Source organism: Paenibacillus sp. FSL R10-2771, from assembly GCF_038000205.1.
GTDB lineage: Bacteria > Bacillota > Bacilli > Paenibacillales > Paenibacillaceae > Paenibacillus_AQ > Paenibacillus_AQ phytohabitans.
Genome location: NZ_JBBOBM010000001.1, coordinates 3,056,590 through 3,114,260 on the forward strand (window position 1 = coordinate 3,056,590; position 57,671 = coordinate 3,114,260).

Here is a 57,671-nt window from a genome sequence, read left to right on the forward strand (position 1 = left end):
GCACTTCAAGCGCAGCTTCGCAGCGGGCGCAAGGCTGATCTTCGTCACCACCGGGGAGCAATATGCCCAGCTTGGTGACAATCTCTACAGCTTGCGCTTTGACGACAAGCAGCATATTCATACGCTGCTGGAATCACTGCAGGCACGGCGTGTAAGCCTGACGCAGATTATATATTTGGCAGCTTCGGCTGCAATGAAGCCACGGGACAAGCTGAATCACAGCGTATACCCGCTGCTGTTCCTGACCCAGGCGCTGATGGAGAGTAAGGCTGCAGCCGGCATCCGGCTGCTGTATGCCTTCAGGGAGACAGGGGATGCTGGCAGTCTGCTAGATGCCTCAATGGGCGGATTCATCAAGACGCTGCATCTGGAGAGCCCGAATTACAACTTCAAGACCGTCTCCCTGGCAGCTTCGCTGCCGCAGGAGGAGCTTCATTCCATTCTGGAACAAGAGCTGCTGCTGGACCCTGGGGAGCAAGAGGTTCAATACAGCAGCGCGGGCCGGTTCGTCAAGCGGCTCGTTCAAGCCGGAAGTGAAGCAAAGCCCGGCACTCCGGTAACCGTCAGAGCAAACGGTGTGTACATCATTACAGGAGGGCTTGGCGGGCTGGGGCGCGTGTTCGCCGCTTATTTGGCCGAAACGGCGCAGGCGCAGCTTGTCCTGACCGGCCGTTCGCCGCTGGACCGGGAGAAGGAGGCGAAGCTCGCGGCGCTCCGGGCGCACGGGGGTTCTGCCGAATACCTCGTATCGGACGCCGCAGACGGGCAGGAAGCACGGGAGCTTGTCGGCTATGCGAAGCAGAAATACGGCCGGATTGACGGCATTCTGCACTGTGCAGGGATTCACCGGGATGCTTTTATTCTGAACAAAGAACAGGCAGACTTTGACCAGGTCATCTCCTCCAAGATCCTCAGCACACTGAATCTGGATCAGGCTGCACAGGAGGAGAAGCTGGATTTCATCCTGCTATTCTCTTCCATTACCGGAGAGACAGGCAATCCCGGGCAGGCGGATTACGCCTATGCGAACAGCTTCATGAATGAATTCGCGGTCTACCGCGAACGGCTGGCTGAAGCAGGCGCCCGGTCCGGGCGCACCTTCTCCGTGGCCTGGCCGCTGTGGGAAGCGGACGGCATGCAGCTGACCACGGAACAGCGGAGGATGCTGGAGCTGCAGACCGGCCTGACGCCGCTCCCTGTGCAGCAGGGCATCGCAGCTTTTGAATACTTGCTCCAGCAGGGCAATATCAATCCGCTGATTGTCGGATACGGTCAGCCGGAGCGCGTAAGCAGGCTGCTGGAGCGGATTAACCGCGTTGATCCGGCGGAAGCGGAGATTCACCCGGAGGAGCTCGAAGACGACAGCCTCTCTGGCACTGAATTGCTGGACCGGACGATGCACTACCTGACGGAGCTGTTCAGCGGACTGCTTAAGCTTCAGCCGGAAGAGATTGATATTACCGCCGAATTTGAGGAATACGGCATTGAATCGGTGATGGTCGGCTATTTCAACGGCAAGCTGGAAGAGGATCTCGGCGAGATTTCCAAGACCCTGCTGTTTGAATACCAGACCCTTAAGAGCCTCGCTGCACATATGGTCAGCCGCTACACCGGTGCTTTGAATAAGCTGTTCCGCGCTCACGGGACAGGCCGGGAGCTCACGGAGCAGGCTGTTTCTTCTTCAACCGCTGATTTGGCAGGCCAGCCGGTAATCTCTGCTGCCCAGCCGCCGGTATGGAAAGAACTGACCTCCTTCGCGGGACAAGGCGGGCAAAGGGGGACGGCCCATGCGGCGGCCGGGAAGGGCGAGGAGATCGCAATTATCGGTCTAAGCGGGAAATATCCGCTGGCCGGAGATATTTACGAATTCTGGGACAATATCGCTGGCGGAAGAGACTGTATCCGCGAGATTCCCGCAGACCGCTGGGATTATAAGAAATATCTGGGCGGAAGCTTCGAGAAGGTGCAGGAAGGCAAGATGTACAGCAAGTGGGGCGGGTTCCTCGATGATGTGGACAAGTTCGATCCGGCATTCTTTAATATTGCGCCGCGGGAAGCAGTGATCATGGACCCGCAGGAACGGATATTTGCCGAGACGGTCTGGTCGGCTCTGGAGGATGCGGGCTACACCAAGAAGAAGCTGCAGCGTGACGGGGAGGAGCACGGCGCGAATATCGGCGTTTTTGCCGGAGCGACCACCTATTCGTACCAGCTGTGGGGACCGGAGGAATGGGAAAGGGGCAATCTTTCGGCCATGCCGAACGTGTCGCCATGGTCCATCGCCAACCGGATTTCCTATATGTTCAACTTCAGCGGTCCCAGTCTGGCGATAGACACCGCCTGCTCGTCGTCACTTGCGGCCATTCATGCGGCGTGCGAGAGCCTGAAGAACAAAGAATGCCGCCTCGCGGTGGCGGGCGGAGTGAACTTATATCTGCATCCTTATAAATATGTGCTGATGTGCCAGACCAAAATGCTGTCTCCGACGGGGAAATGCCACAGCTTCGGCGATGCCGCTGACGGCTTTGTCCCCGGCGAAGGGGTGGGGGCCGTTCTCTTAAAGCCTCTGAGCGAAGCCATTAAGGATAAAGACCATATCTATGGCGTAATTAAGGCGACCGGAATCAATCATGGCGGCAAAGTCAGCGGTTATACCGTTCCGAATCCGAATGCACAGGTCAGCCTGATCTCCAAGGCGCTGAAGCAGGCGGGAGTGGATGCAAGCAGCCTCTCTTATGTCGAGGCGCACGGTACAGGGACCAAGCTGGGAGATCCCATCGAGATTAATGCGCTCAATCAGGTATTTGCTGAAGCGAATCCGCCCAAGCAGTCCTGTGCCATCGGTTCGGTCAAATCCAATATCGGCCACCTGGAAGCGGCAGCAGGCATTGCCTCCATTACGAAGGTGCTTCTGCAGATGAAACACCGGCAGCTTGCCCCTTCCATCCATGCGGAGCAGACCAATGCCAATATTGATTTTGCCAATTCCTATTTCCGTGTACAGCATGAGCAGGCACCTTGGACGGTGACCGGACCGGACGGATCAGCCGTAAGGCGGGCCGGTGTCAGTTCCTTCGGGGCCGGCGGAACCAATGCCTATGTGCTTATTGAGGAATACAGCGCTGAAGTCCAGGCGGGTGTGCCTTCGGCACAGCCTGGTTCCGGCAACGGACACAGCAGCGATGCTCAGGTCATCGTGCTGTCAGCCAAGACACCGTATTCCCTGAAGCAAATGGCCGTGAAGCTGCGCTCATTCCTGGAAGGCAATCCGGATACCGCGCTTGCGGATGCCGCATACACCTTACAGACCGGACGGGAAGAAATGACCTGCCGCCTGGCCTTTGCCTGTACCAGCATCACGGAATTACAGGCGAAGCTGGACAGCTATCTGGCCGGTGAGAACCTGGAAGATATCTATTCCGGCAAGGTATCCAAGCGGACGAAAGGGACAGTGCTCACGGCCGGAGATGCTGCAGAATTGGCAGCTGAATGGGTGCAGGGGGCCGAGGTTGAGTGGCCGAAGCTGCATTCCGGCGAGGAAGTGCGGATTATACCGCTTCCGACCTATGCTTTTGAAAAAGAGCGTTACTGGATCACCCGGACCGAATCGCTGGCTTCCGCAAAGGGCGGGGAAGAACGGAAGCTGCATCCGCTGGTGGACCGCAACCTGTCCAGCTTTAGCAAGCAGCGGTACGAGACGATCCTTCAGGCGTCTGATAGGAACAGCGGACTGGCGAATACAGCGTTTATCGAGCTGTTCCGCATCACAGCAGAGCTGTCACTGGAGTCGCCCTGCCATGTGATTGAGGATGTGATATGGGGAGTGCAGCCGCAGCCTGGGGCAGCGGACAGCCTAGTGACTTCGCTGTATGAAGCTGGAGCGCACATTGAATGTGAGACAGGCTATGACAACGAGCAAGGCGACTATGTTATTTGCGCCCAGGGTAAAGTCACAGCAGCTCCTTACAGGCCTGCAGCCGCAGTAATGCCATTCCGTATGGCTGAACTGGGCGCGTCCGCTGCGTGGCCTGCGCCTAATGCCACCGCCTTTCAGCATATTGAGACTATTCATGAGCTGCGGACCGGCGCACATCAGGCAGCAATCAGCGTTCGCCTTAAAGAACCTCTGGACTCGGCGCAGAACCGGGCGCTGCTTCACTATTCGGCTGTTGAAGAACTGCTGGGTTGCCTGGTGCGGCTGGCTGCACAGGCAGACCGGGTGGAATACCGCAAGCTGCTGAGATGTACAGTGCTCGGTCCGCTGACCCGGGACGTTCAGGTACTCGCCCGGTGGCGGACGATGAGTGACGGGCTGACAGCAATTGACATCTCGATCCTTGATCCGCAAGCGCGGGTTCTGATGACCATGGAAGAGCTGACCCTGAAGCTCACAGGAGCCCCAGTCTTAGACGCAGAACGGCCGGTAGTACCGGCAACCGTCTGAACAGGGCTAGCGCCAGAATATAGCATATCAAACATAGGTTGGTGGTCAGCACAATGAGCATGGACAAACCGGAAGACCGTAAGGAATTAATCTATTTCCAGGAGCTGTGGGCGGAATCCGCCCCCGTTCCGCAAGCCCCGGCGATCCCCTCTAAGGAAGAGGCTAAGGCAATGCTCCTGTTTATGGAGGCAGAGGACAGGGAAGGACAGGCGGCAGTGAGGGAACTCCGCCGGGATTTCACTGTAATTACCGTACTGGCGGCAAGCACCTTCCACAAACAGGACGGTCATACTTACACGATCAATCCTGCGGTGGAACAGGATTATACCGCTGTGCTGGCTGAAGCTGCCAGGGACAACCTGCAAATCGCCTATATGGCGATGCTCTGGAAGAATACCGCGCCGCCGGATGATTCAATGACACCGCCGGATACCGGTGCTATTTTCACTATTTTTCATTGGGTTCAGGCCTTTCATGCCCTGAAGCTGCGGCTTAATATCCGCTGGCTGTCCATCTCCCGGAGCGGCGGCGGAGAGCAGCCTGCAATCGAAGCTTTGGGAGCCTACGGCAGCTCGCTGCAGCGGGTATATCCGCGTCTTCGCTTCACTCATATCGGGCTGCAGGATGGAGAAGCGAATCTGGCGGAACTCATCCGGGAGGAAAGCCTGCTGACCCGCTTTGCTTTTGCACATGAAGTGAGATATACGGGTGGCTGCCGATTGGAGCAGCAGTTCAGCGAGCTTAACCTGGGGACAGACGGGCCTGCTCTGCTGAAGCAGGGCGGCGTGTACATGATTTCCGGCGGAGCCGGTGCGCTGGGCATGATCCTGAGTACTCATCTCGCGGAGAAATACCGGGCGAAGCTGGTTCTGTTGGGCAGAAGTCCGCTTACAGCCTTAGTGGAGGATAAACTGGCGGCCTTGCGTGCCTCCGGTGGAGAAGCGCTGTATCTGACCTGCGATATTGCGAAGACCGCTGAAGTGCATTCGGCAGTCCGGCTGGCCAAGCAGCATTACGGAGTCCTTAACGGTGTGGTACATGCGGCGGGACAAGCGAGCCATCAGCTTATTTTTCAGAAAAGCACGGCCGCCTTCACTGAGATTCTTCAGCCGAAAATCGCGGGTATTGCTGCTCTGGATGAAGCCACGCAGCAGGAGCCGCTGGATTTCTTTGCTGCCTTCTCCTCGACTTCATCCCTGCTTGGGGATTTCGGACAGTGTGATTATGCCGTGGCGAACCGGTTTTTGGACCGGTTTTGCCGCCGCAGGCAGCAAAAGGCCGAGAAGGGCGAACGGCAGGGCAGAAGCCTCTGCCTGAATTGGCCGCTATGGGAAGCGGGCGGAATGCATCTGGACAATCAGGGGGAACAGCTCTATCTGCAGACTTCCGGGATGGGGTATTTAACAGAGGCGCTGGGCATCAGCGCTTTTGAAGCCATCCTGGCGGGCCAGGAGCAGCAAGCTGCAGTAGTATACGGGGAACGAACAAGGCTGGAAACGCAGCTGAGGCTGAAGCCGAAGGAGGCCGAGCAGGCCAGAGGAGGAATAGCTAAGTTGGAGGAGCATACGGGGAATACAACCGAGTCCATGGAAGAACAGGTAATGCGCGATGTGCTGCACCTGGCGGCGCAAATTTTGCAGACACAGCCCGGCAGGCTGAACCCGGAGGAGAACATGGGCGATTTCGGCTTTGATTCGATTTCACTGAAGGAATTTGCTGACGGGTTAAGCGAGCTGTATGAAATTGAACTGTCTCCGGCTGTCTTTTTCGCCAAAACCACACTGAGCGAGCTGACCCCGTTCCTGCTGGAGGAATTCAGCCGGGAGATTCAGGCGCATTATGCTGCGGCGACTCCTGTGACTGATTCACTTGACCAGCAGATACGTATTGCACCGCTGCCGGCACAGGAGGCAATTCCTCAGAATCCACAGAATGCTCCGGCTGCGCAGACAGTTCCGCTTGAGGTTCCCGCCGGTCTGCCCCGCATGAGAGCTGGTGCAGGGGAAGAACAGCCGCCTGCGCTGCTGCCGCTGGCACAGAAATTCTCCGGCCGCAGCAAGACAAGCCGCACAAAGGCCGTGCACGAAGCTACGGCGCGGCGGGATGTGGCGGTGATTGGCGTGAGCTTCAAGCTGCCGGGTGCAGACACGGCGGAGGAGCTGTGGAATTTCCTCGAGCGCCAGGAGAATCAGATCCGGGAGATTCCTGCAGACCGCTGGGACTGGAAGGCCTATTACAGCACCGACCCGCAGGCTGAGAACCGCACCAATTCCCGCTGGGGCGGCTTTATCGGCGGCCATGATACCTTTGACGCCAAGTTCTTCCAGCTGTCGCCCCGCGAAGCGGAGCTGATGGACCCGCAGCACAGATTATATATTCAGGCGGTCTGGAAAGCGGTGGAGGACAGCGGATATAAAATGTCTACACTTGCCGGGAAGCAAGTGGGCGTATTCTCCGGCGTCCAGTTTACCGATTACCAGCAGTTATTGTCCGCGAATATGGAGAAGATTCAGGCCCAGTCCAGCATTGGCAACGCAACGGCCTTGCTCAGCAACCGCGTCTCTTACCTGTTCAATTTCAAAGGGCCCAGCGAATCAATTGATACCGCCTGCTCCAGCAGTCTCGTAGCCTTGCACCGGGCGGTGAAATCCATTCAGCACGGCGAGAGCAGACTTGCGCTGGCAGGCGGGGTGAGCCTGATGCTTGATCCCAATACCTATGTAGGTGCTGGAGTCATGGGCGTATTCTCACCGGAGGGGCAGTGCAAAACCTTTGACCGCAGTGCGAACGGCTATGTCAAAGGAGAAGGCGTCGGCGTCGTAGTGCTGAAGCCGCTGGATCAGGCTGTAGCGGATGGCGATCACATTTACGGCGTTATTAAAGGCACAGCCGAGAATCACGGCGGCCGGGGGCATTCCCTTACCGCTCCCAATCCGGATGCGCAGGCTGAGCTGGTGGTGCAGGCCTTCACCGAAGCGGGCGTAGATCCGGCTGCGGTAACGTATATCGAAACGCATGGAACGGGAACGGAGCTGGGCGACCCGGTGGAAATCAACGGGCTGAAAAAAGCCTTCTCCGAGCTGTACCAGAGCCGGGGACAGGCTCCGGCCACCGGTCCGCAGATCGGTCTCGGCGCGCTCAAGACGAACATCGGGCATCTGGAGCCGGCTTCCGGTATTGCCGGAGTGATTAAGGTTCTGCTATCCCTCTCCAGGGGCAAGCTGCCGGGTAACCTGAATTTCAAGGAGCTGAATCCTTACATTCAACTGGAAGGCTCCCCGTTCTACGTGCTGGAACGCACGAAGACCTGGGAGGCCAAGGTGAACGCGTCTGGCCAGTCCTTACCACGCTGCGCGGGTGTCAGCTCCTTCGGCTTCGGCGGCACGAACGCCCATGCCGTCATCGAGGAGTATGTACCGTCTGCGGCGCCTGCGCAACCTGCGGATGAACCTGTGGTATTCCTCCTGTCGGCCAAGAACCGTGACCGGCTGCGCGAATACGCCGCACTCTTCCGCGGTGCTCTAGCCGAGGCTGTAGATATGCGAGGGATCGCCTACACGCTCCAGGTGGGACGCGAAGAGCTGGAGGAACGGCTGGCTATCGTCGCAGCCACTGCGGAGGAGTTGCGGGACAGGCTGGCCGCTTATTGCGGCGGATACGAAGCACCCGGCCTGTACACGGGCAGCGTTAAGAAATCCCGTTCAGAGACAGGAGCTGAGGACTATTCACAAGCGGTTATTGCCCATGCCTTGGCGGCTGCGGATCACGTTACCCTCGCCAAGGCATGGACAGCCGGAGCCCGTATTTCCTGGACCGAGTTGTATGGGAATCAGCGTCCGGCGAGAGTTTCCTTACCGAGCTATCCATTTGCACAGACCCGGTATTGGATGCCGCTGAAGAAGGCAGACCCCGCTTCCGCCAAGACTGTGGTCTCGGAGCCAGCCTTGCACGCCCTGATCGACCGCAACCTGTCGACGCTGTATGAACAGGAGTTCGGGAAGACCTTTCAGGGCGACGAGTTCTATCTGGCTGATCATGGGCATGTTCTGCCAGGCGTTGTCTATCTGGAGATGGTCCGGGCAGCCGGAGCCTTGGCCGATCCTAAGCATGTTGTAACCGGAATCCGCAATGTGGTCTGGTCGAGTCCGGTGCTTGTGGACAAGGAAGCGTTACTGGTCAGAACCGCTGTGCAGCCCGGACCCCAAGGGATTGACTTCAGGATTTACTCCGAGCAAGGCGGGCAGCGGGTGGAGCATGCCCAGGGCAAGCTGGAGCTGGGTTCTTCCGGGGACTTCCGGCAGGAGAGCCTGGATATCAACGCCATAATCGGCAGAAGCAGCGGCGGGGAGCAGGAAGCGCGTGCCTATTATGAGCTGCTGGGCAGCCTGGGCGCTGAGCTGGGCAGCCGGTTCTCGGGGATTCAGGCTTTGTACTGCAATCCGTCCGAAGCCGTCTCCAGGCTGACTGTTCCGGACCGTCTTATGACCACATTGGATCATTATCAGCTGCACCCGACCCTGACCGACGGAGGCTTGCAGTCTGCGGTGGCTTTTGCCTACCGGACCGGGCTGATTGACCGGCAGGTGCTGTTTGTGCCGTTCGTGCTGGGACAGCTCGAAATTCTGGATGCTTCTGTTCAGCCCGCCTACGCCTATGTTCAGCGTTCGCCGGGTCAGGGACTGAAATTCGATATCGCTTTTGTGGCAGAAGCAGGACAAGTGGTTTCAAGAATGAAAGAGCTTGCCATCCGTCCGTTTCAGGTGAACCCGCTGGCGGGAACCTCCGCAGCAGTGCATCAGCCAAAGTCCGCCGGAAGTGAGCTGGTCTATTTGACCCCGGGCTGGGTGGAGAGTCCCATAGATCCACTTGCGCTGCCGTCTGCTCCGGGAGCCAAATTGCTGCTCATGGGCGGCGCTTCGGCGGAGAAGGAGGCGAGTCTGACAAATGCACTTGCGGACACTGCCATTCGGGTAAGCTTTGGCTCAGTGTACAAGTCACTAGCCGTTAATCAGTTTCAGATTGATCCAGCCGATCCGGAGAGTTATACGAGACTGGCCGAAGCCTGCGGCATTGCTGAGGATACGAAGCTGCAGATTGTTTATCTGCTTAGCGGCACAGGTGCCCGGACGGTCAGAGAGTGTGTGGCTCAGGACGTCTATCCCGTGTTCCATCTGTCCAAATGGCTGGCTTCCTTCGGGTTCCGAAGCCCGGTCCGCCTGTTCTGCATATACCGCGATGAGAAAACGGTGGCCGCCTATAGTGCATTGTCCGGCTTCTTCCGCTCAGCCGTGCTGGAGAGTCCCAAATTGCAGGGCAGCCTGATCCATATTAAGGATCACAGCAGGTTGAATCATGTGCTGGAACAGGAGTTTTCAGGCAGCCAGCCTGAGCATGAGGTGAAATATGAAGCGGGCTGCAGATATACCCGCCAGTTAATCCCTGCACAGCCGCCCCGGGACCGTACGCGCAGGCTGAAGGCCCGAGGTGTCTATATGATTGTCGGCGGACTCGGCGGACTGGGCTATAGGGTTGCCGAGCATCTCGCAGAGAATTACCAGGCGCGCCTGGTGCTGTGCGGCAGAAGCCCGGAAGGTGACCCGGCCAAGCTTGAGCGGCTGAAGTCGCTGGGTGCAGAGGTGGTCTATCTTTCGATGGATTTGGCCGATGCGAAAGCGGTGGAGCTTACGGTAGCGGAGATTAAGAATTTGTTTAACCAGCTGGATGGAGTTATTCATTGCGCCGGAGTAATCAAGGATTCGCTGCTGGTTAAGAAGAACATGGCGGATATTGCCGATGTGCTCAGTCCCAAGGTATACGGAACCGTATATCTGTACCGGGCGTTGTCACGGGAAAATCCGGAGCTGCTGTTCGTGCCCTTCTCCTCCTCAACCGCGTTAGTCGGAAATATCGGCCAGAGCGATTATGCCTATGCCAACAGCTTTTTGGATCATTATGTAGCGCTGATGAATGAGAAGCGGGGCAGAAGCGATACCGCAGTGAACTGGTCCCTGTGGGAGAATGGCGGCATGCAGGTGGACGGCGCTACCAGGGAATTGCTCTGGTCAAAGTTTGGGATGAACCCGCTGTCTGATGAACAGGGACTGCGGGCCCTGGAAGACAGCCTGTCCTTCCGGGAGGACCAGGTGATGGCGGTAGCGGGAGACAGGGAGAAGCTCATCCGTACCTTCACCGGCCAATTTCGCCAGGCCAGCCGGCAAAGCCGGCAGCCGGAAGGCAGTTTCGCCGCTGCGGCCGCTGCGCCTGGGGATAACGGACGAAGCCATCAGCTGGAGGAAGCGCTCATCGGCATCATGGCGGATATTCTCAAGAGCAGCCGGAGCGAGGTCAGCCGGGATACTGATCTCAGTGAGCTTGGTTTTGATTCGATCTCGTTCACTGAGCTGTCGAATGCTATCAACCGGGTCTTAGGAGTGGAGATTACACCAACGCTGTTCTTCGAGCAGTCTACTCCGGCGGCCATTGCGGAAGCGATATACGGTGAATACCGGACGGTGATTGACCTTCATTTTGCACCGCCGGAACGAGGCGGCGAACGCCTCCCGGTTCAGGCCCTGCAAGCGGAAGCACGGCAACCTTACCTTCAGCCGGAGACTGCATTCAGGCTACTGCACCGCAAACCGGATACCTCCTTGTTCCCGAACCTGGCGGATCGATCTGGGCGGAACACCGGTGCCCTGCCGGACACCAGGGAGCCTATCGCTATCGTGGGCATGAGCGGGATGATGCCCGGAGCGGACAATCTGGAGCAGTTCTGGTCCAATCTGGAAGCACAGAAGGACATGGTCACCACCATTCCTGAAGACCGCTGGAGCTGGCAGAACCGCTACGGCGACCCGCGCCGGGAGACGGGCAGAACCGATGTGAAATACGGTGCCTTCCTTAAGCGCATCGACACCTTTGATCCGCTCTTCTTCGGCATTTCGCCGGTGGAAGCGGAGAAGATGGACCCGCAGGAAAGACATATGCTCCAGACCGTATGGCATACGCTTGAGAATGCGGGCTACAAGCCGGAGGAACTGTCGGGAACCCGGACCTCGGTATTCATCGGGGTATCGAACGGGGATTATCAGGAGCTGCTGCTGAAGGATGAGATTGCCACCACGCTGACCCGCACGATGCTGACGAACCGGATTTCTTATTTCTTCAACTGGAGCGGACCGAGCGAGCCGATTGACACGGCCTGCTCCAGCTCGCTGGTAGCCATCCACCGGGCGGTGGAATCGATCTGGCATGAAGGCTGTCCATATGCAGTCGCAGGCGGAATCAATCTGATCGCCAGCCCGAACCTGTTCATCGCTGGCAGCAGCCTGGGGATGCTGAGCAAGGACGGGAAATGCAAGACCTTCGACAAGGACGCCGACGGGTATGTGAGAGGCGAAGGGGCAGGGGCGCTGCTGCTTAAGCCGCTGTCTGCCGCGCTTAGGGACAAGGATTATATTCATGGCGTGATCCGGGGAACAGCGGTCAACCACGGCGGGAAATCGAATTCGATTACTTCCCCGAATGCCAAATCCCAGGCGGAAGTCATTATCCGCGCACATGAGCGGGCAGGCATAGACCCTTCCACGGTCACTTATATTGAGACGCACGGAACAGGTACCAGCCTGGGCGATCCGATTGAAGTAGAGGGACTGAAAAAGGCATTCAAGGCTCTGTATCAAGAGTGGGGGAAGCCGGAATCAGAGCTGCCGCAATGCGTAATCGGCTCGGTCAAAACAGCAATCGGCCACCTGGAATCGGCGGCAGGCATAGCGGGTGTAAGCAAAGTGCTGCTGTCCATGAAGCACGGGAAGATTCCGGGCAATATTCACTTCAAGGAGCTGAATCCCTATATCAAGCTGGAAGGCAGCGGTCTTAGCATTGCAGGGCAAACTGTCCCATGGAAGCCGCTTGCCGGAAGCCGGGGCAGTGAGATTCCGCGCCGGGCGGGCATCAGCGCTTTCGGTGTAGGCGGAAGCAATGCGCATATCATTCTGGAAGAATACCGCAATCCGCCGGTTGAGCTGCCTGCAAACAGCCGCTCCCGGCACATCATTATCCTGTCTGCCAAAAGCCAAAGCAGTCTAAAGGAGAACAGCCGCAGACTCCAGGACTTTGTCGCCCGCAGCCTTGCGGGAGAGGCGGCCCTTCCTGCGGAGGACAACGCCCACAGTCTGGAAACAAGCCTGCGGCGCGATGTCATTGCCTTGTTCAGGCAGGTGATGGTTCTTGACGGTGAGGACATTGATCCTGCGGCGGAGCTCGAGGAATATGGACTGGACGCGGTCAAGAACGTGCAGCTGCTGGAATTGCTGAAGGACAAATTCACTCTCGAATTCAAGGACGCCGTGTACGGCTTCTCTTCGCTCAACAGTCTGGTGATGTTCCTGTTGCAGCACGATCCCGAGGGGATCAGCAGTTACTACGCGGCGGGACGCAGTAGAGTGCACCTGGAAGGAACTGCTCTGCCGGACAGCCTCACCCTGGAGCAGCTGGCTTACAGTCTGCAGACCGGACGCGCTGAAATGACGGAACGGCTGGCCATTGTGGCCGACAGCCTGAGCATGCTTCACGGGAAGCTGGGAATGTACCTGTCCGGGCAGCAGGATCAGGCGGGCATACATGAAGGACAGAGCAGCCAGCGCTCGGCGCTCAGCAAGCTGTTCGACGGCGAGGAGAGCCGCTTGTTCATGAATGAGCTGCTGCTGGGAGAGAAGCTGGACAAGATTGCCCAGCTATGGGTGCAGGGCGTTGCCATTGACTGGACGGCCTGGTACCCGCAGCCACTGCGCAAGACGCCGCTTCCCGAGTATGCCTTTGATGAGGAAAGATACTGGCTGCCCGGACCGGACCGCATAAGCGCGCCAGAATCTGCCCTAAGCCCGGTTCATACTCCGGAAGCAGAAGCACATGCGGAAGAAGAGCCGGTTGTTCTGGATGACGATCAGCTGCTGCTGTGGCTGAACAAGGTACACAAAGGGGAAATAAGCGCCGAGAACTTAAATCTGTTAGTGGGGGATCTCTTGGAATGAGCACCTATTCGAGAATGCAGTTGTTAAAGCTGGTGGAGAACCAGCAAATGTCTCCGGAGGAAGCATTGAAGATCATCAGGGAGAACAGTCAGCGTCCTGCAGGCCAGCCACAGCATCAGCCGCAGCCGCCGATCCAGGAGGAGCCGCTAATCGCGGCTCCTGCGGACCGGCAGGATTTGGGCTCGCAATTGAACAAGCTCCTGGTGGAGGGAGTAGCCACGCTGCTTAAGGTACCGGCGGGCAAAATCCACCCGGATGCCGACTGGAAAAGCTTTGGGTTTGATTCCATCAGCTTCACGGCCTTTCACAGCTATCTGACGGAGAAGCTGGGATTCAGCTTTCCCCTGGATGTCTTCTTTGAATACAGCACGATCAATACCTTAACCGGATTCCTGCTGACCCAATCCTCCGGTGCAGAGGTCAGCTTCAGCGGGGAGCCTGCTGTACAGCCTACGGGTCACCTGCTTTCTCAAGGCCCCGCTGAGACTGGGAAGTTCACCCCTGCCCGGCAGGATTCCCTATGGCTGGTCAACAGTTCGGATACCTTTTTCCTCGACTTTTGGAGCAAGCTTGCCGACTCCTCCATCAATGCTCCAAGGACGGGTTATCCTCCGCTGTCCACAGCTGAGCTGGATAGAGTCGCGCACAAATACATCCAGCTGCTGGTGAATACCTCGGCCGGTCAGAAGATGGAGGTAGTAATCTCCGGTCAGGGCAAGCCGCTGGTCATTGTCGGAGGTGTGGGTATGGCTTCGCCGATGATTCTGCATCAGCTCGATTATTTCTCAAGCCGCTACCGGGTCATCAGTATCCATAATCCGGGCTGCGGACTCAGTGAGGATATCGACAATTACTCGCTGGAGCACAGGGTCAAGGTGATTGCGGAGGTGCTGGACAATCTGGGAGTGAGCGGGCTGGTGGATTTTGTAGGCATTTCCTGGGGGGGACTCGTCGGGCAAACGTTCAGCGTGGAGTATCCGGAGCGGGTTTCCAGCCTGATCCTGGTCAGCTCCATCTATGAAATCGTCAATGAGAACCCGCAAATGAATGCCGACGCAGCGATGAAGAAGGATCTTGAAGCAGTCGAGCGGGGGCTGGATTCCCTGGAGCTAATGGAATACGGAAAGAGCATCAACAAGCAGATTTTCACGAAGTATATGGAATATTATCTGCCCGGCAATCACAAAAGCTACTCGACCATCCAGCTGATCGGCCGCATTCAGGTGCCGGTACTGATCGTATACGGCAAAAAAGACACCATCATCAATACCCGGCAATCCAGAGAAATGGCAGTTGCAATTCCGGGGGCCCGCTGCGTTGAAATGGAGGACGCCGCCCATTTCCTGTTCATGACGCATCATGAGCAGCTTCACCGGGCGGTGGAAGAGTTCATCTTCCGGCCGGAGGCTGAACCCTTCAGCCTGCGGGACAGCTACGCGCAAATTCTGGATGCTGAGCAATTGCGCAGATCAGAGCTGGACATACGGGGAATCGAAGGCTACGGGGGACTGGAAGAGCGTCTGAATGAGCTGTGCATGAGCTATGCCTACCGTTATATCAGGCAGTGCGGTCTCGACACCACTCCCGGTACGATTCATGACCGGACTGAGTGGGTGAAGAGGCTGAAGATCCTCCCCGGATATACCAAGCTGCTGGACTGCATGATCGACATGCTGGCGGAAGACGGCGTGGTGAAGCTGCTGAACAGCCGCGTCAAATTCATCAAGGCCGAAGCGGAGATTCCGCAGCCGCAGGAGCTGTATGAGGCCTGTCTGCAGGATTTCCCTGAGTTCCAGGGGATGCTCCAGTTCCTGGATTATTGCACCGGCAATTATAAGGATGCGCTCAGCGGACGGGTCCCTCCGGTCAGCGTGCTGTTCCCTAAGGGCAGCTCGGACGCCCTGGAGCGGAGCAACCGGGATACCGTGGAGCATGGCAGGGAACGGGTCTATGCCCGGGTGGTGCATGATATTCTCTCCATGCTGATCGCCAGGGACGGAGGCGGTAGACCGCTCAATATTCTTGAGGTCGGCGGCGGAACCGGACTCTTGACCCGGCAGCTGCTGGATCTGGCAGAACTCCCGAATGTGAACTACTATTTCACCGATATCGGCGAATATTTTATTAACAAGGCGAAGGATGAGCCCGAATTCACTTCCCTGCGCTTTAAGACTTTTGATATCAGCAAAAATCCGGCAGAGCAGGGCCTGGCACTGCACAGCTTTGATGTTGTGCTCGGGCTGAATGTGGTCCATGCCACTAAGGATATCGGCGGAACGCTGGCCAATTTGCGGCAGCTGCTTGTGCCGGATGGTCTGATGCTGCTGATTGAAGCCTGCAAACGCCTGCGCTGGGTGGATATGGTCTGGGGGCTGGCCGAAGGCTGGTGGATGTTCGAGGACCGGAGCCTGCGCGATAAATCTCCGATTATTGACCCGTATGCCTGGGAAAAAGTATTCGTGGACGCCGGTTATCAGGACATTCAGGTCTTCCCTGGCGACGATGAACGGCGCTTTATGGCCGACTGTGTTCTTGTTGCAGCCCACAAAAGGTAAAAATTCAAAAATATGATACTAATTTTAACATTATACAGCATAAACATTCATTGACATTGAAGGAAATCGTAGATGATAATTTAGTAGATTCATAAAGAAAATTGTGGAAATATGACAAACCAGATTTTCGAGGAGGCGGACATGGAAGCAACGTATGATCTGTTTACCATCAAAACGCAGTGTATGACTTTTTCTAACTACGCTTATCTCGGAATTGACAAGACCTCCCGTAAAGCTTTTGTTGTTGATCCATCCTGGGATGTATCGCAAATGATCCAGATTTTGGAGAAGCAGGGCGCATCCCTGGAGGCTGTACTGCTGACGCATTCTCATTTCGATCACACCAATATGGTCAAAAAACTGGAAATGCTCTATCATCCGTCGGTCTATATTTCCAGAACAGAGGCGGACTACTACAGATACCGCTGCACCCGGCTCAGAACCGTTGAAGACATGGACCGGATACGTATCGGGGACACCCAAATTACTTGTCTGGTGACTCCAGGGCATACGCAGGGAAGTGTCTGCTACTGGGGCGAAGACAACCTTTTCTCCGGGGATACGGTATTTATCGAAGGCTGCGGCTTATGCGACAGCGAGGGGGGCTCGGCAGAGGATATGTATTACAGCATCCACCGGCTGATCCGGCTGATTCCGGCACATGTGCGGGTTTTCCCGGGCCATTCCTTCGGCGATCCGCCGGGCAAAGAGATGAGCTATCTCTATAAAAGAAATCTGTATTTCCAAATCGATGACATCAATCATTTTGTGAAATACAGGAACAGAAAGAACAATGCCAGAGTTTTTGATTTCAAATAAGCTGCTCAAATTCAGGAGGTACCGTAATGCACAGCGAAATGGTGTTTATGTTCTCCGGGCAAGGCTCGCAATACAACAAAATGGGTCTTGAATTGTACGAGAATCAGCCTGTGTTTCGACAATCCATGGAACAGCTGGACCGTATTTTTCATGATCTGACCGGCAAAAGCGTAATAGAAGAGCTATATCTCAACACCAAGCGCAAGGGTTCCAGATTCGAGGATATCCTGTATACCCATCCCGCGATCTTCATGGTTCAATATGCGCTGGCGGAGACTTTGAAGGCTGAGGGAATGACTCCCCGCTATACGCTGGGGGTAAGCTTGGGGGAATATGTGGCGCTGGCGGTGGCTGGGGTGCTGACGGCTGAACAGGCGCTGGAGCTTATCGTGAAGCAAGTCGAGCTGCTCAAAAAGACCTGCAAAACCGGTGCGATGATTGCCATTCTGGACAATGAACAGCTGTATCACGGGAATGCGGAGCTGAATACCCGCTCGGAGCTGATTGCCGTGAACTTTGAGAAGCATTTTACAATCGCCTGCAAACGCGAGCATGTCAAAGAAATTCAGCAGTTTATCAAAGAACGTAACATCGCCAGTCTGAAGCTGCCTGTGAACTATGCCTTTCATTCCGCATCCATCGATGAACTGGAGGAGCCTTACCGTACATATTTGCAGAAGATTGACTACAAGACTCCAGCCCGGGGAATCAGTCTGGTATCGGCTATGGCCGGGGGAAGCGTGCAGGCTGTGGGAGAGTCCTTTTTGTGGGATGTGCTAAGGAAGCCGATGAATTTCCGCGGTGCACTGGAGAGTCTGTCCTCCGGCGGGGAGCGGCTGTTTCTCGACCTGGGTCCGTCAGGTACACTGGAGAATTTCAGCAAATACATTCTGGAGCAGCCTCAGGTCCGGCAGGTACGGTCTGTGATTACGCCAATGGGCAGCGAGCTGAAGAAGCTGAATGAGATCGTGGCCGAGTATGGGCAAATGAACCTTAAGAAGGAGGCGTGGGAGCCGAAGATGAAGATGAAGTCATATTTATTCCCGGGGCAAGGCGCGCAGTTCATGGGTATGGGAGGCACGCTGTTCAAGGAGTTCCCCGAATATACCGCGATTGCCGACCGGGTGTTGGGCTACTCCATTGAAGAGCTGTGTCTGAAGAACAGCAGCAGGCTGCTGGATACTACCGCTTATACACAGCCCGCGCTCTATGTCGTTAATGTCCTGTCCTATCTTAAGGAGCTGCGGGATTCCGGGGAGGCCCCCGATTTCGTAGCCGGACACAGCTTAGGCGAGTACAGTGCGCTGTATGCGGCAGGCGTGTTCGATTTCGAGACCGGTCTTAAGATTGTGCAAAAGAGAGGCGCGCTGATGAACACGGCGACCGGCGGCGGTATGGCCGCCGTCATCGGGCTGACCGAGGAAGCCATTCACCGGATTCTCGCCGACCACCGCCTCGATAAACTGGATGTGGCCAACCTGAATACGCCTACGCAGATTGCCCTTTCGGGGCTGATGGAGGATGTGCAGGCCGCCAAAGAGATTTTTGAACAGAATGGAGCTTCCGCTTATGTCGTGCTGAATGTCAGCGGCGCCTTCCACTCCCGGTATATGCGCAGCTCGGCGCTCCAATTTCAGGAGTTCCTCAGCCAGTTCGAGTTCGCTCCGCCCTCTATTCCGGTTATCGCCAACTTGACGGCGCGGCCTTATTCCGTAGGCGATGCCGTACATTATATGACAGAGCAGATGGTCAGCAGCGTGAAATGGTCCGAATCGGTCCGTTACCTCATGGGCAGGCATCCCGAAATGGAGCTGACCCAGATCGGCCCGGGTCACGTCATCGCAGGCTTGGTCAGCAAAATCAAACGGGAAGCGGAGCCGCTGATCGTGGATGATGCCGCCGAGGCCCGGCTGTTATTTGCCGAATCGGCATCAACTGCCGAAGCCGACACAGCACCGGAAGCGGCTGAGCCTGCTGTAGCATTTGAAGCCCCTGTCACAGCTGAAGCTGTTGCAGCAGTTGAGGTACAGAACACGGCTGAAGCCGCGGAACAGGAGGATGCTTCCGAGAATACTGTAATCGTTCACGCTGCAAATGCCACAAATGAAGTAGATGCGATAAATGCAGTAAATGCGGTTGAGGTCTCTGAGGTCTCTACAGGATTTGAACCGTTCGCAGCTGCGGAAGCTCCGGCCGCAGATTTCACAGTGGAGCCGGAGCCTGTCCAGACGCAGGAAGAGGCGCTGGTACAGACTGCCTTCACCGGAACCCGGCTCGGAAGCGCGGCATTCAAGCAGCGCTACGGACTGGATTATGCGTATTTGCTGGGAGGGATGAATGACGGAATCTCCTCCTCAGAACTGGTTGTACAGGCTGGCAAGACAGGCTGTCTCGCTTTTCTGGGCGCAGGCGGGATGAAGCCGGCAGAGCTTGCAGATGCCATCCGCCATATCCGCCGGGAGCTGGGCAACAGCAAATCTATTGGGGTTGCCGTAACCTATCATCCGATCTATCCGAACCGGGAAGAGGAGTTGATAGAGCTTCTGTTGAGAGAGAAGATTCAATTGGTTGAAGCCTCCTCGTACCTCACCCTGACGCCGGCGCTTGTAAAGTACCGTTTGCTGGGACTTACGAGAGCGGAGGATGGAACTGTGCACCGCGCCAACCGGATCATTGCCAAGGTATCCCGGCCGGATATCGCTACACTGTTCATGCTGCCGGCTCCGGCCCGTATCGTGGACAAGCTGCTGGCCGACCGTCAGATTACGGCAGAGCAGGCAGAGCTGGCCCGGCTTGTTCCGGTGGCGGATGATCTTTGCGCAGCAGGAGATTCGGCAGGTCCGACCGATCAGGCCAACCTTATCAGCCTGTTGCCGACGCTTTTGCGTCTGAAGAAGGAATTGTCCCGTACCTTCGCTCCGGTGCAGGAGATGCACATCGGTGCCGCCGGAGGGATTGGAACCCCGGAAGCTGCAGCTGGTGTATTCCTGATGGGCGCGGACTTTATTTTGACCGGATCGATTAATCAATGCACGGTGGAGAGCGGGGCAAGCCCGGAGGTGAAGGAGCTTCTGGAGCAGGTGAACGTCTACGACATGGCCTATGTTCCTTCCCTGGAGCTGTTCGAGCTGGGCGGCAAGGCCCAGGTCCTCAAGAAGGGGCTGTTCTTCTCGGCAAGAGCCAACAAATTGTATGAGCTGTACCGCAATACCGGCTCCATCGCGCAGCTGGACAGCAAGACGAAGTCTCAACTCGAAGACAAATATTTCGGCCAGCCGATGACGGAAGTTCTGGAGGCATGCAAGCGCGGAATGTCTGCGGAGGAGCGGGCTGCTGTCCAGGGAGATTCGAAGCAGCAGCTTGCGGCTGTCTTCAAATGGTATATCGCCAAAGGCAAGGCCTCCGCCATCGCCGGTGAATCCGGCAATAAGGTCAATTACAGCATTATGTGCGGTCCGGCCATGGGAGCCTTCAACCAGTGGGTGAAGGGTACACCGCTGGAAGCCTGGAGACACCGCCGGGCTGGCGAGATTGCTGTCAAGATGATGAACGGGGCTGCCCAGATCATAAAAGGAGAGGTTCTTGTATGAACAAAGACCAGGTACTGGAGATTATGAAGAGTAAAATGATCGATATCCTGCCGGATTTGACAGCAGAGCAGATTCACAGGGAAGCAAGCATGAAGGAGCTCGGCGCGAACTCCATTGACCGCTTTGATATTATTTCCGACACCATGGATGAGCTGAACATTAAAATCCCGCTGCTGCAGTTCGGGAGCCTGAAGAATATCGGGGAGGTCGTAGATTTCCTGCATGAAAATCTATAACGGTGCAACAGGCTGGCGGTTTGAGGATTTCCGCCCGGTGACCGTCACCGGGATGGGGGTCCTCAGCGCGGCGGCAAGCGGTATAGAAGCCTTCGGGCGATCCCTGAAAGAAGGCCGTAGCGGAATTGGCTATCTTCAGGGATTAACCTATCCGGACGGACAGCCGCTGATCGGCGCTGAGCTGCGCGAAGAAGGGCTGCAGGAATCCTTCCGACGCTATGAAGGGGATTTATCGCGGAATGCCGGCCGGTTGTTCAGAATCTCCGGCAAATCGGTTAAGGCCTCCGCACTGGCCGGAGCCGAGGCATGGCAGCAGGCGAAGCTGAATGTAAGCAGGCCGGAGGCAGAGCGGATCGGCCTGATCATTGCCGGAAGCAATATTTCTCCGGCGGTCAGCTATGCAGCAATGGTGGAATACGGACATCAGCTGGAGCTGCTGCATCCCAGATATGCGCTGAATTACATGGATACCCATCAGCTTGGGGTACTTAGTGAAATGTTCGGCATTCAGGGAGAGGGAGCGACGGTTGGCGGCGCCTCAGCCAGCGGAAATGCGGCGGTGCTGAGGGCAGCGCAATTAATCCAGCTCGGGATTGTCGATGTCTGTATGGTTATCGGACCTTTGGCCGATCTGTCCCCGCTGGAGCTGCAGGGCTTCCTCAATATTGGGGCGTACGGAGGCCGCAGCTTCCATGATGCACCCGCCTCAGCGTGCCGGCCGTTCGACAGCAGGCATGAAGGCTTCATCTTCGGGCAGGCTTCCGCCTGCCTGATCCTGGAGGGGGCGGACAGTGCCCAAGCCCGGCAAGTGGAGGTACTGGCGACTATAGCCGGCGGGGCGGCTGCTCTGGACGGACACAGCCTGTCTGATCCGAGCGAAGACGGACAGGTGCGGACGATGGAGCAGGCGCTCCGCACTGCCGGAATCGCCCCCTCTGTCATTGATTACATCAATGCGCATGGCACTTCTACACCGCTGGGGGATGTGACGGAGCTGAAATCAATCTCACGGGTGTTTGGCGGCCAGCTAAGTCACATCCGGTTGAATTCGACCAAAGCGCTGACCGGACATTGCCTGTATGCAGCCGGAGTGGTGGAAGCCGTGGCGACGATCCTCCAGCTGCAGGGGGATTTCCTTCACCCGCTGCCCTCTCTGGAGGACCCGATCAGCCGGGAGCACTATTTCGCTTCCAGCCTGGCGGAACCGGCGGGATTTACTTATGGGCTTAGCAATTCCTACGGCTTCGGAGGAATCAATACCAGCATTATCATCAGAAAAGGAGCAAGCTGAATGCGAGTAGGAATTGAGAGTATCAACTTTTACGGGGGACCGGCGGTGATCTCCGCCCGCAGTATCTTTGAAGGCAGAGGCCTTGACCTCAGCCGGTTCGATAATCTGATGATGGACCGGAAATCTGTGGGTATAGCCTGCGAAGATGCTGTAACAGGCGGAGTCAATGCGGCGAAGCCGATCATCGATGCCTTAAGCGAAGAGGACAAGAACCGGATCGAGCTGGTGATTACTGCCAGCGAGTCCGGTGTGGATTTCGGCAAATCGCTCAGTACCTATATCCATGACTATCTGGGGCTGAGCCGCCATTGCCGGTTGTTCGAGCTGAAGCAGGCCTGTTACGGCGGAACGGCCGGGCTGCACATGGCTGCCTGCTTCATCGCCTCGGGTGCTTCCCCCGGAGCCAAGGCGCTGGTCATCGCCACGGATGTAGCGAGAGCAGCAGCCAAGAGCACCTACGGTGAGCCGACTCAGGCTGTTGGAGCCGTAGCCATGCTTATCAGTGCCAATCCGGAGATTCTGGAGCTGGACTTCGGCGCAACCGGACATTACAGCTATGAGGTGATGGATACCTGCCGGCCGCTGCCGGAGATCGAGACCGGGAACCCGGATTTGTCACTGCTGTCTTATCTGGACTGCCTGGAGAATGCCTATAAGAATTATAAGGAGAAGGTGGACGGTGTCCATTTTCAGGAGACCTTTGATTTCCTGGCCTTCCATACACCCTTCGGCGGCATGGTCAAAGGCGCGCACCGCAAGCTGATCCATGAGGAGCTGAAACTGAGAGGCGCAGTAGTCCAGCAGGACTTTGACAAAAGAGTCGCCCCGTCCCTGACCTACGGCATGCAGGTGGGCAATGTCTATTCCGCAGCTTTATACCTCAGTCTGTGCAGTCTGATTGATCAGGCGGATATCTCGGATTACCACAGGGTCGGATTATTCTCTTACGGCTCAGGCTGCTCTTCCGAATTTTACAGCGGGGTGATTACGCCGGAATCCGTAAAGAAGCTAAGTACGATGAATATTCAGGCGGGGCTGGACAGCCGTTATGAGCTCAGCTTTGAGGAATATGACGACATCCTGGACCAGAATGTGGAGTGGCTTTTCGGAATCCGGGACAAGAAGGTGGATTTCTCCGGATTCAGCCGCGTCTATGATCACTTTTTCAAGGGCAAAGGTTATCTGGTTCTGACCGAAGTCGATGACTTTCACCGCAAATATGCGTGGAGCTGACAAGTGACTGCCATGGAGTATCATTCTATTGCCGTAAGTCACCTGGACGAAGGGCTCTACAGCATCCGGCTGAACCGTCCGGAGCACAAGAACAGTATCACTGCCACCCTGGTATCAGAGCTGCAGCATGCCTTAGTGATGCTGGAGGAGCTGGGCGCCTGCCGGGTGATTGTCCTTGAAGGTACGGGCGGGTATTTCTGTACCGGGATGAATTTTCAGGCGTTTACGGACGGCGAGGACGGCGCACCCGGTGATTCTGCCGCCCCGCCATCCGTAGACTTTTTGCAGACAATGAAAAGGATCGGCGAACTGTCCAAAATGGTGATCGCCAAGGTAGACGGGCAGGTGCTTGCCGGTGGGGTGGGGCTGATGGCTGCCTGTGATTATGTGGTCGCTTCGCCGCGTTCCACCTTTGCCCTGCCTGAAGCGATCTGGGGCCTCGTGCCCGCTCTCGTCAGTCCTTATCTAATCCGGCGGACCGGCTATTGGCAGGCATACAAGATGACCTTGACCACACTGCCCTTGTCCTCGGAAGAAGCGCTAGGGTGCAGACTCGCCGATGAAGTGAGTGCTGACCCGGATGCCAGCATTCTGCGGCTATACCGGAGAATCAGCCGGATCACGCCGCAGACAGTAAGGGAGATCAAAGGCTATTTCCGGCAAATGTGGATTATCAACGAAACGATGGAACATGCCGCCGTAGCCGAGATTGACAAGCTGACCGCTTCCGCAGAAGTCAGAGAGAACATTCAGAATTATGTGCGTTACAAAAGATTTCCCTGGGAAAAAGAATAGGGGCACAGAGATGCTATATACAACCTTCGCAAGGCAATACGAACAGTTCCTCTCCCAGACGGTAAGAAGGATCAGCTTTGAGCTGGAAGGCCCGGAGGATCGTTATGGGCTGAAGCTGAGTGTGGTCTCCCTGCCGCCGGAGGACGGGCCACTGGATTATCTGAGTGCGGCGGAGAAGGAGCAATACTCCGGGTTCAAATATCCCAGACGCCGCAACAGCTACCTGCTCGGCAAGCTGGCCGCCAAGATGGCTGTGGCCGGGGAGCAGGATGATCTGTCCGAAATTCAGGTTGATCACGGAATTCTGTGCCAGCCGCTGGTAGCCGGAAGCGACCGGAAGATTACGATTACCCATTGCGACACCCTGGGAGCGGCGGTTGATTATGACCCGCGTCTTCTGCTGGGTGTTGACATGGAGCTTGTGGATGAGAAGGCGATGGACGCGTTAAGAAGAATTACCTCCAAGGAGGAAGAGGCGCTGATGAAGGACCTTGGACCTGAGCTTGCGCCAACGCACTTCCTGACCCTGCTCTGGACGGCCAAGGAAGCGATGTCCAAAGTGCTTCAGACCGGCTTCACCGTTCCCACCGACCTGTTCGAAATCAAAGCGTGCACCCGCGGTGAGCAGGGAGTGATTAGCCAGTTCAAGAATTTCCCGCAATTCAAGGCCATATCCGTTCTGCGCCGTGAATATGTTTTTACCATTGTGCTTCCGGCCAAGGCCATGACTGACGGCTCGGAAGCCCGGTTATTGCAATGTCTGCAAGAAATGCTGCCATTATAACGTATGAGTATCAACCATTTCAGGAGGTGCTTTATGAAAAGTCTCGTCCTTTACACAAGCGTCTACGGAAGTACGAAGCAGTATGCGGAATGGATCGCGGAGGAGCTTGGAGCCGATCTCGCGGACATCGACACGTTTGACATTAAGCAGGCAGGCCAGTATGACACCGTAATTATAGGTACCTATGTGCGGGTACAGAAGCTGGTCATCGCCGATTATCTCAAGAAGGTCTGGGACCAGCTGCAGCATAAGAAGGTCATCCTCTTTTCCGTCTCCAAAACACCTGTGCAAAGCGAAGCCTCCATCAAGAACTACAACAAAAGCATTCCCGAAAAAATCCGTGCCGGGCTGAAATATTTCCCGCTGGAAGGCCGGTTTAACTTTGAACAGCTGGCCGACAAGGATAAAACCATGATGAAGGTCGGACAGAAAATGACCCGGCTGTTCATGGGCAAGGAAATGGCAGAAGAAATGGTCAGAAACTGCGACGATGTGCGCAAAGAAAACATTTCGCCGATTCTTCAGGAACTGCGCCAAACCTCATGAGCAGAACCTTGTCCAGGAAGGAGTGAGCGGATTGCAAATAGCAGTATGTGTCAAGCAGGTACCCTCCGCTCACATGGGGCCTGTTATGAACCCGGCGGATGTCTTTGCCCTGGAAGAGGCGCTGCGGATCAGGGAGCGCCAGGGCGGGAGCGTAACCGCCGTAAGTATGGGAGCAGAATCCGCAGCCCAGATCTTGCGGAGCTGCATCTCACTGGGTGCGGATGCAGGCGTGCTGCTGACCGACAGGCTGTTCGCGGGTGGGGACACACTCGCAACGGCCACTGTGCTCTCCCGTGGGCTTGAGCTAATAGGCAAGCCGGATCTGATTCTCTGCGGCACCCATTCGACAGATGGGGAGACCGCACAGGTCGGTCCGGCCCTGGCGGAGAAGCTGGGCACTGCGCACACCACGCATGTGCTGGATATCCTCGCCCTGGAAGAGCGGCACATCACCTGCAGGCGGATGACAGAGACCGGTTTTGAAATTGTGCAGCTGATGCTCCCGGCCCTGATAACGGTGCATAAAGGCATTAATCAGCCGCGGATGGCGACCATTAATGGAATTCTGAAGGCTAACCGCTGTGAAATCACCAGGCTGTCCGCCCAGGACCTGAGCCTGGACAAGCAAGCCTGCGGGCTTGCGGGATCGCCTACCCGGGTGCAGGCAACCCGGAATGCCGCAGACCGGCAAGTGCCCTTCACCGTAAGCGGCAAGAGCCTGCGGGAGCAGATTGAGGAGATCGCGCAGCTTTTGACAGATAAGAATATGTCACCAAGTATATGATGCTTTTTCTAAAATATAAGAATTTATATGTTTCACATGATAACTTATCCTTCTATTTCTCGCTGAAACAGTACCGTCCTTACAAAAGGACGGCAAAGCCGTTTCCACTTGTTATTTTCATTCAGATAAGGAGGCTTCCATGCCGGATCAGAGCCTGCGGGCCAGAGAATATGAAGGTCTCATGATTGCCGGTGAATACGCGGAAGGACAGCTTAGCCCGGCTGTATATGAGCTGCTGGGCTCAGCCCGTGAGCTGAACCGGAAACTGCAGACGGACATTGCCGTCGTGCTTATCGGAAGCGGTACTTCAGCCTATGCGCCCTCTTGCGTCAGCCATGGCGCGGACACCGTCTATGCGCTCGATCAGCCCGGCCTCAGTCCGCTTAGCGAAGAGGTTTATACGGAGCTGCTGCATCAGCTGGTATTGGAGGTTAAACCGGAAATCCTGCTGCTTCCCTCCACTATACATAGCAAATCCATCGCTGCTAGATTAGCTGCAAGGCTTAACACCGGCTTAACTGCGGATTGCACAGAGCTTGACATTGATCTGCCTAGCCGGGTGCTGCTGCAGATCCGGCCAGCACGGGAAGGGGCGTTAATGGCGACCATCTGCTGCCCGGAGGCCAGACCGCAAATGGCGACAGTCCGGCCCGGGGCCATGTCCCCTTGCGTACCCGATCCGTACCGGACCGGACGGATTATTCATCCGCAGCTCCAGCTTCCATCCGTGCTACGCACCTCTATCCTTGAGGTGATCAAGAGCAGAGAAGCGCCGGGCTCCGCCGCTTCCGGTATTATCGTCGCCGCAGGACGGGGCGTGTGCAGCAAGGAAGGAATGGAGCTGGTCCGAGAGCTTGCCGCATGCCTGGGTGCAGAGCTGGGTGCAACAAGACCGGTGATTGACCAGGGCTGGCTGGATTATTCCCGGCAGATTGGCTTAACAGGCCGGAATGTGAGCGGCAGAATCTATATCGCGGTCGGCATCTCGGGAGCGGTTCAGCATACTGTGGGCATCCGCAGAATGGACACCGTGATTGCTATCAACAGGGACAGGACAGCCCCTATTCTGGGACTGGCTGCGCACGGTATTGTTGCCGATCTGTTCGAGGCGGTGCCGCTCCTGATTGAACAGGTTAGACAAAACATAACAGTAGGCAGGTGAGCATATGGAAGAACGGATAAGCTTTGCACAGTTCCAGGGAATCTTTGCCGAATATTTGGGGATTGAGGTTTCAAGACTGACCCCGGAGGTCAATCTGCTGCTGGAGCTGGGGGTCGATTCTTTATCTTTGGTCAATGTGATGCTTAGGCTCGAAAGAGAGTACCAGGTCATGTTCAATCCCGAAGACCGGGTAATGACCCGGACACTGGGCGAAGCCTATGAGCTGTTTGACAACTATAGAAGTTTGGTCCTTGACGCGCAGACCGGCAGTTAATCATCTTGATGCAGAGGAGCATGACCATGTTGAATCTGTCTATACGTGCCCTATCCTATTACATCCCCAAGGGGCGGATGACCAACGGGGAGATTGTAGATTTGTTCGCTGAGAAGTACTTTCAGCATCTGCCGGAGGATGATCTGGAGCAGCTGGTGTACGGCAGCAAGCGCAAGCTCGATTTTCTGGAAATTACGACCCGTTCCTGCTCAGCGGACTACCGGGAGGAAAGCTCTGTGCAGATGGCCGTTAAGGTCTCGCGGGAAGCGATCAGCAAAGCGGGCATCACAGCAAGCGAAATTGATCTGCTGCTGTTCGTGGGTGTGTGCAATCCCTTCCGCGAACCGTCTTATGCGATTATCCTGGCGCATGAGCTGGGAATGACCCGGGGCAATTATTACGACATCAACGACACCTGCAACGGGTTCCTGAAAGCGATGGAGCTGTCCAGCCTCTACATTCAATCGGGCAAATACCGCAATATCCTCGTTGTAACCAGTGAGAATCCGCTGGAGCTGCTGGAGGCCTCCAATTATGCAGGCAAGGTCGGCAGTCTTGAAGAAGCGGATTACAAAATGAATCTGCTGTTCGCCGGGGCCGGAGCCGCTGCGATGCTGCTGAGTGCTGACAATGGCGAGAAGTCCATCCAGTACTACGGGGAGCAGAGAAACCATGCGGATTGGGAGCTGTCGCTCTATGTATCGCCCAAAATCCATATGCCCGCACCAAGGTTCGAGGGAATGGATTTCATGAGCTGGGCGGACGGACGCGGAATTGCCGCCAAGGTCATCCGTGACATGCCCGGCTTTGTCTATGAATTCCTGGAGGAGCATGAGCTGCGCAAAGACAACATTGATTACATCTTCTCCCATCAGCTGGGCCGCAATATCACCAACTCGCTCCTGAACAAGCTGGAGGTCAGGACGGAGAAAGTCTTCCCCGTCAATACCTTCCCCGAGAACGGCAACATGGGGAGCGCCAATATTCCCGCCGGTCTGGCGATCGCCGAGGAGCAGGGGCTGCTGCGTAAGGGAGACTCGATCCTGCTGCTGGGCAGTGCCTGCGGCTTAACCTATGCGGCGGCATATCTCATATGGTAAGGGAGGAACGCAGACTATGACGGCCACGAATTTTCCCGTTCCCAAGCTGATCGTAAGAGAACCGCTCGATAAAGCAATCATCCGCAAAAAGGTCGCCTACGGCAACTATTCCTGCACGGACAAGCTCGTGCCCATGATCAGGGCGCGGGGCACCAACCTGCAGACGGATGATGAAGGGAATCTGCATATTATCGGCTGGCAGCGGGATATCACCCGCATGCGCAAGCAGGATGTCTCCCTGTCCTTCATGGTTCATCTCACCGTCAGCCCGGACGGACTGATTCTGGAAGCGGCGGTGGATGATCTTTTTAACGGAGGCAAGGGTGTGCTCTGTTCGAGGGATTACTTGGAGCAGAAGCTGAAGGAGGAGCTGGAGGGTCAGTGGTTTGACAAAAAACTCGCTGCCCGGCTCCGCTTTGACCGGTTTAAATGTTTTCATATTTTTGAGATTATGAGCGGGATCTACAGCTCCTATTTCATGCACAAGCAGCATGGGGACACTGGACCCGGCGCTTTATTTTATGAGGAAGATATCGTAGACATTTACGCTGCTGAAGGCAATCTGTATTTGACCGGGCTCCAGGCGTTCAGCGGTAAGGAGGACATCAAGTATACGGTCGTCCTGTACGATGTGTTCAATCATATTACCTTCGACCAGGAAGGTTATATGAAGCTGAAATCTCCGATTCTGGCGGAGTTCTACCTGGACGGGGAGCTGGTCCATACAGACGAAATCTATCAGAAGGACAAGGATTATATCTTCATCCGTATGCAGAAATTTCTGTTCGTATGCGTGGAGAAGCTGAAGGCGGTACTGTTTCCGGATTTTGCGGACAAAATGATGAACACCAATCTGGCTCCCGGAGCGTTTATCGGGATCATCATGCAGGCCATCGGCATCCGTTCGTTCTCGAACAACTTCAATTATATCCAGTATATTATGACGGCCATGCAGCGCCCCCGCAGGCTGCCGGGCTGTATCGGCGCCATTCTGAATGAGGAAGAGGCAGCGCAGCATTTCGAAGGCTTTGATTTATCCTATTTGGGTTAACAAAGGAGACTAGGGCACACCGATGATCCAATATGAACGTTTGACCATTGACTGCGTGCTGGATACATTACAAAGGGATTTCCCGGACAAGCCTGCGGTGGTGTTCGAGCAGGAGACTGTCACCTTCGCGCAGCTGTATGACTATTCCCTCACCATTGCCGGCAATTTGCTGGACCTCGGGATTAAGAAGAACGACAAGGTGGCCGTGCTGCTGCCCAACAGTCTTGAATATCTGTACGTCTACTTCGCCCTGTTCAAAATCGGCGCGTGGATTGTTCCTGTCAGCACAAGGTATGAGCCGGATGAAATCCGGCGGATTCTGGATAATTCCGATGCGGAGACGATCATTTACCAGGACCGGCTGGGCATTTTTAACTATGAGGAAATTCTCTTGTCCGGGCTTCGTCCCGAACTGCCGGCGATCCGGAATTATATCGTGCTTGGCGATGAACCTGCACCGGGCAGCATGTCTTTTGCCAGGCTGCTGAAGCCGCTCACAGTCCCTTTTCAGGACAGACAGCTCGAAGCTATTGATCCTGAGGATATTGCGATTCTCGGCTATACTTCCGGAACCACCGGCCACCCCAAAGGCGTGATGATCACGCACCGCAATCTGGTGGCCACCTCATACTATGGCGGACAGCTGCTGGATATACACGATGATATCGGCTTCTCGATTGCTCCTCTCTATGCTGCGCAGGGCTTCAATGCCGTGCTCGTCTACTTTGTCTCCTGTATCACGATGAAATGGATCTCCAACTTCAATCCGAATGATATTCTGACCCATGTCGCCAAAAACGGGATCAACCTCTTTCACACCCAGCCGACGATGTGGAGCCTGATCCTGGCCATGCCTTACTGCAAGCCCGGGCTGTTCAGGGAGCTGCGCAAGGTGGTGGTCTCCGGTTCCCTCTGTACCCCATATTTAGCCCGCTCCATCGAGGAAACGACCCGCTGCACGCTAATCAATGCTTACGGCATTATTGAAGCTACGGGTCTGGTCACAATGACCCGGCTGGATGATCCGCCGGAGGTCCGGCTGAACACCGTCGGCAGGCCGATTGAAGGCTTCGAGGTCAAGATTGTAGACCGGGACCGCAAGGAGCTGCCGAGGGGCGAGATCGGGGAGCTGGCAATCAGGGGTTATCTGATGAAGGGCTACTACAACAACGAAGCCAAGACGCGTGAGGTAATTGACGAGGAAGGCTGGCTGTACACCGGCGATTTGGCCTGCTATTACAAGGACGGCGTCAATATTTGCATTGCCGGCCGCATCAAGGATATGGTCATCCGCGGCGGCTTCAATGTCTACCCGGTAGATATTGAAGAATGTGTGCTGAACATGGACAAGGTTGAGGATGTATCGGTTGTCGGGGAGCCGGACGAGATTCTGGGTGAGGCCCTGGCTGCTTTTGTGATCCCAAGGCCCGGAGTTCTGCTTACCGAAGGTGAGGTCAAAGCCTATTGCCGCGGCAAAATCGCCAACTATAAGGTTCCAGACCGGGTGCATCTCGTCTCCCAGCTGCCGGTGCTGGAATCCGGGAAGGTGCAGAAGAACATCCTCCGAAGATGGGCTGTAGAGGGGATTCCGGCGGAAAGCCAGTTTTTGCTCAATGACATGATCGTCAGAGGCATGGCCGGGGAGCTGCAAGATAACCCCGCAAAGTGAGGCTTTGGCTTCAAATTCTTATATTTCAATAAATCACAGGTCGAGGGGCGCTTATTGTGGATTTCAGCTATACCGTGGAGCAGCGGCAGATCTGCGGCTTAATGGAGGAATGTTGTGAGCGGTATTTGAATGACGGAGTGTATGCGGATGACGAGAGCGGCACCTTCCGCAGGGATAAGTGGTCCCGATTAGCCGGTACCGGCTTGCTCGGGCTTCCCTTTCCGGCAGCGTATGGAGGAGCGGAGCAGGGAATGCTGACCACGGCGCTGGCGATCCGTTCGCTGGCGCGCCGCTGCCAGGATGAAGGCCTGGTCTTCTCGGTATGCGCTCAAATGTCGGCGGCCCAAGTGCCGCTATGGGTATACGGCAGTGAGGAGCAGCAGGCCGGGTATCTGGCACCGCTCATTGATGGAAGATTCATCGGCAGCAGCGTAATTACGGAACCTGGGGCGGGCTCTGATTCTTCCGCCATGACCACCACTGTCGAGAAGGAACCGGAAGGCTATATCCTGAACGGCATCAAAACCTTTGCAACACTCGCCCCGGAGTCCGACATCCTGCTGGTGTATGGCAAGCATGCGAATGGACTGCCCATGCTGGATGTGTCGGCCTTTATTCTGGAAGCTCGGCAGCAGGAATACGAGATTGGACAGGTCTTCGGGAAGATGGGCCTGCGGACCAGCCCGATGAGTGAGGTTCTGCTGAACCACACCCGCATTCCGGCACACAGGCTGCTGGGACGGGAACGGCAAGGGATGGGTATTTTTTTCAAGGCGATGCTGTGGGAGCGGATTATAGTCAGTGCTTATCATGTCGGAGCCATGGAACAGCAGTATGAACAGACCTATCAGTATGCGGGCCAGAGGAAGCAATTCGGGCAGGCCATCCGCTCCTTCGAGGGTGTCTATGACAAGCTGGTCCAGATGAGAATCCGGATGGAAACAAGCAGGCTGATGCTGTATAAGGTGTGCGAGGACTTTGACCAGGGCCGCTGCGGAATGCACAGCGCCTCCATGCTGAAGCTGCATACCTCCGAATCCAAGGTGCAGAACAGCCTTGCGGCGGTACAAATCTGGGGAGCTTACGGCTATGTGAAGGAGAGCCCGCCGGAGAAGCAGATGCGGGATTCCCTTGCTTCCAAGCTGTACTCGGGAACGAGCGAGATGCAGAAGAAAATTATGCTGGAAGGTCTGGGGGAAGGGTATGAGTGATTTCCTGCTTCAGCATTACCTGCTCCGCAGCGCTGAGCGCTGCCCCGACCAGACTGCGCTGCGCTTTGAAGGCAGGGAGCTAAGCTATGGCGGGCTGCTTCGGCGCAGTATTCAAATCTCAGATGCACTGATCGATACCGGCATGGAGCCGGGGGAGACCGCTGCAATCTGTCTGGACAAGTCCCCGCAGGCGGTATGCGCCATGTTCGGCGTGCTGTTCACCGCAGGGACGTACATTCCGCTGGACACGAGCTACTCTCCTGTACACAGAATGTTGACCATTCTGGAGCAGAGCGGGACGCGGTTTCTGGTTACTGATGGTGCGAACCTGCTGAAGCTGCTGCAAGGTGCGAATCCAGAGCAATGGGAGCGGCTGAGGTTACTTCATATACTGCTGGTGGAGGGGGGCACCGAACTGGACGACGCAGATTTTGTCAAGATCGTACATGCTTCGCTGGAACAGCCCCTGCGCCATTTGTACAAGAGCAGAAGACAGCCGATCAGCGAGGATCTGGCTTATATTCTGTACACTTCAGGCTCCACAGGAGTACCCAAAGGCGTGATGATTACCCACCTGAATGCCAGAACCTTCATTGACTGGTGCTGCGGTTACTTCAAACCGGAAGAACATGAACGCTTCGCGGCCATCGCACCTTTTCATTTTGATCTTTCGGTGTTTGATATTTTCGTGCCGGTTGCTGTAGGGGCAACGCTCGTCCTCCTGACGGCTGAGGTCATTCAGCATCCGGCGCGTTTTACCAAGGCCATCGAACAGGGGGAAATTAGCTGGGTCTATTCCGTGCCTTCACTCTGGGCTGCCGTGGTCCAATACGGCCGGTTGCCGGCAGGCGGGCTGCCTTCGCTGCGTGGCGTGCTGTTTGCGGGCGAGGTTCTGCAGCCGAAGCTGCTGCACCAGGTGATGGAGCTGCTGCCAGAGGCGGATTTCTACAATCTGTACGGGCTGATTGAAACCAACGTCTGTACCTATTATCCGCTGAGCGAGCAAGACGGTATACACGGCACTCCCGTACCAATCGGGTATCCTTGCGGCAATACCGGAGTTGTGGTGGTAACCTCTGACGGACGTCTTGCCGGTACGGGTGAAGAGGGGGAAATCTGCGTAAGAGGCTCGATTGTCATGAAGGGCTACTACCGCAATCCCCGGCTCACGCAGGAGAGCTTCCGCAGTATACCGCCGGACTGGGGTCTTGGAGACAAGCTCTACTGTACCGGGGACATGGCTACGGTTAACGAAGACGGAGCGCTCGTCCTGATTGGCCGTAAAGACGCCTTGATTAAGCGTTCCGGCTTTCGCATTGAGCTGCCGGAGATTGAACGCGTACTGCATGACATGGAGAATATTCTGGATGCCGCTGTCGTTGATATTCAGGATGGTGAAGGCCATCCGCTGATCTGCGCTGCCGTGGTTGTGCATGAAGCTGGCAGCTTCACCGTCCTTGGGCTGAAGCAGGCTGTCGGCAAGCTGCTGCCCCGGTATATGATTCCCGATATGGTGCATGTTTTTGACAGCTTCCCTACAGGGGGGAGCGGCAAGGTTGACCGGCAGCAATTGAAGCATGAATTCCGCAAGCGGCTCTGAAGGAAGATGAGGGGAGAGAAGACTGTGCAGATGCAGGACAAGCTGTATGAGATTATAGCCAGCGTATGCTACTTCGACAAGGAGGAGCTGCATCCCGGCTTGTCGGTTGAGGGTGATCTGGCCATTACCTCGGTGATGATTGTGGAGATTATCGCGATGGTGGAGAGCAGGCTTGACGTGAACCTGGAAGAGCATGTAGATGAGCTGCTCAGCTGTGAGACGCTGGGCGAGCTGACTGCGCTGACCGCTGAGCTGAGCAGTGAACATCCGCAGGGCAGCCTGCCCGGGAGGTGAGAGCTTTGGCCGACTCCCATTCCAAGCTGTCCATATCTGCTGCTGCCACGCTGCACGAAGGGTTCGAAGCCCGGGCAGCGCTGCATCCGGAGCATCCGGCCATCGTTTTTGCCGGAGAGTCCATAAGCTACCAGCAGCTGAACAGGCGTGCGAATTGCCTGGCGCACGAGCTGATTGCCCGGGGCGTTCGTCCGAATGATCATGTAGGCATAAGTGTGAAGCGCAATATGAATCTGGTTATTGCCCTGCTTGCCGTGTTAAAAAGCGGCGCTGCCTACGTCCCGGTGGATCCCGGCTATCCGGCCAGCCGCAAAAATTACATTCTGCAACATTCCGGGGTCTCGGCCGCTATCTGTGATGACGAAGAACCGCTCGCTGTGCCGGTTCAGATCCGCCTGGGGTCTGCCGAAGCTGGCGCAACCGCGGCTTCCTCATCAGCAGGCTATCCGTCAGACAACCCGGATCTCTCCATTGACGGTAGTGCTTTGGCCTATATCATGTACACCTCCGGCTCTACCGGCACGCCCAAAGGCGTAATGATCGAGCACCGTTCCGCCGTGAATTTAATCTCCTGGGTGAACCGCGAGCTGGATATGGGCAGTCGTGACAGGGGCTTGTTCGTAACCTCGGTGTGCTTTGATCTGTCCGTGTATGATATCTTCGGCCTGCTGGCCGCCGGAGGCACGATCGTCCTGTGTCCGGAGCCGCAGATTACTGATCCGGACAGCTTAACACGGCTGCTGCTGGAGCAGAGGATCACCTTCTGGAATTCCGTTCCGACCACGCTGCATTATCTGGTCCGGCACTTGGCGGAGTATATCCCTGATTTCGCCCAATTGGAGTTGAGGCATATCTTCCTGAGCGGAGACTGGGTTCCCCTGGAGCTGGCGCGGAACTACTCGCGTTACTTCCCCCGGGCGAAGCTGACCGCTCTCGGCGGTGCTACGGAGGCTGCGGTCTGGTCCATCTATTATCCGGTTACGGAGGTCCGGGAGGACTGGACAAGCATTCCCTACGGGATACCGGTTGAACAGAATTATTGGTACATTCTTGACGATGACCTGCAGCCGGTTGCGGCGGGAGAGACAGGTGAGCTGTATATCGGCGGTATCGGGGTAGCGCGCGGCTACATCAAGGACCCGGTGAAGACGGCACAAGCCTTCATGCCGGACCCCTTCCGCGAATCTGAGGCAGACCGTATGTACAGGACAGGCGACCTGGGCCGGATGCGGGAGGACGGAACTATCGAATTCCTCGGCCGCCGCGATGATCAGGTCAAGATCCGCGGCTTCCGCATCGAGACGAAGGAAGTGGAGAAGCTGCTGCTGGAATATCCGGGCATCCGGGATGTTGCCGTTATGGCCAGGAGCCACAGTTCAGGGGATAAATTCCTCTGTGCCTATCTGACTGCCGCGCAAGCCGTCTCCGGCGCTGGACTTAAGCAGTACCTGGCTGCGCGCCTGCCTGCTTATATGCTCCCGTCCGTGTTCGTCCGGCTGGAGCACTTCCCGCTGAATACCAACGGCAAGGTGGACAAAAAGCAGCTGCCTGAGGTTTCTCTGCACAACATGCTTACGGATAGTGAATTTACACCCTGCACCACTCCGTTGCAGCAGTCCATTTGCCAGGCATGGGGGGCTGTCCTGGAGCTTGAACCCATCGGACTGGACCATGACTTCTTCGAAATTGGCGGAAGCTCGATTGAGGCGGTTACGCTGCAGAGTGAGCTTGCCCGCAGAGGCATTCCCCTTTCTTACGAAGAGCTGCTGAGCGCCTCTACCATTCGGGCGCAGGCCGGGATTGTGGAAGCGGGAGTTACTCCGCGGGTAAGTGCAGCCTGTATCCCACCGGTTCAGGTTCACTGCGGGGAAGTCGCAGCTGCCTCCAGCCTCCCGGTAAAGATCATAACGGAGCCGAGCTTGTCCTGCCAGTTCACACAGCCACAGCCGTTTAACGATCTCTATTACAAAAGCTGCTTATATAACTCACTATTTCCTGTACTGAATGTCTTTGGCCGGAATATCAACACGTTTCTGAGCAGCGATATGTTTGTGTATACTCTTGATTCTGCACAGGCAGAGCCGTACCTCTCTGCGGCCTGCATAGAATCCGCGCCCCCGGAAGCTATTCTGGAGCAGCTGCACCTTACGGCCCGGTATGAGTCCCCGCAGGGCGGGAACGGGCTGAAGGAGAGGCTTACCGCTGGACTGGCCCGGCAAAGCCTGTTCATTCTATGGGTGGACAGCTTCTATGAACCGGCCCGTAGAGACGCTTATATGAAGAAACATCTTGCCCATACGCTGCTGGTCTACGGTTATAGTGAGGCGCAGGATCAGTTTATTGTGCTGGAGCACAGCCATAAGGATGCGCTGAACTACAGGGAACGGACCCTGGCAGCAGAGGATCTGCTGAACAGTTATCAGGGGTACCGCCAGCATATATTGTCATCTGCGCAGACGTACACCTTGATGGAATTCCCGCGTGCCCAGCAGCCGTACACCTATGAACTGCTGCCAGATGTTAAAAGACTTAATTGCCTGTACCGCACACAGCGGGAAGACGTTACGCAGAGCCTGCTGATGTTGTCCGCCTTCAAAGATCACTATACTTCTCAGCACTGGAGTTATACAGAGCAGCACGTTAACCGCCAGATTGCTGGCCTGAACGCCATCATTGATTTCAAGCGGGCTGAAAAGTACCGGCTGGAGCGTCTTCTTACCGAACGGCAAGCAGCTGCAGCGAGGCTCGGAGAAATTACCGGTGCATGGCTGGACATCCGCAGTGACCTGATCAGGTGCAGCAAAGGAATTGCGCTGCCGGACACTTGGAGAACTGTACATGGCCGCTTACTGGAAGACATTGTACACAAGGAGCAGGAAGTCATGGAGATGATGTGCCGCCCGGCAAGCCGGGGCAAGGAGGGAGCTTGGCAATGAATCAGACCATTCAGAATCAGCTGCATTATTTATCGCAAAAGTACAACGAATATAACCTTCCCATGTATTTAAGCTATCCGGTGGACAGCCACTGGCGCCAGCCTGCGGATGAATCTGCTATAGCTCAGGAGCTTAAGGAAATCGAAGAAGCACAGGTTTACGTGCATGTTCCGTTCTGCAAGTCGATCTGCTATTACTGCTGCTGTGACCGGGTGCTGAGCGGCAAGGATGAAGACAAGGATCAATATATAGATGCGCTGGAGCAGGAGCTGGCACTCAAGCTCTCCGGCCGTGCCCGGAAGCTGAAATCCGGTAATCTGCACTGGGGCGGCGGGACTCCCGCTTATTTGAATGAACGGCAGATCGGGCGGCTGTTCGGAATTATTGCCCGGTATGTGGATTTTGAAGACAACGCCAGAATAAAGCTCGAGGCTTACCCGGACAAGCAGATTGTTACCGAAGGCAAGCTGCGGCTGCTGAAGACACTGGGGTTTAACTATATTAGCTTTGGCATTCAGGACTTTGATACCCGGGTACTGAATGCGATTCACCGGGAATGCGATCTTGAGGATACGCGGGAGATTATCGGCCTTGCCCGGAGCATGGGCTTCACCGTCAATGTGGATTTATGCTATGGCCTGCCCTTTCAGGGACTCGGAGAATTCGAGCGTACCTTGCAGGAGATCGTGCGGATCGCCCCCGATAAAATCGTGGCTTTTCCCTATGCCCATTACCCGGCCATTTACCCGCTGCAGCGCAAAATCCCGCATCTCAGCCTGCCCAACAATTATATGGTGTCCCGCCTGTTCGAGCTGGCCCGCCAGTATTTATCCCGGGACTACACCGAGATGGGTAGTGATACCTTTATCCGCAACAACGGGCGGGAGAAGCATCCCGGAACGCATGTGGTTCGTGATTTCATGGGCTCCTCCGAAAGAAGCAGCCAGCATCTGCTGGGTCTGGGCAAGTCGGCGGTCAGTAAGATTGGCAGGCTCTATTATAAGAATGTCCCGGCAATGGATCGTTACTGCGCCGCGCTTGATCTGGGCAGATTTCCTATTGAGACCGGCAAGACCCATCTTTTGTCCGGGGAGGATGCCATTCGTGAGGATATTATTCTGAAGCAGCTGCTGGGCGGTAACCCTATTGACAAGCAAATGCTCCAGGAGTGCTTTGGTATCGATTTCGACTCTTATTTTCAGGAGGAGCTGAGCGTGCTTAGAGGCATGGAGAAGGATGGCCTGCTGCTGGGTGTGGACTCTCCGCGAATTACAGTAACCCCTACCGGTACGTACTTTATCCGGGCGATTGCCCATGTTTTTGATCCCTACTACAAATCCACCAGGAATGGAGAAAATAGTATATGAAAATCACAGAACAAGTTACAATGATCGTAGCGGGTTTGACCCGTATTCCGGCAGGGGAGCTGCACCTGGACACCGATATTTTCGAGTCCAGATTGCTGACCTCCCTGGGTCTCCTGGATCTGGTTGCCAGATTGGAGCAGGAATTCAAGATTATTATTCTGCCCGAGGAACTGATTCATGAACACTTCGTGAGCATTGCCACAATTATCGGGTTTATCGATAACAAGCTGGCGGAGGCTTCATAACAGCGATTGTCTCAGGACTGCCCGGGCTGCTAAGAGGTGAGCCAATTGTTCAAGATCATGATCGTCGAGGATGATATCAAAATCAGAACCCTGATGACCGATATCCTGCGCAAATACAGCTATGAAGTGGTGGAGGTTGCGGATTTCCTGCAGGTGGAGAAGATCTTCGAGCAGGAAGCGCCGCAGCTTGTGCTGCTTGACCTGAATTTGCCTTATTATGACGGGTTCTACTATTGCCGGGTATTCAGAAGGAAAACAACGGTGCCGATTATTGTAATCTCTGCAAGGGATGAGGAATCCAGCCAGGTGCTCAGCATGGAGCTGGGAGCGGATGATTATATCGTGAAGCCGCTGAATATTCAAGTGCTGCTGGCGAAGATTATGGCGATCATACGCCGGAATTACGGGGAGTATGCGGGCAAGCCGGAGCCGGAGAAGGAGCCGTTGCCGATTCATCTGGATGACCGTAATTTCAGCATTTCCTGCAAAGGAGCCGTAGAGGAGCTCAGCAAGAATGAATACAAGCTGCTGAAGAAGCTGATGGAGAATAAGGATACCATTGTCACGAGGGAAGAACTGCTGGGAGAATTGTGGGATGATGTGCATTTCGTCGTGGATAATACGCTGACGGTCAATGTCACCCGGGTCAAAAGCAAGCTGGCCAGTCTCGGCTTTCAGGATGTGATCAAAGTCAAAAGAGGCGTGGGTTACATTTTTGATTCGGCTATGATCGGAGGGACCCGCCAGTGAGCATTAAGCTGTTTCGGGGTTTCATGCGTGATCATCTGTCGTTCACCCTTGTCTATTTTTTAAGCCATATCCTGGTGAGCGTATACTGCAATTTCTTTATCAGCAGCAATATCCAGCTCATGTACCTGCTTAGCATCTATTTTTACGTATTTATTATATTTATGTGCTTCCGCTTGATCAAATACGTCTCCACCCACCGGGAAATACAGCGGTTATCCGAGAATATCGAGATTGAGGAGAAGGGCTATTCGTACGAGCAGCAAGCCGTTATTCAGCTCATTCACCGGATACACCATAGCTATCAGGACCAGATCTATGAGGTCAAAGCCCAGGCCGACAACACCCATAAGTTCATCTCGCAGTGGATACATAATCTCAAAACGCCCTTGTCAGTCATCGACCTCATTCTGCAGAACTGCAAAATGAACCCCACCGGCCATGCCCTGGCCCTGCAGCATATCGAGGAAGAGAAGGATAAAATCCTTAGCATGCTGAACCAGATGCTGAAGTTCTTCCGCCTGGAGCATTTCACCCGGGACTATAATCCGGAGCCTATCAACCTGCTGGAATCACTCAGAAGCCTGATTAACAGCAAGCGGAATCAATATATCTATAATAATGTCTACCCGGTGATCGAATGTGAGGACGAGCGTATCATGGTCATGACGGACAGTAAGTGGAATACCGCGATGCTGGATCAGATTATCTCCAATGCAATTAAATACTCTGACTCGGGCGAAGCGGCGAAATCCATCCACTTCCGCATTGAGCAGCGTGGCGACAAGGTGGTATTGTCCGTCCGGGATGAGGGGATCGGCATTGAGCCCGTCGATTTGCAGCGGGTCTTCCAGCCCTTTTTCACCGGAAAAAACGGACGTACCCATCACCAGGCGACAGGCATCGGCCTCTATGTCTGCTCAGAAATAGCCCGGAAGCTGGGACACCGTCTCACGATTACCTCGGAAGTCAATCAAGGTACAGAAGTGCAGATTTCTTACCTTTCAAAAATGAAAGATAACGTAATGTAAATGGATGGATATGGAATCCAGTGTCTACTACAATGAAGCTATAAGCTGTAATTGAGGATAAATATATGACAAACGGGAGATGAAACTGTGAGCGTAGTACTGGAAGTTAAAGAGGTTAAGAAGGTTTATGGTGTGCAGAACGGCGAGAATTCCACAGTGGCACTGGATTCCGTCAGCTTTAACGTAGAGAAGGGGGAGTTTATCGGCATCATGGGCCCCTCGGGCAGCGGCAAAACCACATTGCTGAATATCCTGAGCGGCATCGGTAAGCCGAGCTACGGCGAGGTTTTTATCGGGGGCAAGAATATCACCTCCCTGGATAAGAATGAAATGGCGCTCTTCCGCAGACAGCATCTCGGCTTTGTCTTCCAGGAATTCAATCTGATGGACAGTCTGACACTGAAGGAGAACGTCATGCTGCCCATGATCCTTGACAAGCGGGACAAAGCGCAAATGGAAGCCAAAAGTGAAGAGATTATGAAGCTGCTGGGCATTGAGGAAATCGCCGGCAAGTATCCCTACAACATATCGGGCGGCCAGCAGCAGCGGGTGGCGGTCAGCCGGGCGCTTGTGAATGATCCGGATATTATTTTCGCCGATGAACCTACAGGCAACCTGGATTCCAAGTCCTCCAATGCAGTGATGAAATGTATCGAGAAGATGAACCAGGAACGGGAGAGCACTATCCTGATGGTGACACATGACGCCTTCGCCGCGAGCTTCTGCAAAAAGATCATCTTCATCAAGGACGGTGCCATCAGCATGGAGATTGTCAGCAGCGGGGTCCGCAAGGAGTTTTTTGATCAAATCCTCGACTGCCTGGCGATCATCGGAGGGGAACGAAATGACCTTTAGAGATGTCACGATTAAGAACTTCAAACGCAATGTGCGGAATTTCTTCTCCTATTTCATTTGCAGCGCTTTTGCGATTACGATCTTTTTCCTCTATGCCGCCTTGCTGTTCAATAACAGCATCCGGGAAGGGGCGACAGAGGATGTGATCCAGATTGTGCTAATGCTGAGTCTGGCTGCACTGACCCTGTTCTCGGTGTTCTTCATCAACTATGCGCATTCCTCGTTCATCAAGTCGAGAAGCAAGGAATTTGCCATCTTTATGTCGCTAGGGATGCACAAGAACGATCTGCAGAAGATCATCCTGCTGGAGAATCTGATTATCAGTGTATCCTCGCTCATTGCCGGGATTATCACGGGCGCGATCTTTTCACGGCTGTTCCAGAATGTGGCGATTGATCTGCTGGATCTGCAAGGGGTGTCCTACTCACTCAGCGCGGCAAGCTTCATCGTCACTGCGGTTGTATTTACCGTGATTTTTGCCGCCTCACAGATGATTTCAAGTGTTAAGGTCGGTAAGCTGGACATCGCAGATCTGATGAAGGATTCCCGCAAGCAGGATAACCAGGCGAAGACAAGTGATACCCGGCTTGGGCTGGTAGGTGTGGGGCTGGTTGTGGCCTCGATCATCTTCCTGGTGGTAATCTCCAATCACGAAAGTCTGAATACGAATCCCTTTATGATCATTACCTATATCCTGCTTAGCTTCATCGGGATTTACATGGTCATCTCCCATCTTGGGAACACATTGATCAGCTTCCTGAAGAATAAGAAATTCTATTACCGGCATATCCTGTCCATCACCGAAATCAATCATAAATTCAATCAGAACAAGCGGATTATGTTCATTCTGAGCATTCTCAGCGGGATGACTATCTTTCTTGTTGCTTCGCCATTCTCGCTGCTGCAGCTGTCGGAGAGCATCGCGGAACGAAATAAGTATGATATCGAGTATATCTCGGTAGCCGGCGTGCATGTGCTGGAGAGCGGACAATTGGAGCAGGTGCTGAAGCAGTCCTCCGAGCCGCTGAAGTCGGTCCAGGAAACCAGCTTCCTGAATCTCAAAATGAATCTGGAAGGAGATAAATACGATGTCCTGAAGACGAAGCCGATTGTGTCGCAGGACATGTACAACTCTCTGACCGGGGAGAAGGTAACGGTTGGCACCGGGGAAGTTCTTAATATTGTTACGGCCTGGGAGCCGGGTACCCATGGTATTGGCGAAGGGGAAGCGATTCAATTCACGGATGGTACGCAAACCTTCAATTATAAGGTGAAATCATCCTATCACGCGGATTGGTTTGCCACAGCGAGCTCTTATCCGACAAGCTCCGGGATCGTAGTGAGCAATGAGGATTACAAGAATATGGAGTCCAAGGTAAGCCCGAATGCAATGGGTACCCACTACGGAATTGATTTTACAGCCTGGAAAGGGACAGAAGGGGTTGTCCAGAAGCTCAAGGATACGCTGAATGCTACGGATAAGGATGGAAGCGGGCAAATGTTTGCAGTAGCCTCCAAAGTAGATGCCTACAAGGAGCTGAAGAAGAACTATTCACTCTTCGTGTTCGTCACCTCGCTGATCGGCGTACTGTTTTTTGTAGCAGGCGGAATGGTGCTGTATTTCAAGCAATATACCGAAATCGGGAACGCCACCGTCTTTTTCCGCAAGCTGTATAAGATTGGGATCAGTGATAAGGAGATAAGGTCGGTAGTATCGGCAGAGCTGCTCATCACCTTCTTTGTTCCGCTGCTGCTGGGCAGCATCTTCGGCTACTGCTTCATCTATCTGATCACCCACGTCATGAGCGGGTCCGACATCATTGGCGAATTCATGAAGAACACAACGATTGTGGTCGCGGTTTATTTCGTATTCCAGCTCAGCTTTTACTTCATCACCAAGCGCAAGTACAGCCAGGAGGTTGTCCGTAAGCTGACCCGTGCGGCATAAGGTTTAGTATAGCTGGCAACAAGGCAGGCTGGGAATCGTCTCTGATTCTTGGCCTGTTTAAATGGTGTGGATCTTTTGATTTGTTTCTCCCAAAAGCGGCAGTCAAAGGCTGGATTCACGGTCCTGGTGCATCCGCTTTTTTGTTGCATCCATATAAGGAAAGGATAAGCCTCATGAAATCTATGAATAAATCTAAGGTTATGGGTTGTTTGGCTTTGCTGTCATTCGTGATATTGGCCGCACTGTGGGTGTATTCGAACCATTCTCAGTCCGGTAACAAGAATAAGTATGTTAGGGAGTATGTGATTGGTGCTCCGGGAATCAAAGGTTCTGTAGACATTACGCAGTGGGGAGATGATCCGGCATATCACATTGGGGCAGACCGCAAAGGTTATGCAGTTTTCAAGGACCCAGAACAGGTGTTCGCCCGGGTGAAGATTGATTATGCTGCAGGTATTGAAGCTATCCGCAAAGAGTTTGAGCTGCGTCCTTTGTCTATGGAGAACTATCAGCAGTATGGTACATACGGATGGCAACTGACGGAGACGGAAGATGCGGATACAGTAACGCAATCGCAACTGGTGACCGCTTTTATGGATATTTTTGAGAATAGTTATGTTGATTGAGGGGTTTCAATATACAAGAATTTCATAGTTGTTCATTATATGATATAGAGAGTAGGAGAAGTCAGATGAAATATAACCGTACAGACCGGACCCTTGAAACGGACAGATTACTTCTGCGCCTATTTAAGCCAGCGGATGCGGAGGAAGTTAGAGACTATTGTCACAATTACAATATCTACCGGAGTACATTGACCTTGCCGTATCCGTATCCACTAGAATGCGCTGTGTCCTGGATGGCCAATCATGAGCAGAACTTTGACCTGGACCGGATGTATGAATTCGCAATCACAGATAGGAACACAGGCAAATTGTATGGAGCAGTCGGCATTTCCAACCATCAGCCATATCATAACGGTGAGATCGCTTATTGGATCGGGGAAGCCCATTGGGGTCAAGGTTATGGAACCGAAGCAGCCCGGGCAGTTATTGAATTTGTTTTCACCGAAAAGAATTACCACCGGGTATACGCACGTCATTTCGCATCTAATCCGGCATCCGGTAAAATCATGCAAAAGTGCGGAATGAGCTATGAAGGGACACTGAAAGATCATATTTACAAGAACGATTCATATGAGGATATTGTATATTACGGGATTGTTAATCCTGTGAAGGTATGATACGGCAACTTAAGAATCTAACAACCAATCGGCAGTTTATTCTCCCAAAATAACGCTTGCCTTAAAGTGTACTTTAAGGTTTAGGATGAGAAAGAACCAGCCGATTCCGTATGAAAATAACCGATAAGGAGCGATCCGGCCCATGGCATTCACGATCAAAGAAGCTTCAGAGCGGCTTGGTTGCCCGGCTCATACGATTCGTTTTTATGAGAAGGAGGGATTGCTCCCTTACATTAAGAGAGATAAGAACGGGAATCGACTGTTCGAACAAGATCACCTAGATTGGATCCGGTTGATGACATGTTTCCGGGCGACTGGGATGAAGCTGTCGTTGCTGAAGGAGATGGTGAATCTTGCACTGGGTGGTGATTCCACGATTCCACAGCGCAAAGCGATCTTGAACCATTACAAGGAAGATTTATTTCGCCGCCAGAACGAATTGGCCGAAGCGCTCGACGCTGTCAATAACAAACTGTCGATATACGAAGACATCGAGAAAGGGAGAATCCCTTCCGAGAGCCAACTGTTAATCAAGATGGAAGAGTCAGAGCGACAACAAACATAGAAGGAGGGATTAACAAATGCAGCAAAGAATTCTGGGCAATAGCAATATCCCCGTCTCTTCGATCGGACTGGGAATTATGGGAATGTCTCCAGGCATATACGGGGAGACTAACGACGAACAGTCGATCCAAACGATCCATCGCGCTTTGGACATTGGCGTCACGATGTTCGATACCGCGGACGTGTACGGGAACGGGCATAACGAAAAGCTGCTCGGCCGTGCTCTTCAAGGGCGCCGCGAGCAAGCCATTATCGCCACCAAGTTCTCGTACACCCCAAATTACGAGAGCATCAGTGGCCATCCTGATTACGTTAAGAAGGTAGTGGAGGATAGTCTTCGCCGTTTGAATACGGATTACATCGATCTATACTACCAACACCGCGTCGATCCGCAAATCCCGATAGAGGAGACGGTCGGAGCGATGGCAGATTTGGTCAAGGCAGGCAAAGTTCGGGCGCTCGGCCTGTCTGAGGCTTCCGCTTCAACCATTCGCCGCGCTCATGCCGTCTATCCGATCTCTGTGCTAGAGAGTGAGTATTCGCTCTGGAGCCGTGACATCGAAGAGGAGATACTCCCTACCGTAAGAGAACTGGGGATTACCCATGTGGCCTACAGTCCACTGAGCAGGGGCTTTATCTCCGGAGAGCTTCGCACTTTCGAGGATCTTGCCGCAGGCGATCTTCGCAGATGGATGCCGCGGTTCCAAGGAGACAACTTCCGGAAGAACATTGAGGTTGTCGACAAGATTAAGGAAATCGCGATGGAGAAGAACTGTACACCATCCCAATTGGCCATTGCCTGGACGATTGCCAACGGGGCGCTGCCTATCCCGGGTACGAAGCGTATCAAGTACCTGGATGAAAATGCGGCCGCGGCTGATATCCTTCTCATGAAGGAGGACCTCGAACGAATCGATCAGGTCAGCCCCAAGAATGTCGTTCACGGCACGCGTTATATGAAAGAACAGATGACGCTGCTCGACGGCTAGACTAGAATCAGAAAAAGCAATGGTCCACGGGCTCCGTGGACCATTTGCAATTGAATATTGTTTTAGGAGATAGCCAACCATGAACGCTCATTTTACAGATCGAATCAAAATCGCTCCAGGCTTCTGGACGAGCCTAAGAGAAATCGGATAGAACCCATTGAAGTTGCGCGCCAATTGAGTCTTCCGATTAAAAGCTGCGTTCTTCGGTGGTTTCGTAACCATAGTCGAAGGTTTCTATAGTACCGTCATCATATTGAAGAGTAAGCTGGTCAATGATAATCCGGTCCAGGGTATTCTGGTATGTAAAGTCACTGTAAATAAATAAAGTCTCATCAGGCTCAACCGGCCCCACGTATTTAACGAGAAAGTTGCTTTCACCGCTCAGCTGATCATAAGAAGGATCGCCCACCGGATTATACGTGCTGATATGAGCTGTATAATAATTGATTGTCTTTCCGGTTAGGTTGTAGGCTTCCCAGGTAAGCTTAACAGCATCGGCTGAGTTCATGCTGTACATGAAATCAATGGGCTCTCCAATGCCTTCTCCGGATGGGACGTCTGCCGGTAGCTCCTCAGCGTCATAGCCGGCAGAGTCATCACTGATGGTACCCGTATCATTGTCCGATGGCATATCTTCCAAGACAACGGGTTCCAGGGATGGAGAAGGTGCAGGTGCGACGTCTACTGCAGCAGCAGAGGGGATCTCAGTAGGGCTCGGCGGGATTTCTGCCGCAATGGGACTATTTGCCACAGTCTGCCCGCTCAGACGCGGGTCAATGCTAGGGGCCACATAAATCCCCAGGAGAAAAGCTATCATGATGGATAAAACAAAGATGAGAACTAGATTAAACCGACTCAAATACACACTCCCTTTAATGTTATTTATAATACGAACCTACTTATAATGACATGATCATTAAGGATTTGACAATATTTTTCTGGAAAATCAGACGGCAACGCCATCTCCAATGGGTTAGGGATCTTGTATTGTGGGTGGACTTATGAATTCCATAAATAATTTTGAAATAGCATTGATATATTAATTACAATATGTGTAAATAAATTAGTATGAAAGAGGGGGTGGGAATTTTATTGAAGATGTAACTTGTTCGTAATCAGTTAATAGAACTAAGGGTAGAACTTATAACGGATAATTGTTAGCAATTGTCTAAATGAAATTAATATCTAATCATTTAAGAGGACTAACTTAGAACTATATGACAAGAGTCTGACAAGAGTCAAATAAATCAGGTCGAATTATGATACTGAGTTTCAGGATTATAATTAAGACTGAATTAGGAATAACCTAAGCTTCACGGGATAATTCAGACGATCGAGTTACATAATCATCAAGCACAGCCTAATTAAGAGTGTCATAAACTTTAACAATATTTTGATGACGATACTAACTAAATGAAAAGTGTTGTGCCGATAAAAGAAAAAATAAAAACAATTTAGAAAACGATCTATGTAAAGATAAGAGGATTAAATCAGCATTAAAAGTACACAAGTACAATAAGACAAATCAGATGCAAAAACGGATCGAAACAGCTTGAATTAGGCTGGTCTTATTTATTTACCTAGTACTACTTCACAAAACCCGTATTTTGTACATATGTCTTTGAGTTTGATTAAGCCCTTCGCTGACAGTTGCTGTCGTTAACGACACAACAACATGTTTGTGAACAAGAACATAGTCCCTTGTGAAAGAACTTAGTCCCATTGCCGAAAGCCCCTATTCTAGCAATAAAAAAACAACTCAATTGGAGTTGTTTTTAATAATCATGCTTCTTAATATAAGAACTTAACGTAATTAATCAGTTGATATTTTTTTGGATAATCCATGGATATCCTTGCCGGCACATATGTTTTCATTTTTGAAATAGAAAAAACATCAGACTAAATCGATATGACCATTGTTCTTGAATCCACTCCAATGTATCTTTATTTACCTAATTCCCCTTCCATCATTCTTGGCTCAAGGCATACAGACATTATGCTGCGATCCAAAGACCAGCCATGCAAAATAACTACCGGGAATCCTTCACCTACAATTTTGCAGTTAATGGACAATGAAATACACAGCCTTTCCCGTTGTTGGGTTGATTACGACACTCCATCCATCAAGTCAACAGCTAACTCTCGCTTGCCCGGAAGAAACAGCTGCTTGGATCACTGCAGCCCTCATTCTCTCAACGACGTTTCTGTCCAGCACTGCAGGAAATGGTGAATCCGGTGGTGTCCTTCATCTCCATGAGAGAATGCCCAATCTCCAACAAGCGCTCCCTGTACCAGGCATGTCAATAAAAAATAATGACAAAATCGTAATCTTTTTTTAATAAACGGCTTGTAAGCCTTGAAGGAGAAGTGAAATCGCAGTCATTAACAATTAATGTTAATAAATTCTGTGTTAGAGTTGAATCAGACAATTAACCAAACTGCAACAACAGGAGGTAATATATGAATACAACTCACGGCACAAGACGTTTACGCAACTTAAGTATCGTAATCAGCTTAGGCGTGGTCTTGCTTACTGGCGCAACCGGCTTGACCGGCAGCAGCAGTACAGCATATGCGGCAACAAGTACATCTGCCTCAGACTCCGCATCTACGAGCGTTGCCGATCAGGTCATTGCAACAGGATTGAAATATCAGGGCGTCCGCTATGAATACGGTGCAGAGTCAGGGGATTCGAGTTCTTTTGACTGCTCTTCATTCACGCAGTTTATTTTCGAACAAAATGGAATCACACTCCCCCGTTCTTCCAAAGACCAGTCTACAACTGGAACATTTGTGCCAAGAAATGAGCTTCAGCCTGGCGATCTTGTATTTTTCTATTCTCCGATTCACCATGTAGCTGTATATATGGGCAACGGTAAAATACTTCATACGTACGGAGAAGATGGAGTGACCATTACTGCTCTGGATACAGGCTGGTGGGATTCACATTATACAACAGCACGCCGTGTATTACCTGCTAACGGACAAGCTGTTTCAGATAGCGGATCTGCTACTCCGGACACACTCTCCCCAGCTTCTCCCTCCGCTGATTCGTCTCAGGATCAGACGATCGGTGATGCTTGGGATTGGCTTAACAGTATTAAATAAGCTACTTAATCATAAGAAAAATGAAGTTATCTTAAATGATGGAGTATGCGGTTTTACTATAAAATGAAAACTCCTTAACCGTGTACTTGGTGAGGGAGTTTTTAGTGTTATTATTACAAGCAACGGAGGACCCACGGTTTGTTTACGTAGTAGTTGTTCGATGGCAGCACCTATTAAAGGCCGCTTTCGTTCGTATAAGATCTGCCAAGCGGCACATTAAGAGTTATAATACCACGACCTGCAATATTTATAATTTGTCATTGGGACATTCTATTTCGTGACGATGACTAGCATTTCAGCGCTGCGGGTAATTCCGCTGTGTTCACAAGCTCGGCCACATAAGTGTAGCTGCCCGGCGTTCTGCCGCTGATTGCGGTCTCGGCAGATTGGGCTGATTCCCCTGATTGTGAACGCAATAACCACTATAAAATTGAACGGTATCGTTGAATTTGGAAGATTCACCCGTGTATAACGCTGTAAATTCTCAACTCCCGCTCTTCAGTTGTATCCTAAGTGTCAAATGAGACCCCACGGGTAAACTCATTAATCTCCATAATTCCTGGCTCTGGCTGAAGGATTAGTCTGCCGTTTACTGAAAGGCGGGTGAAGCTGATATTGCTGATTGTCCGTTCTTCATCATAGCCAAAGATTTGGCTTGGATGATTGGTGTCGCCATTGTAAGTGATATCCTCAAAGCTGATATTCTCGATCCGGAAGCCTGGTACGGGATTATAGTCTTTGTTCCATACTACTCTTAGGTCGATGAGACGGCCCCGCTCAATATTCTCGACACGGATGTTGCGGTAGACCACATTCCGGACCGAATTATTATCACCTGCGTTGATAGCCAGCGCTCCCATATAATTCGGCTGCGGTTCATGGTGCTCCAGAATGTCGATGTTCTCAAATAGAATATCTTCAATAGTGTCTCCATTCTCCCGATGGTTCCCGTGGGTTCCGATCATCAGGGGATGAGCGACATCTGCCCAGAATACAGAGTTCCGCACGCTAATATGGCTGGTATCACCATAGTAATCCCACCGTGAGCCGTATATGGCTATACAATCATCTGAAGTACGCAGAAACACATCGTCGATATCAATATGCGAGCAAGACATCATATCAATGCCGTCGGACCAGCCCCGGGTACTGAATGATTTGAAATTCTGGATATGCACATGCTGGGATTGTCCCAAATAAATACTGTAATGCGGAGGATCCAGCGTAATAATCCCTTCAACCGAGATATTCTCCGAGAAGACGATGCGGATTCCGCGGAATGCCGAGAAGCGGTGAAAGTCAGACAAGTAGAGAATGCCTCTGCCGCGTATCGAGACATTCTTCACATGGTCACAGACCATTGAACCGACAACAATTGCCCCGCCGGCAATATAGACGGTCGTGTCCGAAGGAATCTGAAGCAGCGTCTGCTCCAAATAATGCATCCCCGGAGCGAAATAGATTGTATCCGGCAGGTTGCCACCGTCCACCTTAGGTGTTGCCAGCAGGCGGTAAATATCCTCCGTACGGTGGATGGCCGGCTTAAGCAGGAGAACATGATCTTGCACCGGGTCCGGCGTATCCGTCTCAATGGGATTTGCGAACAGATGAAGATTGCTGAACCGCTCCCCGTTGATCTCTACCGATAACTTCAGAGGCCGGTCTAGGGTGAAGGAAAGTGTCTTCTCAGTATGTTCAAAAGAAAGGTTAGCCGACAGCGGACGAATAACCGCTTCCTGAATGCTCTGCTTCAGGCTCTCGATCCGTACTTCTACCCTTCCGCTCATATCAAAATAGGCCATAGAAGCCTGCCGCACATGGTGCATATCTACTTTAGCCTCGTACACAAACAGCTGCTCCCAAGCTTGTCCTGGATTCCTGACATACACCGCAAAGTCATCTGTGTTAATGGCCCCACCCGGTGCACTATAAACAATCGTCTTATTCATTTTTCCTCCATGTCGATGTTGTAGTTAATGATCAGAAACATTAGTACTCCACAATTTCTTGCTTAAAGACCGTGCAGTTCTCGATAATATACGGCGCTCTTGTATCTTTATTAATAGCGTGAAGCTTTATCCCTTCCAGTGTCAGCCGCTCCACATTGCGGATATCCATAAACGCCGCCCGGCTCCAGGTTGGATAATAGTTCTCGGATACTTGTTCCGGATGGTTATACCGCATGTCCCATACCTTGGGATAAGCCGGGGGGATGTCTTCTTTATCAACGCCTCCGATAAAGGTATACGTAATATTCCTTAAGGTTACATCGCGGATGGGATAACTGTCGCAGGCATCCATCCGGATTCCGTTGAAGGATGGAGAGCCCATTACATCGTCAGTGAAACGGTAATGGGTATGCTGCATCTCCTCGTCGTCCGTCGCCGTAATATCCGCCAGCGTAATCCGCTCCATGGTCCCGATTTCCGGCATAACCTCAAGACCGAGCGAAGAACCGATTACATCCAGCCGGTTGTTCAGGATCATGAAGACAGGACGGGTTACATTCCGCATGACCAGGCCCTGGGCTACAATGTCGGTAATGCTGCCGCCCTCTGTGCACTCCAGCTTGATTCCTTCACGCCATACATTCTCAAATGTACAGTTGTGGATTGTGACACCAGAGATATCGCCTACAGATTTCAGGCCGATACGGATTCCGGCGCAGATAGAAGTGAAATGACAATTGACAATATGCACATTCTTCATCGGATACTCTTTGCTGCTGGCTTGTAAACAAAGATTGTCGTCGGTACTTAGTATTTTGCAATTGGAGATAAACACATTTTTACAACCATCATAATCGAGGCCGTCCCCGTTATATCTTCTTTCATTACGAATGTCCAAATCCTCGCACCATATATTCTCACTGTCCAAAAAAGCCGTTGTCCATGCCGTCGAATTATAGAGCCGCAGTCCCTTGACCTGAATGTTCATACAGCGCAGAAACCTCATCATCATCGGACGATAAATGCTGCCCTCATTCGGGAAGCTCTCCGCATTGCCGTTTATTTCACCTTGGCCGATTACCCCAATATTCACCGCATTCTCGGCATAAATAAAGCATTTATCCATGTCCTGTTCATTGATGTAACGGTTATAATGCGTTCCGTCCGGGTAGTCACTGATATCCGGATTGGCCAGCAGCACAGCAGACGGGTTCACCTGTAAATACACATTGGATTTCAGAAAAATGGTTCCCGAGACAAATGTACCGCCCGCAAGCACCACGGTTCCGCCGCCCGCCTCAAAGCAAACGTCAATCGCTTTCTGGATTGCTGCCGTATCCACGGCAATGCCGTCGGCCACAGCGCCATATTCTTTCGGATCAAAACTATCCTTCATTATTAGCTCCTCCAATTATCTCGATGAAAACGATCATTAATCAAGCTTCGTGATAAGTGCTTCTCCGTCCTTTGTCTGATTGAAGCCTCTCAGTTTGGCCTTCAATTTGGCCATGGACCGGCCTAGCTCTTCCTTCTTCTCCCCGCTGTATTCGCCAATTCCCGATCCTATCACAGCTTGCTGCGGGCAGTTGTGATCGAAAGGACTTGTTAAATGGCGGTCTCTCTCAAAATACCGGTGCGGACCATAAGCATTGAAGGTGCTTGGCACAAGCGATACCATCAGATCATGGTCTCCGCCAGCCAATCATAGGAATATCTGCCGCTAATCTCATGTACGCCAGGGAATAGGTCTGAGGACAATTGATTGGCAGCATTCTCCGCTTCATAAATCTTCCGGATGTCTTCCACACTTTGCAAAAAACCTTGCTTCGGAAAAATAGGATCATGTTCGCCGGACTCCAGGAATAAGGCTCTTGGAGCAATTAGACCGATCCATTCCGGCAATTCTGCATAGAGCAATATGTCCGGAATATGGTTACAGATACAATGATCGACGGCAATGATGCTCTCCTTGAACGTGCTCGTGAAGCCGGTAAGCACGACAGCCTTTAACCGCTCATCCAACGCGGCAGTGATATAGGAGATTAATCCGCCGCCGGAAAAGCCCATGATTCCCAACCGTTCCGCGTCAACCTCCGGCCGCGAGGCTAAATAGTCCAATACCAGCCTCGTTTCCATTACACGTAATCCGGTCAATGTTTTGCCTAACATCAGTAATTGTGTGGACATCTTATAACATGAGCTTGGAGCCAGGCCATCTTCCGTCAAGTCAGCTTCAAGCAAGCGTTCTCCGAAACCAACGATATCCGGGGCAATCACAAGCAGTCCCCGTTTCACTAATTGCAAGGCGAAATGCTGATGAATTCCCGGAGGATTCTCATCGACAGTTCCATCGAAGTTCAAACCGACAATCTCTCTGCTTCCATAACCATGCCCATGGACCGCTAACACAGCAGGAATTGTAGTCTGTTCATAGCCATCTGGAATTAGGACATAAGCGGTAAAGGACAACCCGGAGACAGCAGACAGCTCCACCCGCTCCCGCACATAACCGTCACACACAACACGTTCAATAATAGTAGCTTCGCATTTACCGCTAGGCTCAAAGCTTCCGATTAACCGTTCCAGGGTCTCCTTCAGATAAATCTTCCGTTCTGAAGGCAACATCTGTAGGCGCTCTTGCTCAATCCTCTTCAGGCTACTGATATATAACTGCTTCAATAACGAATCTGCTCTCCACGTCATGGTTATTCCCGCTTTCAATAATTGGAACGGACCGGTCATCTGCACCTTTAGCAAGCCATCTGAGAGTTCCGTGTTTAAGGGGGCCGCTGCGTACATGGATGTGATCGTGAAAACTTCACTTCCACTACCTGGCCGTCATAATGGAACAGAGATGTTGTTTCCGCACCACGCATCGTTCGTCCCTGCGAGAAGCCGTTCGGATAGTTGTCTCCGTTGAAAGAATCTGCATCAAGTTCTACCTCCGTTCCCATTGTGCTAAATGATGCTCTTCATATCGCTTAATTGTATTCCCGAGCGTGTATTAAAAGTTTCTGCAAATTCACCTGAAATGTTTATATTTTGTCATACACTTTAGCTGACCGGCAGCCGGTGCGTCAGCACGGGAACTCATAAAAAAGAGACCACCAGACTTAATGGTAGCTGATGGCCTCTCCGTTGTTTCAGATATAAGCTTCCCAAATTTATTGCAAAGTCAAATACAGAAGATTCATGCTTGTGCTGGAGCTGGCCCCTTTAAAAACAACATAGATCATATAGTTTCCGGTCACAGTGCCTCCTGCCGACCCTGAAGTGGTGAGAATGTTACCGGAGAGCGCTGTAGTCGTGTATGTGGTCAAGCTTCCGGTATTAGTGACAGGGATCGTGGCCAGTAATGTCCCCCGTCGTAACCGTTCTTGTCGGCCGCATACACCGGGTTATTCACATACTTGGATAAATACGTATATTCACTGGCTGCGGCAGCAGAGGAGAATTTGTAATAATTATAAGCTGACGCATACATATTCTCCGCAGCTTTTCCTCTGTCATAGGTGGTTATCCCGCTATCGCTGTGATGATTCCATGGATAGGCGGTTACGTAAGCATCTACTTCATAGCCCAGATTATATTGAGCGCTGAAATTTGTTGCCTTTAATAAGAGACGGTTATTAAATTCATACAGGCTGTTATCGCCCTGATTCCATGCAATTTGTGCCACGTTAATGAAGGCGGACAGATTTACCAGCGCATGTGCCTGATCCCGGTCGCTCTCCTTGCTCTGCCCCGTAGTGGCATTGTAATTGTACAATAGGCTATACCCGTTCGCCCCCTGGCTCTTATCCGGTTTTTTCTGCCAAGACTCAGCTCCCTGATTGGTGTAGTAGGCTGTGCTGTTTGCTTTGAAATCGCTCTTCACCAGATTATACAGCGTCGTATCCTCGGCAAATACGGCGTAAGCCATAGAACCCTCCCGCAGAATGGCTGCGTGACCATGGGTAATGTTATCCATATCATAGGTTGCAAGCACCGCCGCATTGGATAACAGCTGATACATACTTATGGCTGTGCCGCCCGTATTCTTGTTAAACATTGCGATCAACGAAGCTGTGTCTGCTGCGGACCATCCGCTATAGCCATATCTGAGCAGCTCTGCAGCAGCGCTGAACTTAAAAGCAACAACCCCTACGTCAAGATTAGTATCATACACGGAGCCGGTATCACCGCTGGTGCCAACTCCTGTAAAGATCGACGCATATTTCATCATGATCGTCCGTGATCCTGCGGCATAAGTGGCATCACCGGTGATGGTATACATCAAGGCCAGATTATAGACCTTGGTAGCAGCTAGGCGCATTTCATTCCATCCGCCGCTGTTGTTGTGTGTTATAGCCGTAAGGGTATAATCCCCGGCCGATATAGTGCCGTAGGAGGCAACCGTACTCTGAAGTGCCGTATAGGTTGAGTACCATGGCTCGGCATGGCTGGCTACCTTATCCTTCATAGTTTGGATGCCAGCAGCATTCTGCAAAATCCCGGGATGTATAAAGGCTGCGGCGGCAGTGATCTCTTCACTGGCTGACTCAGCAGCTGCCAAACGGACAGTGCCAAGAGATATACTGGAAAAGCCAAGAAGTAAGATTGCTGCCATACAAACAGAAAACGATCGTTTCTTCTTCAAATAAAAACCTCCTCAAATGAAGTAGCTGAAAGCACAGGATAGCGCTTTCAAACAAGAAAATCGCCATTGCCATCGAGGAACGGCAAAGCGAAACAGCACGGCAGCTAATGGAAAGCCATATTCAGAGTATGCTGACAACGCTTAAGCAGTAGATTCAACCCTGAGTTTCCTGATAATGAGAATTCGGTAGCCCTCTTGATTTCAGAATAAGGACGCCGGGCTTCTTCCCGGCGTCCTTATTGAGGGCATGCTGTTAGATTTATGCTAACATGAACATTTTGAATGTTTTAAGTACCACTGTATGCATTTTTTTGAATGATTTTGAACTCTAGAAGTGCCTCTTCCAAAGTTCGTTTCGACTTCTCCTTCAAGTGTGAGAATCGATCGAATGCAGAAAACAGATGATGTTCCCCTTGCATTACAATGGATTCCACTCGCGGAATCCAGTTATGTTTCTCTGCTTCAATGAAATGTTCAACCACTTCGTGTGCATTCCAGGTTCCTTCCCCTTCATTATTTTGCACCCATGCTTCTGACAGACCAGATAAGAAACGCTCCAGAGTTTCTGGTGTGCGCTCTAAAATATCAATAGCTTCATGTAAACGGAAATTAATATTAATGCACCCCTCCGATCCGTAAGAGCAACAAAGCATTAATATTTTAATTTACAAAAATTTGTCCCAGTCATGGCCCTCCGGAAATTGTCGGGTTAAAGAAGATTTCAGCCATGCTTTTTCTTGTGGCAGAAGTGTCGGCAGCATTGTTCGGAAATCATTAATATCCTTCTCCCGTACTTTCGAACCGCCTGCTTTATGGAGAAGTTGGATTTCGGGTCTCAAATAAGGTATTCCTTCAACAGTTTTCAAAATAATTTCAGCCATTGGCCTTCTAATTGATTTATCTCTCTTATAAGTCCATGAATTTTCTTCGGTATCAATGATCATAAGTTGAAAAGCCCAAGGCGAATCATCGCTCTTACTAACCCATACATCATTTGTCGAGTTCAAATACTCTCCATCTTCCCAAAGACTAAGCTTACCATCTTCAGCCCTGTACAACATCCAATCACGCATTAAATACTGATAAGCGATTAATTGCTCTTCACGAGTAATAATAACATCAATATCACTATGTTCCCTGGTTTGTTTATGTAGATGCAAGTCTAATGCCCAGCCCCCGGCAATACACCAATGTATCGGAATGACAGAAAAAAGTTTATTTATTTCCGACACAGTTAAAGGCTTCCAATTACTTATATCCGTCCTCAAACCGATCCCTCCCATTACAGTTCACCGTGCTTTTCGCAACGGCATTTTTAAACTATAATCCTTATTCAAAATCCCAAAGATTCACCAACGAGGATAACCTTTATTCTCCCCGCCGGTTTACACATTCTTGTTTGGACGATATAAGAACAGATACAATCATCTGTTTTACAATCTCCGCAAGCACCATTGACCAGGCAGGGCGTTTTTTGCGGCGAATGTAAAAATGGGCTGGACGAACACGAACAGCGGTATACATTAATGGGGGCCGCATATGTTCTGGCTCTTATAACTGCGTCTTCAGCGGTCTTGCAG

Annotated in this window: 39 protein-coding genes and 2 pseudogenes (2 of these 41 only partly in view); 32 read left to right on the top strand and 9 right to left on the bottom strand. The window is 52.9% G+C overall.

Annotated elements, in window-relative coordinates; translation table 11 throughout:
- From NSU14_RS13225 to NSU14_RS13375, 31 genes are all read left to right on the top strand, one after another.
- Positions 1 to 4,444 carry the final stretch of an SDR family NAD(P)-dependent oxidoreductase gene (locus NSU14_RS13225; protein ID WP_340945297.1) on the top strand. The gene continues 4,802 nt to the left of window position 1, outside the view, so the window shows 4,444 of its 9,246 coding nt (coding positions 4,803-9,246); its start codon lies off the left edge, out of view; it ends in the stop codon at positions 4,442 to 4,444.
- Between the two features lie 53 nt (positions 4,445 to 4,497).
- Positions 4,498 to 13,476, top strand: coding sequence for an SDR family NAD(P)-dependent oxidoreductase (locus NSU14_RS13230; protein WP_340945299.1), 8,979 nt, complete (start codon positions 4,498 to 4,500; stop codon positions 13,474 to 13,476).
- Positions 13,473 to 16,031, top strand: a complete 2,559-nt coding sequence (locus NSU14_RS13235) for an alpha/beta fold hydrolase (protein ID WP_076243102.1) — start codon at positions 13,473 to 13,475, stop codon at positions 16,029 to 16,031. The genes NSU14_RS13230 and NSU14_RS13235 overlap by 4 nt, the downstream gene beginning before the upstream one ends.
- 111 nt (positions 16,032 to 16,142) lie before the next feature.
- Positions 16,143 to 16,850 carry an MBL fold metallo-hydrolase gene (locus tag NSU14_RS13240; RefSeq protein WP_081956551.1) on the top strand — a complete coding sequence of 236 codons (708 nt, stop codon included), beginning with the start codon at positions 16,143 to 16,145 and terminating at the stop codon, positions 16,848 to 16,850.
- A gap of 26 nt (positions 16,851 to 16,876) precedes the next feature.
- Positions 16,877 to 20,440 carry an ACP S-malonyltransferase gene (gene fabD, locus NSU14_RS13245; protein WP_042137630.1) on the top strand — a complete coding sequence of 1,188 codons (3,564 nt, stop codon included), beginning with the start codon at positions 16,877 to 16,879 and terminating at the stop codon, positions 20,438 to 20,440.
- Positions 20,437 to 20,676, top strand: coding sequence for an acyl carrier protein (locus tag NSU14_RS13250; protein WP_340945308.1), 240 nt, complete (start codon positions 20,437 to 20,439; stop codon positions 20,674 to 20,676). Before fabD ends, NSU14_RS13250 begins: the two co-directional genes overlap by 4 nt.
- Entirely contained in the window at positions 20,663 to 21,967 is a 1,305-nt protein-coding gene (locus NSU14_RS13255) for a beta-ketoacyl synthase N-terminal-like domain-containing protein (protein WP_340945310.1), read from the top strand. The genes NSU14_RS13250 and NSU14_RS13255 overlap by 14 nt, the downstream gene beginning before the upstream one ends.
- Positions 21,968 to 23,200: a hydroxymethylglutaryl-CoA synthase family protein gene (locus NSU14_RS13260; RefSeq protein WP_340945314.1), complete on the top strand. Its 1,233-nt coding sequence runs from the start codon at positions 21,968 to 21,970 to the stop codon at positions 23,198 to 23,200.
- 12 nt (positions 23,201 to 23,212) lie between these two features.
- Complete coding sequence (locus NSU14_RS13265; RefSeq protein WP_340948937.1) at positions 23,213 to 23,995, top strand: enoyl-CoA hydratase-related protein; 783 nt, start codon at positions 23,213 to 23,215, stop codon at positions 23,993 to 23,995.
- A 10-nt stretch (positions 23,996 to 24,005) separates the two neighbouring features.
- On the top strand, positions 24,006 to 24,779 hold the full coding sequence (locus tag NSU14_RS13270; RefSeq protein ID WP_076243105.1) for a 4'-phosphopantetheinyl transferase family protein: 774 nt from the start codon (positions 24,006 to 24,008) through the stop codon (positions 24,777 to 24,779).
- A gap of 33 nt (positions 24,780 to 24,812) precedes the next feature.
- Positions 24,813 to 25,325, top strand: coding sequence for a flavodoxin domain-containing protein (locus NSU14_RS13275; protein ID WP_042137623.1), 513 nt, complete (start codon positions 24,813 to 24,815; stop codon positions 25,323 to 25,325).
- A 31-nt stretch (positions 25,326 to 25,356) separates the two neighbouring features.
- Positions 25,357 to 26,109 (top strand): electron transfer flavoprotein subunit beta/FixA family protein, encoded by a 753-nt coding sequence (locus NSU14_RS13280; RefSeq protein ID WP_042137622.1) that lies wholly within the window; start codon positions 25,357 to 25,359, stop codon positions 26,107 to 26,109.
- 139 nt (positions 26,110 to 26,248) lie between these two features.
- Positions 26,249 to 27,271, top strand: coding sequence for an electron transfer flavoprotein subunit alpha/FixB family protein (locus NSU14_RS13285; protein ID WP_042137621.1), 1,023 nt, complete (start codon positions 26,249 to 26,251; stop codon positions 27,269 to 27,271).
- A 4-nt stretch (positions 27,272 to 27,275) separates the two neighbouring features.
- Positions 27,276 to 27,545 carry an acyl carrier protein gene (locus NSU14_RS13290; protein ID WP_340945322.1) on the top strand — a complete coding sequence of 90 codons (270 nt, stop codon included), beginning with the start codon at positions 27,276 to 27,278 and terminating at the stop codon, positions 27,543 to 27,545.
- A gap of 26 nt (positions 27,546 to 27,571) precedes the next feature.
- On the top strand, positions 27,572 to 28,645 hold the full coding sequence (locus NSU14_RS13295) for a 3-oxoacyl-ACP synthase III family protein (protein WP_042137617.1): 1,074 nt from the start codon (positions 27,572 to 27,574) through the stop codon (positions 28,643 to 28,645).
- Positions 28,646 to 28,661: 16 nt separating this feature from the next.
- On the top strand, positions 28,662 to 29,696 hold the full coding sequence (locus NSU14_RS13300) for a hypothetical protein (RefSeq protein WP_039291955.1): 1,035 nt from the start codon (positions 28,662 to 28,664) through the stop codon (positions 29,694 to 29,696).
- Positions 29,697 to 29,718: 22 nt separating this feature from the next.
- Positions 29,719 to 31,365: a class I adenylate-forming enzyme family protein gene (locus NSU14_RS13305; RefSeq protein WP_340945324.1), complete on the top strand. Its 1,647-nt coding sequence runs from the start codon at positions 29,719 to 29,721 to the stop codon at positions 31,363 to 31,365.
- A 56-nt stretch (positions 31,366 to 31,421) separates the two neighbouring features.
- On the top strand, positions 31,422 to 32,576 hold the full coding sequence (locus tag NSU14_RS13310; protein ID WP_340945326.1) for an acyl-CoA dehydrogenase family protein: 1,155 nt from the start codon (positions 31,422 to 31,424) through the stop codon (positions 32,574 to 32,576).
- Positions 32,569 to 34,176: an amino acid adenylation domain-containing protein gene (locus tag NSU14_RS13315; protein ID WP_340945329.1), complete on the top strand. Its 1,608-nt coding sequence runs from the start codon at positions 32,569 to 32,571 to the stop codon at positions 34,174 to 34,176. Before NSU14_RS13310 ends, NSU14_RS13315 begins: the two co-directional genes overlap by 8 nt.
- A 30-nt stretch (positions 34,177 to 34,206) precedes the next feature.
- Entirely contained in the window at positions 34,207 to 34,470 is a 264-nt protein-coding gene (locus tag NSU14_RS13320; protein ID WP_339303507.1) for an acyl carrier protein, read from the top strand.
- A 5-nt stretch (positions 34,471 to 34,475) separates the two neighbouring features.
- Positions 34,476 to 37,406: an amino acid adenylation domain-containing protein gene (locus tag NSU14_RS13325; RefSeq protein WP_340945331.1), complete on the top strand. Its 2,931-nt coding sequence runs from the start codon at positions 34,476 to 34,478 to the stop codon at positions 37,404 to 37,406.
- A complete protein-coding gene (locus NSU14_RS13330; RefSeq protein ID WP_340945334.1) occupies positions 37,403 to 38,773 on the top strand; it encodes a radical SAM protein in 1,371 nt (456 codons plus the stop codon). Before NSU14_RS13325 ends, NSU14_RS13330 begins: the two co-directional genes overlap by 4 nt.
- Positions 38,770 to 39,018 carry a phosphopantetheine-binding protein gene (locus NSU14_RS13335; protein WP_340945337.1) on the top strand — a complete coding sequence of 83 codons (249 nt, stop codon included), beginning with the start codon at positions 38,770 to 38,772 and terminating at the stop codon, positions 39,016 to 39,018. Before NSU14_RS13330 ends, NSU14_RS13335 begins: the two co-directional genes overlap by 4 nt.
- Positions 39,019 to 39,063: 45 nt before the next feature.
- On the top strand, positions 39,064 to 39,768 hold the full coding sequence (locus NSU14_RS13340; protein WP_340945340.1) for a response regulator transcription factor: 705 nt from the start codon (positions 39,064 to 39,066) through the stop codon (positions 39,766 to 39,768).
- Positions 39,765 to 40,796, top strand: coding sequence for a sensor histidine kinase (locus NSU14_RS13345; protein WP_340945342.1), 1,032 nt, complete (start codon positions 39,765 to 39,767; stop codon positions 40,794 to 40,796). The genes NSU14_RS13340 and NSU14_RS13345 overlap by 4 nt, the downstream gene beginning before the upstream one ends.
- Before the next feature lie 87 nt (positions 40,797 to 40,883).
- Positions 40,884 to 41,651 carry an ABC transporter ATP-binding protein gene (locus tag NSU14_RS13350; RefSeq protein ID WP_039291976.1) on the top strand — a complete coding sequence of 256 codons (768 nt, stop codon included), beginning with the start codon at positions 40,884 to 40,886 and terminating at the stop codon, positions 41,649 to 41,651.
- Positions 41,641 to 43,599: an ABC transporter permease gene (locus NSU14_RS13355; protein ID WP_340945346.1), complete on the top strand. Its 1,959-nt coding sequence runs from the start codon at positions 41,641 to 41,643 to the stop codon at positions 43,597 to 43,599. Before NSU14_RS13350 ends, NSU14_RS13355 begins: the two co-directional genes overlap by 11 nt.
- Positions 43,600 to 43,781: 182 nt before the next feature.
- The gene (locus NSU14_RS13360) at positions 43,782 to 44,225 is read left to right on the top strand and encodes a hypothetical protein (RefSeq protein WP_340945351.1); all 444 of its coding nucleotides are present in this window, start codon (positions 43,782 to 43,784) and stop codon (positions 44,223 to 44,225) included.
- A 65-nt stretch (positions 44,226 to 44,290) separates the two neighbouring features.
- Complete coding sequence (locus NSU14_RS13365; protein WP_340945354.1) at positions 44,291 to 44,842, top strand: GNAT family N-acetyltransferase; 552 nt, start codon at positions 44,291 to 44,293, stop codon at positions 44,840 to 44,842.
- 142 nt (positions 44,843 to 44,984) lie between these two features.
- Positions 44,985 to 45,407 carry a MerR family transcriptional regulator gene (locus NSU14_RS13370; RefSeq protein ID WP_042137599.1) on the top strand — a complete coding sequence of 141 codons (423 nt, stop codon included), beginning with the start codon at positions 44,985 to 44,987 and terminating at the stop codon, positions 45,405 to 45,407.
- A 16-nt stretch (positions 45,408 to 45,423) separates the two neighbouring features.
- Positions 45,424 to 46,395 carry an aldo/keto reductase gene (locus NSU14_RS13375; protein ID WP_340945358.1) on the top strand — a complete coding sequence of 324 codons (972 nt, stop codon included), beginning with the start codon at positions 45,424 to 45,426 and terminating at the stop codon, positions 46,393 to 46,395.
- 187 nt (positions 46,396 to 46,582) lie between these two features.
- Here NSU14_RS13375 and NSU14_RS13380 read toward each other — a convergent pair whose 3' ends face one another.
- Complete coding sequence (locus NSU14_RS13380) at positions 46,583 to 47,212, bottom strand: hypothetical protein (RefSeq protein WP_340945361.1); 630 nt, start codon at positions 47,210 to 47,212, stop codon at positions 46,583 to 46,585.
- 1,643 nt (positions 47,213 to 48,855) lie between these two features.
- On the opposite strand from NSU14_RS13380, the pseudogene NSU14_RS13385 reads away from it, so the two are divergent.
- Positions 48,856 to 49,368: pseudogene (locus tag NSU14_RS13385) on the top strand (C40 family peptidase); the annotation flags it as partial.
- 422 nt (positions 49,369 to 49,790) lie between these two features.
- Here the strand turns inward: NSU14_RS13385 and NSU14_RS13390 are convergent.
- The 8 genes and pseudogenes from NSU14_RS13390 to NSU14_RS13425 form a co-directional block, all read right to left on the bottom strand.
- Positions 49,791 to 49,919, bottom strand: a complete 129-nt coding sequence (locus NSU14_RS13390; RefSeq protein ID WP_340945365.1) for a hypothetical protein — start codon at positions 49,917 to 49,919, stop codon at positions 49,791 to 49,793.
- A 93-nt stretch (positions 49,920 to 50,012) separates the two neighbouring features.
- Positions 50,013 to 51,452 (bottom strand): glycosyl hydrolase family 28 protein, encoded by a 1,440-nt coding sequence (locus NSU14_RS13395; RefSeq protein ID WP_340945367.1) that lies wholly within the window; start codon positions 51,450 to 51,452, stop codon positions 50,013 to 50,015.
- 40 nt (positions 51,453 to 51,492) lie between these two features.
- Complete coding sequence (locus tag NSU14_RS13400; RefSeq protein WP_340945370.1) at positions 51,493 to 52,848, bottom strand: glycoside hydrolase family 28 protein; 1,356 nt, start codon at positions 52,846 to 52,848, stop codon at positions 51,493 to 51,495.
- Positions 52,849 to 52,884: 36 nt separating this feature from the next.
- Positions 52,885 to 53,130 (bottom strand): hypothetical protein, encoded by a 246-nt coding sequence (locus NSU14_RS13405; protein ID WP_340945373.1) that lies wholly within the window; start codon positions 53,128 to 53,130, stop codon positions 52,885 to 52,887.
- The gene (locus tag NSU14_RS13410; RefSeq protein ID WP_340945375.1) at positions 53,130 to 54,077 is read right to left on the bottom strand and encodes a dienelactone hydrolase family protein; all 948 of its coding nucleotides are present in this window, start codon (positions 54,075 to 54,077) and stop codon (positions 53,130 to 53,132) included. The genes NSU14_RS13405 and NSU14_RS13410 overlap by 1 nt, the downstream gene beginning before the upstream one ends.
- A gap of 691 nt (positions 54,078 to 54,768) precedes the next feature.
- Positions 54,769 to 56,061, bottom strand: a complete 1,293-nt coding sequence (locus tag NSU14_RS13415; protein ID WP_156118642.1) for an alginate lyase family protein — start codon at positions 56,059 to 56,061, stop codon at positions 54,769 to 54,771.
- Between the two features lie 695 nt (positions 56,062 to 56,756).
- Positions 56,757 to 57,359, bottom strand: a complete 603-nt coding sequence (locus tag NSU14_RS13420; RefSeq protein ID WP_340945381.1) for a nucleotidyltransferase domain-containing protein — start codon at positions 57,357 to 57,359, stop codon at positions 56,757 to 56,759.
- A gap of 65 nt (positions 57,360 to 57,424) precedes the next feature.
- Positions 57,425 to 57,671, bottom strand: a pseudogene (locus tag NSU14_RS13425) (lactate utilization protein); it runs 431 nt beyond the window's last position.

Coding starts and splice junctions, on each gene's coding strand:
- NSU14_RS13290 (WP_340945322.1), top strand. CDS start 27,276: ATGGAAGAACGGATAAGCTTTGCACAGTTCCAGGGAATCTTTGCCGAA.
- NSU14_RS13405 (WP_340945373.1), bottom strand. CDS start 53,130: ATGGTATCGCTTGTGCCAAGCACCTTCAATGCTTATGGTCCGCACCGG.
- NSU14_RS13305 (WP_340945324.1), top strand. CDS start 29,719: ATGATCCAATATGAACGTTTGACCATTGACTGCGTGCTGGATACATTA.
- NSU14_RS13330 (WP_340945334.1), top strand. CDS start 37,403: ATGAATCAGACCATTCAGAATCAGCTGCATTATTTATCGCAAAAGTAC.
- NSU14_RS13235 (WP_076243102.1), top strand. CDS start 13,473: ATGAGCACCTATTCGAGAATGCAGTTGTTAAAGCTGGTGGAGAACCAG.
- NSU14_RS13300 (WP_039291955.1), top strand. CDS start 28,662: ATGACGGCCACGAATTTTCCCGTTCCCAAGCTGATCGTAAGAGAACCG.
- NSU14_RS13375 (WP_340945358.1), top strand. CDS start 45,424: ATGCAGCAAAGAATTCTGGGCAATAGCAATATCCCCGTCTCTTCGATC.
- NSU14_RS13270 (WP_076243105.1), top strand. CDS start 24,006: ATGCTATATACAACCTTCGCAAGGCAATACGAACAGTTCCTCTCCCAG.
- NSU14_RS13400 (WP_340945370.1), bottom strand. CDS start 52,848: ATGAAGGATAGTTTTGATCCGAAAGAATATGGCGCTGTGGCCGACGGC.
- NSU14_RS13380 (WP_340945361.1), bottom strand. CDS start 47,212: ATGATAGCTTTTCTCCTGGGGATTTATGTGGCCCCTAGCATTGACCCG.
- NSU14_RS13355 (WP_340945346.1), top strand. CDS start 41,641: ATGACCTTTAGAGATGTCACGATTAAGAACTTCAAACGCAATGTGCGG.
- NSU14_RS13395 (WP_340945367.1), bottom strand. CDS start 51,452: ATGAATAAGACGATTGTTTATAGTGCACCGGGTGGGGCCATTAACACA.
- NSU14_RS13260 (WP_340945314.1), top strand. CDS start 21,968: ATGCGAGTAGGAATTGAGAGTATCAACTTTTACGGGGGACCGGCGGTG.
- fabD (WP_042137630.1), top strand. CDS start 16,877: ATGCACAGCGAAATGGTGTTTATGTTCTCCGGGCAAGGCTCGCAATAC.
- NSU14_RS13335 (WP_340945337.1), top strand. CDS start 38,770: ATGAAAATCACAGAACAAGTTACAATGATCGTAGCGGGTTTGACCCGT.
- NSU14_RS13285 (WP_042137621.1), top strand. CDS start 26,249: ATGCCGGATCAGAGCCTGCGGGCCAGAGAATATGAAGGTCTCATGATT.
- NSU14_RS13320 (WP_339303507.1), top strand. CDS start 34,207: ATGCAGGACAAGCTGTATGAGATTATAGCCAGCGTATGCTACTTCGAC.
- NSU14_RS13415 (WP_156118642.1), bottom strand. CDS start 56,061: ATGGCAGCAATCTTACTTCTTGGCTTTTCCAGTATATCTCTTGGCACT.
- NSU14_RS13360 (WP_340945351.1), top strand. CDS start 43,782: ATGAATAAATCTAAGGTTATGGGTTGTTTGGCTTTGCTGTCATTCGTG.
- NSU14_RS13365 (WP_340945354.1), top strand. CDS start 44,291: ATGAAATATAACCGTACAGACCGGACCCTTGAAACGGACAGATTACTT.
- NSU14_RS13265 (WP_340948937.1), top strand. CDS start 23,213: ATGGAGTATCATTCTATTGCCGTAAGTCACCTGGACGAAGGGCTCTAC.
- NSU14_RS13240 (WP_081956551.1), top strand. CDS start 16,143: ATGACAAACCAGATTTTCGAGGAGGCGGACATGGAAGCAACGTATGAT.
- NSU14_RS13410 (WP_340945375.1), bottom strand. CDS start 54,077: ATGTTGCCTTCAGAACGGAAGATTTATCTGAAGGAGACCCTGGAACGG.
- NSU14_RS13230 (WP_340945299.1), top strand. CDS start 4,498: ATGAGCATGGACAAACCGGAAGACCGTAAGGAATTAATCTATTTCCAG.
- NSU14_RS13295 (WP_042137617.1), top strand. CDS start 27,572: ATGTTGAATCTGTCTATACGTGCCCTATCCTATTACATCCCCAAGGGG.
- NSU14_RS13275 (WP_042137623.1), top strand. CDS start 24,813: ATGAAAAGTCTCGTCCTTTACACAAGCGTCTACGGAAGTACGAAGCAG.
- NSU14_RS13255 (WP_340945310.1), top strand. CDS start 20,663: ATGAAAATCTATAACGGTGCAACAGGCTGGCGGTTTGAGGATTTCCGC.
- NSU14_RS13250 (WP_340945308.1), top strand. CDS start 20,437: ATGAACAAAGACCAGGTACTGGAGATTATGAAGAGTAAAATGATCGAT.
- NSU14_RS13370 (WP_042137599.1), top strand. CDS start 44,985: ATGGCATTCACGATCAAAGAAGCTTCAGAGCGGCTTGGTTGCCCGGCT.
- NSU14_RS13315 (WP_340945329.1), top strand. CDS start 32,569: ATGAGTGATTTCCTGCTTCAGCATTACCTGCTCCGCAGCGCTGAGCGC.